General features: G+C 63.4%; 41 protein-coding genes. 28 read left to right on the top strand and 13 right to left on the bottom strand.

From position 1 onward, the window contains the following. Positions 1-256: 256 nt before the first annotated feature. From BMX57_RS19220 to BMX57_RS19210, 3 genes are all read right to left on the bottom strand, one after another. Positions 257-844: a recombinase family protein gene (locus tag BMX57_RS19220; RefSeq protein WP_092371252.1), complete on the bottom strand. Its 588-nt coding sequence runs from the start codon at positions 842-844 to the stop codon at positions 257-259. Positions 845-1,106: 262 nt separating this feature from the next. Next, positions 1,107-1,697, bottom strand: coding sequence for a hypothetical protein (locus tag BMX57_RS19215; RefSeq protein WP_092371250.1), 591 nt, complete (start codon positions 1,695-1,697; stop codon positions 1,107-1,109). Positions 1,698-1,868: 171 nt separating this feature from the next. Further along, positions 1,869-2,474: a hypothetical protein gene (locus tag BMX57_RS19210; RefSeq protein WP_092371248.1), complete on the bottom strand. Its 606-nt coding sequence runs from the start codon at positions 2,472-2,474 to the stop codon at positions 1,869-1,871. Positions 2,475-3,108: 634 nt separating this feature from the next. Here BMX57_RS19210 and BMX57_RS19205 point away from each other — a divergent pair. Continuing rightward, on the top strand, positions 3,109-4,008 hold the full coding sequence (locus BMX57_RS19205; RefSeq protein ID WP_092371245.1) for a glycosyltransferase: 900 nt from the start codon (positions 3,109-3,111) through the stop codon (positions 4,006-4,008). Here the strand turns inward: BMX57_RS19205 and BMX57_RS19200 are convergent. Continuing rightward, positions 3,985-5,355 (bottom strand): AAA family ATPase, encoded by a 1,371-nt coding sequence (locus BMX57_RS19200; RefSeq protein WP_092371242.1) that lies wholly within the window; start codon positions 5,353-5,355, stop codon positions 3,985-3,987. The genes BMX57_RS19205 and BMX57_RS19200 overlap by 24 nt on opposite strands. A gap of 388 nt (positions 5,356-5,743) precedes the next feature. Between BMX57_RS19200 and BMX57_RS19195 the strand changes: the two genes are divergently transcribed. Together BMX57_RS19195 and BMX57_RS19190 are read left to right on the top strand one after the other, a co-directional pair. After that, the gene (locus BMX57_RS19195; protein ID WP_092371239.1) at positions 5,744-6,742 is read left to right on the top strand and encodes a replication initiator protein A; all 999 of its coding nucleotides are present in this window, start codon (positions 5,744-5,746) and stop codon (positions 6,740-6,742) included. Between the two features lie 124 nt (positions 6,743-6,866). After that, positions 6,867-9,170 (top strand): peroxidase family protein, encoded by a 2,304-nt coding sequence (locus BMX57_RS19190; protein ID WP_092371236.1) that lies wholly within the window; start codon positions 6,867-6,869, stop codon positions 9,168-9,170. Between the two features lie 30 nt (positions 9,171-9,200). Here BMX57_RS19190 and BMX57_RS19185 read toward each other — a convergent pair whose 3' ends face one another. Both BMX57_RS19185 and BMX57_RS19180 read right to left on the bottom strand, forming a co-directional pair. Next, positions 9,201-10,469 (bottom strand): HlyD family type I secretion periplasmic adaptor subunit, encoded by a 1,269-nt coding sequence (locus tag BMX57_RS19185; RefSeq protein WP_229724296.1) that lies wholly within the window; start codon positions 10,467-10,469, stop codon positions 9,201-9,203. 41 nt (positions 10,470-10,510) lie between these two features. Continuing rightward, on the bottom strand, positions 10,511-12,250 hold the full coding sequence (locus BMX57_RS19180) for a type I secretion system permease/ATPase (RefSeq protein ID WP_092371230.1): 1,740 nt from the start codon (positions 12,248-12,250) through the stop codon (positions 10,511-10,513). 717 nt (positions 12,251-12,967) lie between these two features. On the opposite strand from BMX57_RS19180, the gene BMX57_RS19175 reads away from it, so the two are divergent. Beyond that, positions 12,968-15,256 (top strand): calcium-binding protein, encoded by a 2,289-nt coding sequence (locus BMX57_RS19175; RefSeq protein WP_143057960.1) that lies wholly within the window; start codon positions 12,968-12,970, stop codon positions 15,254-15,256. A gap of 159 nt (positions 15,257-15,415) precedes the next feature. On the opposite strand, the gene BMX57_RS19170 is transcribed toward BMX57_RS19175, so the two are convergent. Then, positions 15,416-16,447 (bottom strand): helix-turn-helix transcriptional regulator, encoded by a 1,032-nt coding sequence (locus tag BMX57_RS19170; protein WP_092371224.1) that lies wholly within the window; start codon positions 16,445-16,447, stop codon positions 15,416-15,418. Positions 16,448-16,897: 450 nt separating this feature from the next. On the opposite strand from BMX57_RS19170, the gene BMX57_RS19165 reads away from it, so the two are divergent. The 5 genes from BMX57_RS19165 (at position 16,898) to BMX57_RS19145 (ending at position 23,651) form a co-directional block, all read left to right on the top strand. Then, a complete protein-coding gene (locus BMX57_RS19165; RefSeq protein WP_143057959.1) occupies positions 16,898-19,093 on the top strand; it encodes a glycosyltransferase family 4 protein in 2,196 nt (731 codons plus the stop codon). Beyond that, the gene (locus BMX57_RS19160) at positions 19,086-19,805 is read left to right on the top strand and encodes a glycosyltransferase family 2 protein (protein WP_177175507.1); all 720 of its coding nucleotides are present in this window, start codon (positions 19,086-19,088) and stop codon (positions 19,803-19,805) included. The genes BMX57_RS19165 and BMX57_RS19160 overlap by 8 nt, the downstream gene beginning before the upstream one ends. Positions 19,806-19,813: 8 nt before the next feature. Then, entirely contained in the window at positions 19,814-21,268 is a 1,455-nt protein-coding gene (locus BMX57_RS19155) for a sulfotransferase (protein WP_092371215.1), read from the top strand. A 165-nt stretch (positions 21,269-21,433) separates the two neighbouring features. Next, the gene (locus tag BMX57_RS19150) at positions 21,434-22,318 is read left to right on the top strand and encodes a hypothetical protein (protein ID WP_177175505.1); all 885 of its coding nucleotides are present in this window, start codon (positions 21,434-21,436) and stop codon (positions 22,316-22,318) included. A 73-nt stretch (positions 22,319-22,391) separates the two neighbouring features. Continuing rightward, positions 22,392-23,651 carry a glycosyltransferase family 4 protein gene (locus tag BMX57_RS19145; protein ID WP_092371254.1) on the top strand — a complete coding sequence of 420 codons (1,260 nt, stop codon included), beginning with the start codon at positions 22,392-22,394 and terminating at the stop codon, positions 23,649-23,651. A gap of 100 nt (positions 23,652-23,751) precedes the next feature. Here BMX57_RS19145 and BMX57_RS19140 read toward each other — a convergent pair whose 3' ends face one another. Beyond that, a complete protein-coding gene (locus BMX57_RS19140; protein ID WP_092371211.1) occupies positions 23,752-24,879 on the bottom strand; it encodes a polysaccharide biosynthesis/export family protein in 1,128 nt (375 codons plus the stop codon). A 90-nt stretch (positions 24,880-24,969) separates the two neighbouring features. Here BMX57_RS19140 and BMX57_RS19135 point away from each other — a divergent pair, with 90 nt between their 5' ends. The 9 genes from BMX57_RS19135 (at position 24,970) to BMX57_RS19095 (ending at position 35,647) form a co-directional block, all read left to right on the top strand. After that, positions 24,970-25,809 carry an NAD-dependent epimerase/dehydratase family protein gene (locus BMX57_RS19135; RefSeq protein WP_092371209.1) on the top strand — a complete coding sequence of 280 codons (840 nt, stop codon included), beginning with the start codon at positions 24,970-24,972 and terminating at the stop codon, positions 25,807-25,809. Continuing rightward, positions 25,806-26,423 (top strand): sugar transferase, encoded by a 618-nt coding sequence (locus BMX57_RS19130; protein WP_092371207.1) that lies wholly within the window; start codon positions 25,806-25,808, stop codon positions 26,421-26,423. The genes BMX57_RS19135 and BMX57_RS19130 overlap by 4 nt, the downstream gene beginning before the upstream one ends. Before the next feature lie 146 nt (positions 26,424-26,569). After that, positions 26,570-27,463, top strand: coding sequence for a UTP--glucose-1-phosphate uridylyltransferase GalU (gene galU / locus BMX57_RS19125; protein WP_092371205.1), 894 nt, complete (start codon positions 26,570-26,572; stop codon positions 27,461-27,463). Positions 27,464-27,655: 192 nt separating this feature from the next. Continuing rightward, on the top strand, positions 27,656-29,530 hold the full coding sequence (locus BMX57_RS19120; RefSeq protein WP_092371203.1) for a polysaccharide biosynthesis protein: 1,875 nt from the start codon (positions 27,656-27,658) through the stop codon (positions 29,528-29,530). A 155-nt stretch (positions 29,531-29,685) separates the two neighbouring features. Continuing rightward, complete coding sequence (locus BMX57_RS19115; protein WP_229724294.1) at positions 29,686-31,785, top strand: YjbH domain-containing protein; 2,100 nt, start codon at positions 29,686-29,688, stop codon at positions 31,783-31,785. Continuing rightward, complete coding sequence (locus tag BMX57_RS19110; RefSeq protein WP_092371198.1) at positions 31,782-32,450, top strand: YjbF family lipoprotein; 669 nt, start codon at positions 31,782-31,784, stop codon at positions 32,448-32,450. The genes BMX57_RS19115 and BMX57_RS19110 overlap by 4 nt, the downstream gene beginning before the upstream one ends. Positions 32,451-32,568: 118 nt before the next feature. Continuing rightward, a complete protein-coding gene (locus BMX57_RS19105; protein WP_092371195.1) occupies positions 32,569-32,787 on the top strand; it encodes a hypothetical protein in 219 nt (72 codons plus the stop codon). 185 nt (positions 32,788-32,972) lie between these two features. Further along, positions 32,973-34,148 (top strand): nucleotide sugar dehydrogenase, encoded by a 1,176-nt coding sequence (locus tag BMX57_RS19100; protein ID WP_092371192.1) that lies wholly within the window; start codon positions 32,973-32,975, stop codon positions 34,146-34,148. Positions 34,149-34,441: 293 nt separating this feature from the next. After that, entirely contained in the window at positions 34,442-35,647 is a 1,206-nt protein-coding gene (locus BMX57_RS19095) for a hypothetical protein (protein WP_092371189.1), read from the top strand. A 9-nt stretch (positions 35,648-35,656) separates the two neighbouring features. On the opposite strand, the gene BMX57_RS19090 is transcribed toward BMX57_RS19095, so the two are convergent. The 3 genes from BMX57_RS19090 to BMX57_RS19080 form a co-directional block, all read right to left on the bottom strand. Further along, positions 35,657-36,676 carry a sulfotransferase family protein gene (locus BMX57_RS19090; RefSeq protein WP_092371186.1) on the bottom strand — a complete coding sequence of 340 codons (1,020 nt, stop codon included), beginning with the start codon at positions 36,674-36,676 and terminating at the stop codon, positions 35,657-35,659. 84 nt (positions 36,677-36,760) lie between these two features. Further along, on the bottom strand, positions 36,761-37,696 hold the full coding sequence (locus BMX57_RS19085) for a ParB N-terminal domain-containing protein (RefSeq protein ID WP_177175504.1): 936 nt from the start codon (positions 37,694-37,696) through the stop codon (positions 36,761-36,763). Positions 37,697-37,698: 2 nt separating this feature from the next. Next, complete coding sequence (locus BMX57_RS19080; protein WP_177175503.1) at positions 37,699-39,141, bottom strand: AAA family ATPase; 1,443 nt, start codon at positions 39,139-39,141, stop codon at positions 37,699-37,701. A gap of 169 nt (positions 39,142-39,310) precedes the next feature. Between BMX57_RS19080 and BMX57_RS19075 the strand changes: the two genes are divergently transcribed. The 7 genes from BMX57_RS19075 to BMX57_RS19045 all read left to right on the top strand — a co-directional run bounded on the left by BMX57_RS19075 (position 39,311) and on the right by BMX57_RS19045 (position 47,070). Then, a complete protein-coding gene (locus tag BMX57_RS19075; protein ID WP_177175502.1) occupies positions 39,311-40,378 on the top strand; it encodes a DUF2793 domain-containing protein in 1,068 nt (355 codons plus the stop codon). 95 nt (positions 40,379-40,473) lie between these two features. Continuing rightward, complete coding sequence (rfbC, locus tag BMX57_RS19070; protein ID WP_092371174.1) at positions 40,474-41,034, top strand: dTDP-4-dehydrorhamnose 3,5-epimerase; 561 nt, start codon at positions 40,474-40,476, stop codon at positions 41,032-41,034. Then, positions 41,031-41,534 carry a serine O-acetyltransferase gene (locus tag BMX57_RS19065; RefSeq protein ID WP_092371171.1) on the top strand — a complete coding sequence of 168 codons (504 nt, stop codon included), beginning with the start codon at positions 41,031-41,033 and terminating at the stop codon, positions 41,532-41,534. Before rfbC ends, BMX57_RS19065 begins: the two co-directional genes overlap by 4 nt. Further along, the gene (gene rfbB, locus BMX57_RS19060) at positions 41,531-42,571 is read left to right on the top strand and encodes a dTDP-glucose 4,6-dehydratase (RefSeq protein WP_092371169.1); all 1,041 of its coding nucleotides are present in this window, start codon (positions 41,531-41,533) and stop codon (positions 42,569-42,571) included. The genes BMX57_RS19065 and rfbB overlap by 4 nt, the downstream gene beginning before the upstream one ends. A gap of 76 nt (positions 42,572-42,647) precedes the next feature. Next, positions 42,648-43,499, top strand: coding sequence for a dTDP-4-dehydrorhamnose reductase (rfbD, locus tag BMX57_RS19055; RefSeq protein ID WP_092371167.1), 852 nt, complete (start codon positions 42,648-42,650; stop codon positions 43,497-43,499). Next, positions 43,496-44,380: a glucose-1-phosphate thymidylyltransferase RfbA gene (gene rfbA, locus BMX57_RS19050; RefSeq protein ID WP_092371164.1), complete on the top strand. Its 885-nt coding sequence runs from the start codon at positions 43,496-43,498 to the stop codon at positions 44,378-44,380. Before rfbD ends, rfbA begins: the two co-directional genes overlap by 4 nt. Next, entirely contained in the window at positions 44,377-47,070 is a 2,694-nt protein-coding gene (locus tag BMX57_RS19045; RefSeq protein WP_092371161.1) for a glycosyltransferase, read from the top strand. The genes rfbA and BMX57_RS19045 overlap by 4 nt, the downstream gene beginning before the upstream one ends. Here BMX57_RS19045 and BMX57_RS19040 read toward each other — a convergent pair. After that, positions 46,978-47,802 carry an ABC transporter permease gene (locus BMX57_RS19040; protein WP_092371158.1) on the bottom strand — a complete coding sequence of 275 codons (825 nt, stop codon included), beginning with the start codon at positions 47,800-47,802 and terminating at the stop codon, positions 46,978-46,980. The two genes, BMX57_RS19045 and BMX57_RS19040, sit on opposite strands and share 93 nt — an antisense overlap. Positions 47,803-48,126: 324 nt before the next feature. On the opposite strand from BMX57_RS19040, the gene BMX57_RS19035 reads away from it, so the two are divergent. The 3 genes from BMX57_RS19035 (at position 48,127) to BMX57_RS20515 (ending at position 50,850) form a co-directional block, all read left to right on the top strand. Continuing rightward, the gene (locus BMX57_RS19035) at positions 48,127-49,161 is read left to right on the top strand and encodes a KpsE/RkpR family capsule polysaccharide export protein (RefSeq protein WP_177175501.1); all 1,035 of its coding nucleotides are present in this window, start codon (positions 48,127-48,129) and stop codon (positions 49,159-49,161) included. Between the two features lie 7 nt (positions 49,162-49,168). Then, on the top strand, positions 49,169-49,825 hold the full coding sequence (locus tag BMX57_RS19030) for an ABC transporter ATP-binding protein (RefSeq protein ID WP_092371155.1): 657 nt from the start codon (positions 49,169-49,171) through the stop codon (positions 49,823-49,825). A gap of 80 nt (positions 49,826-49,905) precedes the next feature. Beyond that, a complete protein-coding gene (locus BMX57_RS20515; protein ID WP_143057957.1) occupies positions 49,906-50,850 on the top strand; it encodes a hypothetical protein in 945 nt (314 codons plus the stop codon). Between the two features lie 8 nt (positions 50,851-50,858). Here BMX57_RS20515 and BMX57_RS20760 read toward each other — a convergent pair whose 3' ends face one another. Next, positions 50,859-51,002 carry a hypothetical protein gene (locus tag BMX57_RS20760; protein ID WP_177175500.1) on the bottom strand — a complete coding sequence of 48 codons (144 nt, stop codon included), beginning with the start codon at positions 51,000-51,002 and terminating at the stop codon, positions 50,859-50,861. Between the last annotated feature and the right edge of the window lie 129 nt (positions 51,003-51,131).

The raw sequence follows: 51,131 nt of genomic DNA, 5'->3' as shown, positions 1-51,131 counted from the left end.
CGTCCATTTTGCCGTCCAGTCCTCTGCCTAATCTCGACAGCAGGACTCGCACAGACAGCCTCAGAGCGGCAGGAGGGGATCGGCGAGGCGCTTACCACCGAACAAACCACGGCCCTACAATAAAACCATGCTGTCCATCAGCGCCGCCGGATCTTGCAGACCAGTTGGTTCGAGCAGGTTGTCGCGGCTGAAATTCAGAAGCATGTCCACCGCATCGGACACAGGGGTCTGATGCGGGAGAGGGCAGAATGCTACGCTAAGGGATGATTTTAGCGCCTTTGCGGTGCAAGGTTCTGTAGATAGTTGGTCTCGAAACCGCGAACAACTCTGCTAGATCGCTGATGGAATAGTCACCGGTGGCATGCATGCGCGCGAGCTCTTTCTGTTGTTTTTCCGAGAGCTTTGGCTGTTTTCCACGGAGTTTTCCTTTTGCCCGTGCGATAGCCATGCCTTCTTTCGTCCGCAACCGGATAAGATCGGCCTCAAACTCGGCGAAGGTCGCCAAGATGTTGAAGAACATTTTGCCCATCGGATCGGAAGGATCGTAGACCGACGTACCCAGGGCGAGCTTGACGCCTTTTTTCTCTAGCTGATCCGCGATAGCGCGCGCATCGGGGACGGACCTTGCAAGACGATCCAGCTTTGGCACGACCAGGACATCTCCTTCGCGCACGGCAGCAAGTGCCTGGTCTAGACCGGGGCGGGCGCGGTTAGTGCCCGTCAGCCCGTGGTCAGTATAGATGAGGTCCTCCGATACCCCCAATGCGCATAGGGCCCGCCTCTGTGCGGTCAGGTCCTGTTTGTCGGTCGAACAGCGGGCATAGCCAATCTTCGTCACAGTCATGGCTTGATTGTACGATTAGGGGGTGGCATATGCGAATCTAATCGTACCACCTATACGAGATGTGTTGAGGTGCGGTTTCTCTGACCCTGCCAACGGTTGCAAAACATGTCCGGTGAGCGATCCTCTTTCGGACATTCGTTTCCCTGGTTTTGGGAGGAGTCACATGCCCCGCCGGAAAATGCTCACTGACTGCCAGCAGTGAGAACGACGGTGAGAAAATCGACCTCGGTAGCGGCGGGATGACACAGCTGCGGACGACGATTTAAAAATCATCAATGATTCCGACCAGGGCGCGATATGAGAGGGTGCCGTGTTTCCGGCAGAGCCGCTCATAGGTGCGCCAGTGCATTCCTTTGGGCTTGCCCCAGTCGCTGCCTTCCAGGATGCCACCAGGCCAGCCCATCTTGTCGCGGATGCGATCTGCCCGCCGTACAGCTCGATCCCCCGGCATTTCACGCTGAGAGGGATAGGCCAGCCGGTAACAATGGCGGCAGGCGAAGATTGCCCCGCCGTAGAGGATGGCGACCCGGCGACCGCACCCACGGGCAGGGCAGAGGAACCAATGCCGCTCACCGCCCATGTGGCAGGGCGTGGTGTCTAGATAGACGGGATAACGTTCGGGCTTCCATTCCCTGCCTCGATCCCGGTGGCGATAGTCCAAGATCACACGCCCCGGCTCTGACTGGATGTTGATCGAGCCTATCGCCTCGCCGCCTCGCGACCAAGTAATGCGGCGGCTGACCCCCGATTCCAGAAGGCCCTCGCGTTTCAGCCAGCGAATATCAATTGAGCGGTAGTTGTCTGTCGTGTCTGCCCCTAACTGCCAGCGCTGCCCGCTACCAATGCCACCCATGCCCCACCTCAGTTTTTGCCGAAATCATTTGGAAATTTGCCCAGCATCGGTTCGCTCAAAAGTGCTTCGGAAAACGTTCTGTGAAGGACACGCCCGCAGCTGTACTGAGAGGGTCGCTGAGCGCCGCGAGGCGATTTTGAGCCTCGGGTGCGGATTTTCTTGGAAAGGGTCTCACAGCGTTTCCGGGTGACGCATCCACCCGTATTTGGCCTCTCTGGCCTCTAGCATGGACCAGGCGCGATCCTGGGCGGATTTTCCAATGGCTTGTGAGATGCCGAATGCCTTACCCTTAATTTCTGGCACAGCCGGGTGCTTGGCGGGCTGAGCCGCGATGTATTCTGCCCATTCAAGAGCGCTTTGTTTGTCGTCTTTGCGGTTGTTCATGTTGATCTGCCACCCGCCACATACCGAACGGGCGACAATATCCGCTGCGTAGGGCTTCAACACAAATTCTGACGAGCTGCCGCTTATACGTTCGATCACAGCGACGAGCTTGCTGAGCTTGTACGAAGGCCAGAACATTGACAGGTGCACATGCGATCCCATGTCCGCGCCTACGTCCCGACCCCAAAGAGCGGCAAAAGGCAAATCCTCAGACCGACAGAGCCGGGACAGCTCGTCGCGGGTATAGTTTTCGCGCGCCCACTCACTACGACCAAGGCAATGGCCCTCGTTATGTTCGCCTGCCGCTTGCAGAGCCGTCCAAGTGATTGTGAGGCCGATGTTCAGGGGCCAATCCAATGTGTAGGAGAATGCCACCGCTTCACGAAACCGCATGAACCTTTCCCTCGCTTTGCGCCTTTCATAACGTGATGGACGAGGTCCTTTCAGACCTACTACTACTATAGGACAGGACCGTGCCGCTGGCCTCAACACCCTTTGAACAAAAGGGCTTTCTGCAATCTCGGTGGAATATCTCGTCGCCAGATCAAACACGGGTATTTTTCTCAGGAATTAGATAGCTAGAGGTTCCGGGCCTTCGCTGGCCTTGCGGGTCGCGCTGGCTGAAGCTCTGGTTTCATTCTCAGCAAGCCATTCCTCGACAGCTTCCCGGCGTATGCGTTGGATATCCTCAACAGTCACAACTGCCGGTGTCATGCGGTGCCGTTTCATCTTGTGCCAGTCTGATCGGCTAATACCGACCGTTTGACAGAGGTCAGCGATGGTGAGCAGGTTAGAGATGTCCATATCCTGTTGCTCCCGTGTAGGTGAATACGAAATATTGTAGCCTCTTGGCCTTTCTGTCTCAAGAAACAAAGAGCAAACACGTGAGCTTGTATGTGTTGACGCAAATCCGCGATTACGTGGCCTGTTTGATATTGCCGGCCGGGCAAGCTTGTTTCATTAAGAGCGCGGCGGATGGAGATAAGGTGGCCGTGTGGCGCGAAACGCATCCCATATCAGGATTCTCATGGGCACGCGTAACGGCGCGGATTTCTTGGCCGCGCAGCTGGACTCGTTTCTCGAACAGGATCATGGTGACTGGTCTCTCTGGGTCAGCGACGACGGTTCGGACGACGACACCTGCGGTATTCTGGAACGGTTCGCCATGGATCACCCCGACCGCGAGGTTCGTATCCTGCGGGGGCCGGGGCAGGGGCCGGCGCAGAACTACCTGTCTTTGCTGTGCCATCCGGATCTACCGGACGATCACGTGGCCCTGGCAGACCAAGATGACATCTGGCTGCCAGGCAAGCTGAGCCGCGCGCTGGTGGTGATGGCCGGGGTCCGGCCGGACGCCCCGGCGCTCTATGCCGCGCAAAGCGTGATCGCCGACATGCAGCTGCGACCGCGCAGGATCACGTCAGATCCACCGCGCCCACCGGAGTTGCGCAACGCTCTGGTGCAGAATCTGTTTGCCGGGCACAGCACCGTGCTCAACCCGGCGGCGCTGCGCCTGGTACGACAGGCGGGACAGGCCAGCGGCATTCCCTATCATGACTGGTGGCTTTACCTGTTGCTCAGCGCATCCGGAGCACATTGCCTGCTGGACCAGGAACCGGTGGTAATCTGGCGCCAGCATGCGGCCAACACGATCGGGGCCGCCGGAAGTCTGGGCGGCCTGCGCCGCCGGATCCATGTGATGTGGTCGGGGCAATATCGAGACTGGATAGACCGGCAGCTCGCCCACCTTGGTGCCCAGGAAACGCTGCTGACCGGAGAGGCACGGCAGATACTTGATGGCTATGCCCGGGCCAACCGTCGAGCCGGACCGTTGCGCGCGCTGGGATATGCCCGTCTCGGGTTGCGTCGGCAGACCCTGGCAGGCACCGCCCTGTTCTACGCTTTAGCCATCATGGGGCGCGCCTGACATGGTATCAGGCTCTACCGTTTCTGCGCGCTGCCAGCTGTCCACCATCAGCCGCTTGAAAGCGGCATAGATGGCGTCCACGCCCTCGCGTGCGGCTGCATAGGTTTCACGGTTGGTCTCACGGTAATCGGTATCGTAGATCGCGCGTGTCTGTGTCACAAACGGGCTGTCCGGCAGCCGGTCGGACCAGAGCAGCGATCCCAAAGCGGCCTGTGCCGCTTCAGCAGCGGTGCTTTCGCGGGCCGGGTCGTGACGAGTCAGAACCGCGCGCACGGCCTCCCAGGAAAACCGCGCGGGATCACCACCGATGGCCCGGGCCGCCAGCGCCTCGTCCTCCTCGACTGTCCCGAAGGCGGATCCGAGCATGGTCATGAACCGACCGGTTTCGGCCAGATCCTGGGGCCGGGCACGCAGAGGCACCAGCAGCGCTTGGGCTGCCGCCATTCCGGCCATGGAAAGATGGCCCAACGCCGGCGGTGTATCGAATAGGATCAGGTCGTAGCGGTCCGAGAGAGAATCCTGGGTCAAGGCCGAGGCAAGCGAGGTCCAGAACTTCCAGGTCCGGGCTTGCAGGCGCCACCCCGCAATCCGCAGGTCGGCCGCCGACAGGTCGGGGCCGGCAGCGATCACGTCCACACCGGGCCAACGGGTCGGCTGGGCCAGATCCGAAGGGCGCAGCCCGAGCGCGCGCTCTAGCCCAGCCTCGATCGGAACCGGGGTCTCGCCGCGTTCCAGCCGGAGGCGGTTGAGCATCTGCAGGTGTTCGACATAGTGGCGCCCCACCAGCGGCAGAACCGTCTGCCACTCCTCTCCCGTCTCGGCCCCCATCAGCCGGGTCAGCCCCCCCCGGGCATCAAGATCAATTGCCAGGACCCGGTAGCCGTCCTGTGCCGCCGCCATGGCAAGATGCGCACATGTGGTGGTCTTGCCGCTTTCCGCGGTGCTGTTGGCAAGCACCGCGCTGCATGGCGGCAGTCCGGGAGGACGGTAGGGCAGGTATGCCCGTGCCTTTGTGCCGGTGCTGGCGAAGAACGCTTTCAGTTGTCGGACCTCTTGGAGGGAGAACCATTTCGAACCCGCTTCACCGCGACTCTTTCCCTGTGGCAAGTCGGGGTTCTGGCGCAGGACCCGGCGGAGGTGAACGGGGTCCACTGGGATCAGATAGCGGGTGATTTCCCAGGTTGAAAACAGGCGGCTCCCGTTCACTTGCGTGCGGTTTGTCTGGAGCGGCATGGCGATGGCTTCGCAGGCGGCACCGAAATCCGCAATGGTACGCAGGTCTACCGACTCGGATTGCACCGGGTGATGGGAAGCCGGATGAACCGCGAGATATGCAGGGCGCTTCATAGGATGGCCACTTTCTATGTATCGATATTTTCGTATTGTATCTAATATATAGATACTTGCTACCTTTATAGGTATTTACCCATGATTTCCTCGTTTTCTCAAGCGCTTATGTTCCATGCAGCCATGTTTGGACAAGTGCGTGTCAAAATATGGCGCAGTTAGGAATCTGTTATTTATATGTTACGGGGAACCGTGCTTCCTGAATATTCCAGTAAAAACAAGTACCTGCTTTATCCTTGGCAGGGTATTCCGACTCCGGAACCACGTTTGCGCGACTCTGGTGCCACGTTTGTCCGACTCCAATCCCCCGAAGCCGCTTCTGGACCCCGGGCAGGGGGGGCTCTAGTCTGGCGTCAATAAAACCACGAAACGGAAACGAGCAGTTTTCATGGGTGACGCCCTTTTGCCGGATCGGCATCCGACCGCGGATTTCTTCGTCTGCGACATCCTTGATGCCTGGCCCAAGGATGACCTGGCCTCGATGGAGCACCCGCTGTTCTCCCTCTCGACCCGGCCTGACCGCTCGGTGCTGAGCTATGTCCACAACGGAGCGGAGATCCAGGTCGTCCCTTCGGTCAAGGGCCGGGCGACGATGCATGACAAGGACATACTGATCTACTGCATCAGTCAGATCGTGGCGGCGATGAACGCAGGCCGGGCGGTGGCGCGCACACTTCAGCTGACCGCGCATGATCTTTTGGTGGCCACCAACCGCGAGACCAGCGGTGACGCCTATCGCCGGTTGCGCGAGGCCTTCGAACGTCTGGCGGGGACCCGCATCACCACCAACATCATCACCGGTGACACCGAGACCACCACCGGGTTCGGGCTCATCGAATCCTGGGAGATCGTGCGCAGGACGCGCGGCGGCCGCATGGTCAGCGTCAGTGTCACCCTGTCGGACTGGATCTGGCGAGCGGTACTGTCGAAATCGGTGCTTACACTCAGCCGCGACTATTTCCGCCTGCGCAAGCCGCTGGAACGGCGCATCTACGAGCTGGCTCGAAAGCACTGTGGGCGCCAGCCGGAATGGTGCATCTCGGTGGCGGTTCTGGCCAAGAAATCCGGATCGACCAGCCCGCGCAGGGTATTCCGGGCGATGCTGCGCGAAATGATCGCCCGCGATCATTTGCCGGGATATCACCTCGAGGAACTGCCCGGAGATCTCTTGAGGGTCACCCCGAGACGGACGGTGATCGAAGCGCCGGATGCGCCGGTGCTGTCGGCGGACGCGCTCGAACAGGGTCGCACACTGATGCCGGGGGCGGACATCTATGCGCTCGAAGCCGAGTGGCGCGCCTGGTGGGCGGCGACCGGAAGGACGCGCCTGCGCAGTCCGGACAGGGCATTCCTGGGATGGCTGGACAAGCGCCGCAACGTGCTGTGAACAGGCATCGGATCGGCGCGGTTTCCATTCGCGGAACGAACTGTTTCCGTTGGGGGCTTAACGAATCTCACGGTTTCGTGACACACTGACTCCAGCTGCTATATTTTTATTCGGATTTTTTGTTATGCCCGTGTTGTCCAGTTCGGACCCGCTATTGCGTTTGACAGCGCCGAATTTCGGCGATGGCGTGGGAAGCTTCGCCTCGGGTGCTGACCCGGTGGAGATTGCCCGAACCCTCTTCGACCAGGATGGCGAGATGCCCAGTTCGGCAGGTCTGTCGGCGCTTATGGTGTTCTGGGGCCAGTTCCTCGATCACGATCTCAGCCTGACCCGCGATGCCTCGGGCGAGTTGGTCGCGGTGCCGGGTCTGATGGGGCCGTTCCAGAGATCGGTTCATGACGGCGGCACCGGACCGGGCGACCCGCGCCATCCGCTGAACGAGATTACGCCGGCGCTGGATGCCAGCATGGTCTATGGCTCGACGACCGAGCGCACCGAGTTGCTGCGCAGCGGTGAGGGCGGGCGCCTGCGCAGCTTCGAAACGCCGGAGACCGGCGGCGCGTTGCTGCCGATCGCCGCGGACAATGACGAAATGGCCGGCGCTACCGATCCGCTATTCCTGGCCGGCGATATTCGAGCCAACGAGAATGTCGGCCTGACCGCGCTACAGACGCTTCTGATGCGCGAACACAACCGCTGGGCCGACCGGCTGGCTGTCGAGAACCCGGGCTGGAACGACGACCAGTTGTTCGACACCGCCCGTGCCATCGTCGAGGCCGAGATCCAGACCATCACCTATCGCGACTGGCTGCCGGCGCTTCTGGCCGGCAACGAGGGGTTGGCGCCGGTGGCGGCGGTGCTGGGCCCGTCCGCGGGATACGATCCCGGCGTGGACGGGCAGGTCTCGGTGGAATTCTCGACCGCGGCGTTCCGGGTCGGGCATACGATGGTTTCGAGCGCGATGCCGATGATGGGCGAATCCGGCGCTGGGGACCCGGCCGGGCCGCTGATGATCCAGGATGCCTTTTTCAACAGCAGCTGGCTGCGCGACGGGTATCTGGACGACATCCTGCGCGGCCAGGCCGGCAGCGCGGCACAGGAGATTGACGGCAAGGTCATCGACGATCTGAACTTCTTCCTGACCCTGGGCGACGGTGTCAGTGGTTTCAGCCTGGCAGCGCTGAACATACTGCGTGGACGGGACCACGGGCTACAGAGCTATGTCGACACCCGCGCCGCGCTGCTGGGGGATCTCGATCCGGCGGCGCTGGCGGCGGACGATTTCGCCGCGATCTCGTCAGATCCGGAGGTGCAGGCCGATCTGGCCGAAGTCTATGACAGCGTGCATCAGGTCGATCTGTGGGTTGGCGGGTTGGTCGAGGACCGTGTCGGGGACGCCCCGCTGGGTCCGCTCTTCGCCTGGATCGTCGCCGACCAGTTCCTGCGCACCCGGGCCGCCGACGAAGGGTTCGGTGATCTGCCCGACATGCTGGACCCGGCGCTGGCCGCCGAGGTCTCGGGAACCGGGCTGCGCGACATCATCCTGCGCAACACCGAGGTCGAACATCTGCAGGCAGACCCGTTCCACTGGGCCGCGCGCCGCATGGGCGACGAGGGCTCCGACGATATCTGGGGAAGCGCGGCTTCCGATCTGATGATGGGCATGGACGGGCAGGATAAGCTCGTTGGCTTGAACGGGCGGGACGCGCTGTTTGGCGGTGCGGGGAACGACCTTCTGAAGGGTGGCATGGCGGCCGACGAGCTTCTCGGTGGGACTGGTGACGACGTTCTGCTGGGCTGGAGGGGAAATGACGTTCTCGCGGGTGAGGCGGGAAATGACAGCCTGCGGGGCAGCTTCGGTTCGGATCGGCTGGATGGTGGGTCGGGCGATGATCTGCTCCTCGGCGGGGACGGCTTCGATCAGCTCGACGGCGGCACAGGGAGTGATACGCTGGAAGGTGGTCTCGGCAACGATCTGCTCCTCGGTGGGGCCGATGGCGATACGCTCCGGGGCGGTCGTGGAGCTGACACGCTCGAGGGCGGCGTCGGCGACGACTGGTTGTTCGGGGCCTATGGGCCGGATCTTCTGAGCGGCGGCCCGGGCAACGACACGCTCGAAGGCGGAATGGGGCGCGACACGCTTGAAGGCGGCGCTGGCGACGATCTGCTCGATGGCGGTCTCGGTCCGGATGTCTTCCGTTTCGACGACGGTTTCGGACAGGACCGGATAATGAATTTTTCAACGTCACTGGCAGACGAGTGGATCGACTTGTCTGGGGTCGGCGCGATCACGAACTATGACGACCTGGTAGCCGATCACATGACACAGCGCGGATCGGGTGCCGTGATTTTCGACGGGCTGGGCAATGAACTGGTGCTGACCGGGATCGCCTTGAGCGACCTGGCTGCGGACGATTTTCTCTTCTGAGCGGCGCGGGGTGCTCTCCCCGCGCGTGCTTCAACTCTCGCGGAACGCCTTCCTGAAGTAATTTGCCAGCGGCCGGGTTAGATAGGCCACCGGCGACCGCTCGTCTGTGCGGATGAACGAATCCACCGGCATGCCGGGCACCAGAACCAGTTCGTCGGGCAGCTTGGAAAGCTCGTCTTCGGAGAGTTGTACCTCGACTTTGTAGTAGGCGGCGCCGTTTCGCTCATTGACGAAGGCGTCCGCCGAGACCTTGGTGACGATTCCGTCGAGTTCCGGCGTGGTACGGCGATCGAAAGCACCGAAGGTCACCACGACCTCCTGGCCCTGCCGGACCTGGTCGACATGGATCGTGTCGACTTGGGCTTCAATCACAAGAGGCCGGTCCTGAGGCACCAGGAACAGCACCGGTTCGGCGGCCTGGATCACGGAGCGGCGCCCGCCGACCTTCATGTCGTAGACGATCCCCGCGATCGGGGCGCGGATATCCAGTCGGCTCAACTGTTCACGCAGGGATCGACGCCGCTCGGTCAGTTCAATCAGGTTATACTCCAGATCGCGCAGGCGGGTGATCGCCGCCTCGCGGCGCTGCGTCCGGAGCTTCAGTTCTTCGATCTCAAGCTCGGCAATCCGTTCCAGCGCCTCGGCCCGCCCTGCCTGCAACTCTCCCAGCCGACCGGCCAGCCGCGCATCCTCGCGCCGCAGGCCAAGCACGCGCGACGCTTGGGCCAGCCCCTTGTCCAGAAGGGATTGCTGGCCAACCAGTTCCTCGCTGATAAGGCTCTTCTGTTCGTCCAGCGCGGCCCGCTGGGCATCGATGCCCTCGACCTGGTTGTTTAGCTGGACACGCCGGTTACGCAGCTGCTCCACCTCCTTGGCGATGGATTCGTTTCGCGCCTCGAAGAGCCGTGCCTGACCCTCTATGAGATCGGCGACATTCGGCTGCGTCTGCGCCGCCTCGAGCAGTTCGTCACCGAACGTGATTTCGGTGCTTTCGTCGCGTTCCGCCTCAAGGCGGCCGGCACGGGCCATCAGCTCGAAGAGTTGCCCTTCGATGATCGTCAGTTCCGAGCGCAACAGGTTGCCGTCGAGCTGCAGCAGAAGATCCCCTTCGGCGACCTTGGCTCCTTCTTCCACCAGGATCTCTTCGACCACGCCGCCGTCGGGGTGCTGGATCACCTGGCGGTTCTTGTCCACCACGATCCGGCCCGACGCCACCACCGCGCCCGAAATATTTGCCATCACCCCCCAGGCACCGAATCCACCCAGCAGCAGGATCAGGGCCAGAAGACCGATCAGCATCGGCCGTGATGCGGAAAAGGACTTGTTTGGATTTCTATCACTCATGTCACACCAACCGGTTTATTTGCGGCCTGCTGAATCTGCTGGTGGTTCTGGACCACCTTTGACAGGACCTGATCGCGCGGGCCCCAAGCCTTGCGCATGCCGTCCTCGAGCACCAGCAGAAGGTCGCATTCCATGATCGCGGCCGGCCTGTGAGCCATGATCAGCACCGAGCGCCCCTCTTCCTTCATTTGCCGGATTGCCTTGTTGAGCGCGGTCGAGCCTTCGTTGTCGAGATTCGAGTTCGGTTCGTCCAGAACCAGCAGCATCGGGTTACCATACATCGCCCGGGCGAGGCCGATCCGCTGCACCTGACCGCCAGAGAGCTGGCCCCCGGCCACGCTCACCGGCGTGTCGTAGCCATCCGGCAGGCGCAGGATCATCTCATGCGCCGCCGCCTTTTTTGCGGCTTCGACGACCTCGGCATCGTTCGGAGTCATGCTCAGGCGGGCGATGTTCTCGGCGATCGTGCCATCGAACAGCTGCACGCGTTGTGGCAGATATCCAATGTATTGCGCCAGAACCTCCGGCACGTATTGCTCCAGGGCGGCGCCGTCGAGGCGGATCTTGCCGCCGGCGGCGGGCCAGACCCCCGTCAGCGCCCGTGCCAGCGTGGATTTACCCGAGCCGCTGGGACCGATCACGCCCATCGCCTGGCCGGGCAGGAGCTCGAAATTGATCAGCCGCAGGGAGGCTTGTGCCGCGCCGGGCGGAACCACCGTCAGCTGCTGCACCTGCAGCCGCGCCTGCGGTCGCGGCAACTCAAGCCGTTGCGCCTCGGCCGGAACCAGCGACAGCAATTCAGCCAGGTTGTCCCAGCCCCGCTTGGCGCGCTGGATCAGCGTCCATTGTCCGATGACCTGGTCCACCGGGGCCAATGCGCGACCGAGCAGGATCGATCCGGCAATCATCGCGCCGGGGCTCAACTGCTCCTGCAGCACCAGATACGCCCCGAGCCCCAGCATGGCCGATTGCAGGAACAGGCGGAACGTCTTGGTTATCGACGAGAAGCTGCCGCCCATGTCGTTGGCGCGCAGGTTCTCTTCGAGCGCGCGCCTGCGAGCCAGGTGCCAGCGGTTGAAGGAATTCTCCTGCATCCCGAGGCTGCGGACCATCTCGGCTTCGGTGATGAGGTGTTCGGACATTCGTTCCGACTGGTAGCTGGCCGCGCCGGCCTTGATGACCGCGGACCGGGTCGTGACCTGGTTCAGCACCGTTATGATGATGAGCAGACCGCCGCCGCCCACCGCCAGCATTCCGAGCCAAGGATGGAAGATCGAGATACCCAGCAGGAAGATCGGGGTCCAGGGCAGGTCGAATATGGCGGCCAGAACCGGCGAGGAGAAGAATCGCTGGACCGCCTCGAGATCCTTGAGCTGGTTATCGGAGTCACGCAGCCCCCTGCCGCGCGCAGCCTTGCGCAGGATGGCATCGAAGACGCGGCGGTCCAGCCGGGCCTGGAACCGGGTTCCCATCCGGGCCAGGAGCCGGCCGCGCGACCAGTCCAGAACACCCATGATGAAGAACAAAAAAGCCATCAGCGCAAACAGCGCCACGAGAGTTTCCTCGGAGCGGCTGCCGAGCACCCGGTCATAGATCTGGAGCATGAATAGCGGGCCGGTCAGCATCAGCAGGTTCACGAAAACGCTGAACAATCCAGCCGCCCACAGCAGCCTGCGGCTTTCGCGGCGGATATCCCGCATTTCGTTCAATCCGTTGGAGCGGTCGATGCCGGCCATGTCCATCCTCCGTACCCCGGGACGAGCCGGAGCCTGTACTCAAATCATTTCAATATAGAATCGCTGGAACAGGCTAGCCGCTGCGTCTTGGCGCGTCATCCAGTTATCGGGCTGATCCTGGCAGGACGGCGGCCCCGCGCATCACCGCGGTGGCCAAGGATTCAAGCGCTTGCGGAAGACATGTGCCTCCCGGTTCGGCACAGGCCAGCGCACGCCTGCGCAGCAGACTGTTGCACCGGTGAGAATGACCGCTGTTCGGATTGGCGATTGTTTCCGTTTCGGCGTCTGCCTGACATGACGGGGAAAACCATTGTCAACGATTTGCCACGAGGGTGCGCTCCGGGCGGCCCCGGCGGATGAGATCACGTCGCCGGATCCGGAAGGCAAATGCCAAATTGTTGCCGCAATTGCGCCTGCATCCGGCCTTGTCGGCCGTGGAAAAGCCCCTGGACAGGCAAAGAACCGCCTTGGTCGACACAGAGGATAGGCCGGAACCCGCCCAGCATCGCCCCCGGTGCCGCGGCAGGTTGACCCCGGCGCCCGACATGCGGCCTCCATGTCGTCGCGGCCGCCTCAGCACCTGTGGCGTTGCCGCATCGGATACAATGTGTTTCCTCTTGGGGTTGGGCATTGTTTCGGTATTGCCCCCAAATGGGGGTAGATAGGACTCCCCCCACAATGGCTCATTGAGAGACGTCCGCAGCGGACTTCGTTCGCGTGGACGTTTACCTGTCTTTTTCGAAGGCAGGCTGTGTAACAGTCTCTTACGGGGGAAAAAAGATGCCTACATATTTTAATTTTGATGACATTTCAGGTCCTGGCAACGGCGTGGTAATTGGGACGGACAAGAGCGACAATATCGTTCTTGCCAATCATCCCGGCCGCACCCGTGCGCAAGGCCTGGCCGACAACGACTACATCGAAGGTACCGGCGACCGGAACGCGATCCTGGGCAACATGGGTTGCGACTTCCTGCGCGGTATGGGTGGCAACGACCTGATCAGTGGTGGCATGGATGAAGACGCCATCACCGGCGACGCAGGCCACGACATCCTGGAAGGCGATGCAGGCGACGACGTGATCGACGGCGGTTCGGGCAATGACCGGATCTACGGCGAAGGCGGCAACGATCTGGCCTTCGGCGGCACCGGCAACGACTTCATGCAGGGTGGCGTGGGCCATGACGCGCTGTTCGGCGGTGCTGACAACGACCAGATCGCTGGCGCAGCCGGCAACGACATCCTGGTCGGTCAGGGCGGCAAGGACACCATCTGGGCGGCTGGCGGCGACGACAGCGTGTCCGGCGGTTCGATGCGTGACGTGATCTACGGCGGTTGGGGCTACGACCAGCTGGCCGGCAACTCCGGTGACGACTACATCAACGGTGGCTGGAACGACGACTCCATCTGGGGTGGTTCGGGCAACGACCGTCTGGATGGCTACAACGGTGACGACTACATCGATGGCGGCACCGGCGACGACCACATCTGGGGTGGCCGCGGCGAGGACTATATCCTTGGCGGCACCGGCGGCGACAACATCCTCGGCGGCGCCGACGATGACAGCATCGACGGCGGGTCCGGCGATGACATCATCGAAGGCAATGACAACGAGGATTGCATCGACGGTGGCTCCGGCGACGACATCATCTGGGGTGACAACTCCGATGGCGATCCGGCCCAGGGTGCTGCAGCCGACCGCATCGACGGCGGCGTCGGCGACGACACCATCTTTGGTGGCGAGGATGACGACCACATCTACGGCAACGATGGCTGGGACGACATCCAGGGCAACACCGGCAATGACGTGATCGACGGCGGCAACGACGACGACCACATCGAAGGCAACGAAGGCAACGACCAGATCAATGGCGGCGACGGTAACGACAACATCTTTGGCGGTATCGGCGACGACGTGATCGTGGGCGGCAACGACGGCGACTTCGACGACGACGACATCATCCACGGTGGTGAAGGCAACGACAAGATCGACGGCAACGAGGAAGAGGACCTTCTCTTCGGCGACGCCGGCGATGACTTCATCAAGGGTGGTGCGGACAACGACGAGCTGCGTGGCGGCCAGGGCGACGACATCCTGTATGGCGGCGACGACGATGACGGTATCGCATCGTTCAACTTCGCTGCCGGCACCTTCACCCTGCACACCGGCGCCAGCACCGGCAACTTCCGCACCGGCGGTTTCCGCGACGGTCCGGACAACTTTGCCAACGTGCAGTTCAGTGGCCTGTGGGGTGACGACAAGGATCCCTTCGGCGATGGCGGCGACGACATGCTGGTCGGCGGCGAGGGCAACGACTACCTGAACGGCGAAAAAGGCAGCGACATGCTGTTTGCCGATCTTGGTAACGATGTCCTGGTCGGCGGCGGCGATGGCGACGACTTCGTCTTCGGCTTCTCGACCGTTAAGGGTCTCGCTGTCACTTCGCACAAGGTCTTTGACCAGAACATCATCGTCGACTTCGACGACGATCAGGAAGACCGTATCGTCTTCCACACCGACTTCGGTGACACCGATGCGGGCACCTATGGCTATCAGGGCCGCCTCGAGGCGAGCTATGACGGCTATGATGTGATCATCGAAGACACCATGGGTGCCGGTAAGGTCCGGATCGTCGACCTGGTCAACGAGCTTGACGGTCTGTTCGCCGCTGGCGAGCGTCCGCTGGGTTACGACGACAGCCCGGAAGCCCTGATGAACTTCCTGACCGATGTCGGCATCGACGGTGCGGGCAAGGGCGTTGTCTACTTCGAAGACAAGTTCGTCATGGACATGGATGTCGAAGTCGATGCGCCGGAAGTCGGTTGGGACCGCATCCACGTGGATGATCCCTGGGAGAAGGTGTATCTCGACGACAAGGAAATCGGCGACACCACGGTGAACATCACCGAGGAAGAGATGGCCTTCGAGTTCCTGGATCAGAGCGAGAACGCGAGCTACGGTCCGGGTTACATCCACGTCGATTTCCTCAACGAGACGATCACCTAATCGCTTCGGGGTTTCCCGGCCGGTTCCCGGTCGGGGCTCCGTCCCCCGGCACCGCCCCTGAAAAGGGGCGGTGTCTCACGTTTCGGGGACACCTTTCACGGCCCCGGCCGGCGGTGGCCGGTCTCGTCGGGGGTCAGGCAAGGCGGGATGGGTCCGCGATCAGTCCTGCTTCAGGGGTTCGGTCGCTCCGGCGGCCTTGACCGATGGCATCATCCGGTGACACAGCGTGACCAGTTCGCTTTGCCGGTGCATGCCGGTCTTGGCGAAGATGCGTTTGAGGTAGCTGCGCGCGGTCGAGATGGTCAGGTTGGCTTCAGCGGCGGCCTGGGCCAGCGATCTTCCGGCCAGAAGATGATGGGTCAGCCGGCGCTCCGCCAGTGTCAGCCCAAAGGTCTGCAACAGAAGGTCGCGCAGCGTACTGTCCTCCTGATCCTGGCCGAAGATGACCAGCGCCCGCGGCTGGGTGTCCTGGATTGGCAGGACGATGAGTGTGTCGGGGAGGTTTCCCTCTTGGCTTTCGAGTTGCAGGACCGAGGTTTTGCGCTGCGGGCCGGTCGCCGCCGCCAAGGCGGATTGCAACATATGCTGGTTACGCGGGTTCTCCGAGCTGAGCCGCCGGTTCTGGATTTCGATGTCCCGGCTTTTGGCCAGCCAGCCCTGCGTGCTGTCCTTGACGTAGTCGACCGCTCCCAGCGCGTCGACCACGATGAATCCGAATGAGAGGGAGCGCAGGATCGCGTCCGGCAGCAGCGGCGAACCGGTCTCGGAACCCAGGCTTGCCCAGTTGCTGAGTTGCTGGCTGGCATAGGTCAGCCCGATCCGGATCAGGTTCCGTCGCTCCTGCGTGTCGACCCTTTCGGTGCGGTTGTAGATCAGCGCGGTGAACGCGGCCAACTTGCCGTGGCGGTCGCCTATGCCGATCAGGTGTCGGGTCGATCTGAGCCAGATCAGCCGCGTGTCCAGGTTGCCGTCCTGGTCCGCATTTAGTGTGCCCAGGGCCGGATCGCTTCGCAGGAGCGATAGCTGCGAAGCCATCGCCTGCGAGACCGCCCGAATGGCGTCCGTTTCGCTCAGTTCCGGACCCGCCTCTCCGGTGCTGATGCACATGTTGGCAATACGCCGATCGGCCAAGCTGACAATTCCGATGGCAGCGAGATCCGCCCCCGAAGAGTGGGCGAGCAGTTTCGCCATTCTTTTTTGGCCTTCGACATAAGCAGACTTCGGATGGTGCGTTCCCATGAACCCACGCCCCCCCCCGGCAAACAGATTTGGCGCAATCGCAGTCTAAAAATTAAGAGAATGTTAACGCATTTATTCCGTCTCGAACAAGCACGGCGCGGGAGCGGCGGCGGTTATACTCCGCGAACTTGGAAACAGTAGCCGGGTTTGGCGGGGATTGTTCTCGTGCTGCACTCTTTTGGATGGTCGGTCCTGCCCCGGATTCCGGATTGCTTTGCAGGTTCACCAAATGGCTCGTCCAATTGCAATTCTGTGGCAATCTGTGCAACGAATCGCACCGTTGAGAGGGGTGACGATCGATGGGGGCAGGCCAATGAAACGGGGTGAAGCTATGACCAGGAAAAAGTCTACGCGGCTTGGAGCTGCCTTCGGCGATTCCGCGCGTGTACGGTGGTGAATGCCGTGAACGTCGTTGCATCCCAGTACGATTCACCGGATGACGCGACTTCGAACGTGATGTCGGACGCAGCGCTTCGCGCCGCGATGGCTGAGGCCTTTGATGCCGAATTCTACGGCGACCGCTACGCCGATGTAACCCGGGCCGGTGCCGACCCGCTGGAACACTACTTGGCCTATGGCTGGCAGGAGAACCGCAACCCCTTCCGCGAACTTGATGGAGCCTACTACCGCAAGAAATACCTTGGCGACGCGCCCCCGGACATGTCGCCCTTGGCTCATTATGTGCTCGAGGGGCGGGCGCTGGGGCTGCCGCTTAACCGCGAGGAGGAGTTGCGCCGGTTCGGTGATCGCGACTGGTCCGCGCTGGTTCTTCAGTTCCTGCAGGCCAGCGGGATGGACCTCGACCATGTGGACGGCAGCCTGTTTCACCGGTTCGTCCTGCCGCTCTTTTCAGCCGGTGCCTATCGCCAGCGCAAGGGTATCATCGCCACCCTTTCGGATAACCAGCTGCTAGCGCAATATCTGGCCTTCGATTTTCCCCAGGGTGCTCCCCCTGGCCCCCTTTTTGACTCCGAATGGTACAGTCTGCAGGCACAGAAGGCCGGATTGCCACCGATCGATGGGCGGCGCGGCCTTTTCTTGCATTGGCTGGAGCATGGTGTGGCATCTCGGATCGCACCCAACGCCCTGTTCGACGAGGCAACCTATCTGGCCCGCAACCCCGACGTCGCCGAGCAGTTCGAGGGCTGGGCCTTCGAGCATTTCCTGATCTGCGGATTGAGCGAAGAACGTCGCTTTTCACCGCTGGTCTATCTGGAACCGAACCGGACACGTGCCCTTTCCCCAGATGGCAAGAGCCTGAACGAGACCTTTCTGACCTGGGCTGCCGGCCGGCCGGCCGGCGCAGATGGTTTCGCCGGAATGGCGGCATTCCTCAAGTCCGACCGGATCACCGATATACTGCATAGGGCCACGATTCTGGAGCCGAAGATTGGTCGCAGTAGCGGCGGCAGGTTTCAGCTCCTGCCGCCGTGGCAGGACGCCGATTATGCCGATTTCCGGGCGATCCGCGACCTGATCCCATTGCGTCGGGCCAAGCGGATCATATTGATGCCCTTCTGCAAGATGGGCGGCGCCGATTTTTTGGCCGGGGTCCTTGCCGATGCGCTGCCGTCCCCGGACGAGACGTTGGTTCTGCGCACCGATCAATCCGACTGGGTGCGGCCCGACTGGTTTCCCCAGAAAGTGACCAGCATCGACTTGTCCGCGCATCTGAACCTGCTCAGACCGGATCGCCGCCGCCGCGTACTCTATGAACTGATCCGGGGGCTCGGCGCGCGGCATGTCTACAACGTAAACAGCCGGCTCGGTTTTGAGACTTTTGAAACCTATGGCGCTCGGCTGGCGCGCTTCACCCGGTTATACGCCTATTACTTCTGCTCGGACCAGACGCCGGATGGATGCGAAGTGGGCTACCCCGTCTCGTATTTCGCGACTGTGCTGCCGCATCTGCAGGCCGCACTTTTTGATAATGCCGCGCTGCCGGCCCGGCTGACCAACCGGTTCGCGCTGCCGGCGGGGCAGGTGAATAAACTGCAGGTTCTCTATTCGCCAGCACTCAACACACCGCCCGAAACACCACTGGTGCACCGACAGGTGGAAAGTAAATCCGGACGAGACCGACCGGTGCTGCTCTGGGCAGGACGGTTGGATCGGCAGAAGCGCTTCGACCTGGTGGTCGAAATCGCCCGGGCCATGCCCGATATAGAGATCCGCTGCTGGGGCAGGGCGGTGCTTGATGCGCCGATGGATGACTCGGTCGAATTGCCGGACAACCTGGTCCTGAATCCGGCGTTCGAGCGGTTCGATGAATTGCCGCTGCGCAACAGTGACGGCTGGCTCTACACGTCAGCATGGGATGGGCTGCCCAACGTGCTGATCGAGGCCGGAGCCAACGGGCTGCCGGTGGTGGCCAGTGCGGTGGACGGGATTCCCGAATTGCTGGATGAAGACACCGGCTGGCCGGTGACCGAAGTGGGCGACGTGCAGGCCTATGTGAACGCGATCCGCAACATGCTCGGGGATGATGCGGAACGTGTCGCCCGGGCCGAGCGCCTCTACCAACGCGTTGTCGAGCGTCATGCGGGAGAGCTCTACCGTGCGCGTCTGGCAGAGTTGGAGGAGGTCGAGAATGGCTGAGCACCTGGAATCCGGCGTCGACATCTCGGTGATCATCACCGGCCATCGCGAGAGGCTTCTGGCAGGTCCGACCGCGCGCAGTGCACGCGAAGCGGTAGCGCATGCCGAAGCTCGGGGACTGGCTTGCGAAATCGTTCTGGTTCTGGACCGCAGCGATGGGTTGACCCGCGAGGTCCTGACTGCCGGGATCGGAGAGGGCGTCCGGATCGTCGAATCTGACGAGGGCGATCCGGGACAGGCCCGCAATCATGGAGTCGCCGCGGCTAGGGGGCGCTGTGCGGCGTTTCTCGATGGCGACGATCTGTGGTCCTATAACTGGCTGACAGCCGCCTGGCAGATGGCACAGGACCGCCCCGACGCGATACTGCACTCGACCTGCAACATCGTTTTCGGAGACGAAGAGAACCTTTGGTGGCATGTCGATTCCGAGGGGCCTTTCTTCGATCCGGATTACCTGGATTGGGCCAACTACTGGGACGCAATGTCCTTTGCGCCCACCTCGCTCTACCGGCGCTTCCCTTTTCGCCGCAACGACCTGTCCTTGGGGTTCGGGCACGAGGATTGGCATTGGAACTGCCTGACCCATGCCGCCGGCGTGCCGCACAAGCCGGTCCCGGAAACCGTGCATTTCAAGCGGCGGCGGAAGGGTTCGCAAATGTCTGTGGTCAGCGATTCCGGTGCCGTGGTCTGGCCGTTGGAGCCGGAGACTTGACGGCGGTTATGCCCCGGAGACCTCAACCCGTCCATGTCTGCATCGGAGCGCCCCGGTCCGGAACGACCTGGTTGTATGAAAACCTGCGCCGGAGCGGCACGCTATTCCTGCCATGCGTCAAGGAGGTCCGGTATTGGTGGGGAAGCCGGTCGGACGCCGAAAGACACAAGGTTCTCGCCAACAGGCGCATATCCCACGAAGCCGATGCCGAACAGCTGGATTGGCTCGACAGGTGGGAGCAGACACAAAACGTGTCGGCTCCGGATTACCTGGATCTGATGGCTCGGCCGGACCGACCCTCGCTGGACATCAGTCCGATCTACAGCACTATGCCCAGTGAACGGATTACCGCGCTTCGGGACGCCCTGCCTGAAGCCTCCCGTGTCTTCGTCATGTTGCGCAACCCGTTCGAACGCAACAAGTCGGTGATCCGGCTGCACGGATACATGCGTGGCTGTTTTCGTGGACCGATGGCGGATGCGACACTGTTGCGATACCTGGAAAGCGGGTTCCAGAAACGGCACCGGGACTATGCAAGGACCGTCCGGCTCTGGCGTGCTGCTTTCGGGGATCGCTTCGGCATATTCTATCATGATGAACTGCAGGCCGACCCTGAAAGGTTCTTGCTGCAAGTTCAGCATTTCCTCGGGTGCCCCGCCGTCTGCAAGATCGACGCCGAAGTTGCGCGAACCGTCTACAACACGCAGCGCGAAGGTCGACCGCGTGCGGTTTCCGTTTTGACGCCGCGGCAAATCGAGTTGATTGCACGGCTGTCGCTGAATGATGCCAGGGCCTTTGCCGGGATCGATCCGGTGCGTGCCGCCATGTGGGAGGACCGGATCCTGCCCCTGTGCGGAGACAGTCTTGCGGTTCCTCCCATCCCGACCGATCCCGATCCCGTGGCTGAACTTCTGAGGCTGTCGGAAAGCCTGGGAGAGACATGCGACTTCGCCCTGTTCCAGCGGGACTCTGGGTACGAACCGGCCAGCCTGTTGCGCTGGTCGCAGACGCCGCTTGACGAGGTGATGGCCCTCCTCGACGCATCCGGCGCCGAACAAGTACCAAACCGGTTCCGGTTTCGCGCCGATCTTGCCGGCAAGAACGGCTTGGCGGGGCCGCAAACCCCGCTATCGGCGGAGGATGCCTTCGATTGGCTCAGAACCCGGTTTCGGTTTCAACTCAACAAGAAGCCGGGCCTATATGTCGTGACCACGAGGGGTCCGTTGACCGACACTCACCTGATGAGCCTGCGGGACAGGCTTTGGGCTTGGGATCGGCGGCACCGTCTGCTGCATGTCCACTCAGGGCCGGCGACGGATGTGCAGGCCGGAGCGGACGGGATATTCAGGGCGCAGGTTCCCCTGGTCGAGGCAGGATGCGCCCGGGCCGATTGGCAGAGACTGTTTAAAAACCTCGCGAAACGGACAGACATTCAAGCCATGACAAGGCGATTGTTCGGGTAACACCCGACCGCTTTTGCCAATGGAGCAGCCTTCGTGAAAGTCATTCTGCACATCGGGACCGAAAAGACCGGGACCACCTCGATACAGCGGACGCTGGCCGAAGACCGCGAGGCGCTGGCCGAGCGCGGCATTCTCTATCCCCGGCTCTTCGGATCGGAAAACCACATGGAAATCGCCGTGGCGGCGATGGACCTGTCCCGCAACGACGAGTTGAAGATGGTCGAGCTGGGCCGGCAGAATTGCGACCATCTCGAATACCGACGGCGCCTGCGAGACAAGCTGCGCAGCGAACGCGCCGAGGATTCATTCCACACGCTGGTCATCTCGAACGAGCATTGCCACAGTCGACTGCTGAGTGACGAGGCGCTGATACGGCTACGGGATCTCATTGCCGGAACCGGCCCGGTCGAACAATTCTCGGTCATTGTCTACTTGCGCAGGCAGGACCGGTTGGCGGTCAGCCTGGAATCGACGCGCGTGAGGCTCGGCGGTTTGGGACCGCTGTTTCCCGAAGGCGATAACGGCCGGATGCCGGATTACTTCTGTTTCGATCGCCTTCTGGACCGCTATGCCCGTGTATTCGGAGCTGAAAACCTGATCGTACGGCTTTACGAGCGTGACCGGCTCCACAAACGCAGCGTGGTGGCAGATTTCTATCGTGAGACCGGCCTTGGCGAACCCGCTGCCGAAGTCGGCGAGTTGAACACGTCTTTGCCGTTGGCGCAGTATTTGTTTCTGAAGCGGTTCAATCGGACCTTTCCGACGATTCGCGCCGGCAAGATCAATCCCGAGCGCGGTCCGATTCAGTGGGCAATTCGCGATGTTTGCCCCGGCCCGCCGTTCCGACCCGCCAGAGATGCGGCGCAGGCCTTCCATGCACGGTTTCTGGACAACAATGCCCATGTGCTGCGCACCTACCTGCCACGTTTGGATCGATCGACACTGTTCGACGAGTCCTTTGACGAATACCCCGAAACAGAAGAGGTGCAGGAGCTGACGCCGGAAGAGCTGTTCGATTTCATTGCCGCCATCTGGCGTCACAAAAGGTGAGGGGGTCGGAATGGAAACTTCTTCATTGCGGCTGCACGGTCATTAAACTGCTGCGGGAGGCATGCTCTGCATCATGAATTTTCTGTTTGTTCACCAGAACATGCCTGGTCAATATCGCGAAATCGTCCGCTGGCTGGTCAGCCAGGGAGGGCACCGGATCGTGTTCCTGACCCAGCGTGGGGATCTTGACATCGAAGGCGTGCTGCGGGTCACATATGCGTCTCACCACGAGCCCGGGAAAGACGCCTACGGGCTGTCTAGGGTCTGGGAAGAGGCGACGGGAGCCGGGTTCGGTGCTGCCCTGGCGGCACAAAAGCTCAAAATGGAAAAAGGGTTCACACCCGACATCATCATCGGCCACGTCGGATGGGGAGAGCTGACCTTTCTCAAGGACGTCTGGCCCGACGTGCCGGTGATTGGTTATTTCGAGTATTTCTACCGCACTGAGGGCGGCATCGTGGGATTCGACCCCGACGAGCCGGTCTCGGAGCATGTGGGCTTCACCACCCGCGCGCGCAACGTGGTGCCCTATGTCAATCTCGATGCGGTCGATCTGGGTCAATGCCCCACGCTGTGGCAGCGCGACCGCTTCCCGGAATTCTTTCACGACCGCATGTATGTCTGTCATGACGGGGTGCGTACCGACCAGTTGACACCGGACGCGAATGCCTCGGTCGGGTTGGGCCGGCTCGAGCGGCCGATTACGCGAAACGACGAGATCGTCACCTATCTGGCCCGCAATATGGAGCGGGTTCGCGGTTTCCAAGTCATGATGCGCGCGCTGCCCGGGATCCAGAGGGCCCGACCGAATGCGCGGGTGGTTCTGGTGGGAGGCAACGAGACATCCTATGGGCCGAACAGCGACACACCCGGCGGGCTGCGCGGCGAAATGGAGCGGGAACTGGGAGACCGCGTCGACTGGTCCCGGGTGCATTTCGTGGGGCGCGTACCGTATGACACGTTTCAGAAGCTCGTCCAGATCAGCCGCTGCCACATCTACCTGACCATGCCCTTCGTGCTCAGCTGGTCGCTGCTCGAGTCCATGGCGATGCAAGCCACGCTGGTGGCCTCGGACGTGGCGCCGGTGCGCGAGGCGATCACCCACGGGCAGACCGGGTTGCTGGTGGATTTCTTCGATCCCGACGCGCTGGCCGCCCAGGTGGTGGAGGTGCTGGCCAACCCGGCGGGCCATGCCCATCTGGGGCCGGCCGCGCGCGCCCATGTGATCGAGAAATACGATTTCCTCACTCGCTGCCTGCCCGAGCACATCCGCCAGATCAATGCCCTGGTGCCCGAGGACCGGCGGATCGCGGTGCCCGGCGCCCCGGAATGAGCGTCTCCGGCACACGCCATATGCGCTGACGCGCGGATGCGAGGCTCTGCCTCGCGTTCCGGGATATTTGCGGCAAGAGGAAGGGCCGGCCGCGCCGGGGTCAGTTGCCCAGGTTGGCGGTGGTGTTGAAGACGCCCACGAAGTTGCCGATGATGTTGGAGACGGTCAGCACGTCGTTGATCGGCGATTCCGTGGCGATCAGCAGGTCGTCGGGGTTGATCCGGAACCGGCGCGCCGAGAAGATCCCGTCGGCCGAGGCCAGGTCGACCGAGAACACCACCCGGCTCTGGCGCGGGCCGCGGGTGCCGGCGCTCAGCGCCGAGTCGGGGTATTCGCGCAGGATCAGCAGCCCCTTGGGATCGGCCTTGTTGTCCTGCAGCCCGCCCATGACCGAGATCGCGTCCATCGCCGACATCACGTCCTTGGTGAAGATGTGCAGATCCTCGCGCCCGGCGGCGCCGAAGCTGAGGAAATAGCGCTCGTCCTCTTCCACGAAGACCCGGTCGCCGCCGCGCAGGAGCGTGTCAAGCCGCGGCTCGTTCAGCAGCCGGTCCACCGAGGTGCCGTAGATCGCGCCGCCGCGCACCAGCCGGATCTGCGGGTTGTTGAGGCTGGAGCTGATGCCGCCACCGGCCGAAATGAGCCCCATCACCGTGTAGTTGCGGTCGGGCATCGGGTAGGTGCCGGGCTGCGCCACGCCGCTGACCAGGTCCACCGAGTTGTTGCGCCCCTCGATCATCGACAGCTGCAGCTGCGCCGAGGGCACGATCGCCTCGAGCGCCGATTGCAGCTCTTCCCGGGCCAGGTCGGGGGTCAGGCCGATGACGCTGATATTGCCCACATAGGGCATGAAGATGGTGCCGTTGGCGGCGACCACCACGTCCTGCAGCTGCACCTCCTTCTGGTCCAGCGAGGTCAGCAGCGAGTTTTCGCTGCTGTCCCAGATCCTGAGCGTCAGCCGGTCGCCGGGCTGGATGATCTGGGTCCGGGCGCCGGTGCTGGCGCCGATCCAGCGCAGCCGCTCCTGGGTGCCGGTGGCCGGCCACTGCGCCACCGTCGGCAGGAAGGCGCGGGTCACGGGGTAGAGCGCGAATCCCGCCTCGGGCGCGTCGGCCTCGGCCAGGATCTCTTCACTGACCGGGGCGCCGCCGGGCAGCCGGCCGCGCGCACAGGCTGCGGGCAGCAGCGCCAGGCTGGACGCCACGATGATATGGATCAGGATGCGCATACGGACTGCCCGGGCGGGGAAACGCCTTTGATTATCGTTGCGCGCAGGATACTGGCAATGAAAGCATGGTCAACACGGACTGAGGCTCAGATGCGGTTTCCCGGGATCCTGGTCATTGGCGCAACAGGCCGGATCGGAGATGTCCTGCGCCGGAGCTGGCCCGGCGGCGGGGTCCGCTGGCAGACCCGGCGGGCGGCGCCGGGCGACGGCTGGACGCGGGTGGATCCGCTGGCCGAACCGGCGGCGCTGGCGCGCGCCGCGCAGGGATGTTCGGTGATCCTGAACCTGGCCGGGCCGGCGCCCGGGCGCGGCGGCGACATGGCCGATCACGCGGCGCTGGCCGAGGCGGCGGTGCGGGCCGGGGCCGCTTCGGGGGCGCGGGTGCTGCTGGCCTCGTCGGCGGCGGTCTATGGCCGGGCCGCGGGAGAGCTGACCGAGGCGGCACCGCTGCACCCGGTCTCGGATTACGGCCGGGCCAAGGTGGAGATGGAGGCGCGCGCCGCGGCGCGCGCCGCCGAACTGGGCGTTGCGGTCACGGCGCTCAGGATCGGCAACGTGGCGGGGCTGGATGCCGCGCTGGGGGGCTGGCGGCCGGGCTGCGCGCTGGACCGCTTCGCCGATGGGGCCACCCCGGCGCGCAGCTATGTCGGGCCGGTGACGCTGGCGCGCCTCCTGGCTGCGCTCTGCGCCGCGCCCGACCTGCCCGCCGTGCTGAACGTCGCCGCCCCCGGCGCGGTCGAGATGGGCGCGCTGCTGGATGCCGCCGGACTGGCCTGGACCGCGCGCCCGGCCCCGGCCGGGGCGATCCCGCGGGTGCAGCTGTCGGTGGCGGCGCTGGCCCGCCTGTGCCCTCTGGAGCCCGTCGACCCGGCGGCGATGGTGGCCGAATGGCGCGGGTTAGAGCCGCATATGGGCGGGGTAGCGCGATGACCTGGCACAAGCGCCTCTTCGACCTGTTCTTTGCGTCGCTGCTGGTGGCGATCCTGGCGCCCGTCCTGCTGGTTCTGGTGCTGTGGCTGCTGTGGAAGGAAGGCCGGCCGGTCTTCTACGTGGCCGAGCGGATGAAGACCCCCGACCAGGGGTTCCGGCTGTGGAAACTCAGGACCATGCGCGGGGCCGAGAGCGATGCCGGGGTGTCGGGTGGCGACAAGGCGGCGCGGATCACGCCCACCGGCGCCTGGCTGCGGTCCAAACGGCTGGACGAGCTGCCGCAGCTGTGGAACATCCTGCGCGGCGACCTGAGCTTTGTCGGCCCGCGCCCGCCGCTGCGCCTCTATGTCGAGCGGTATCCCGCGCTCTATGCCGAGGTGCTGCGCGCGCGGCCCGGCGTCACCGGGCTGGCTTCGATCGTCTATCACCGCCACGAGGCGGCGCTGCTGGCGCGCTGCGCCACCCCCGAGGAGACCGACGCGGTCTATTCCCGCGTCTGCATTCCCGCCAAGGCCCGGCTCGACCTGATCTACCAGCGCCACCGGAACATGTGCTACGATTTCGCGCTGGTCTTCGAAACCATCGGCAACCTGTTCGTCAAGCGGCCGCGCTGACGGGGGCGCCGGGGGGAAAATCGCGACGATCCGCCCAGATCCGGGTTTACCCATTGCGCTCGGCGGGCAGAGCGGAAAGACTCGGGGGCACGCCGCGCGGCGGAGATGCGGTGGCGAAGGACAGTTGAGTTTTGATTGAGGTTTACATGCGCAGGAAAGTGACCAAGGCGATCTTCCCGGTGGCGGGGCTGGGCACCCGGTTCCTGCCGGCCACCAAGTCGGTACCCAAGGAGATCATGACCCTGGTCGACCGGCCGCTGGTGCAATACGCCATCGACGAGGCGCGCGCCGCCGGCATCAAGGAATTCATCTTCGTCACCTCGCGCGGCAAGTCCGCGCTGGAGGATTATTTCGACCACAACCCGATCCTCGAGCAGGAGCTCAAGAAGAAGGGCAAGGACGAAATGCTGGAGATGCTGAGAAACACCAACATGGAATCCGGCGCCATCGCCTATATCCGCCAGCACAAGGCGCTGGGGCTGGGTCACGCGGTCTGGTGCGCGCGCCGGCTGATCGCCAACGAGCCGTTTGCGGTGATGCTGCCCGATGACGTGATCGCCTCGGAGACCTCCTGCCTGCAGCAGATGGTCGAGGCCTATGAGGAGACCGGCGGCAACATGGTCGCCGCGATGGAGGTGCCGCCCGAGCAGACTGCCTCCTACGGGGTGCTGGACGTGTCCGGGGAACAGGGCGCGGTGGTGACGGCGCGCGGCATGGTCGAGAAGCCCGACCCGTCCGTGGCGCCGTCGAACCTGGCGGTGATCGGGCGCTACATCCTCGGCCCCTCGGTGCTGCGCAACCTCAACCGGATCAAGCAGGGCGCGGGCGGCGAGATCCAGCTCACCGACGCCATCGCGGCCGATATCGAACAGGGCGTGCCGGTGCATGGCTACCGCTTTCGCGGCCAGCGGTTCGACTGCGGCTCGAAATCGGGTTTCCTGCAGGCCACCGTCGCTTTCGGGCTGGCGCGCGAGGACCTGCGCGAGGATCTCGACCGCTACCTGCGAGAGTTGATGCAGCACCGCCAGGCGGCGGAATAGCGCCGACAGGTACGGGTTTCTTGCCGATCAGATTGCCGGAAGGTCTCAATCCCAAAATAAATTTTGAGTAATGAATTTCCCGGCATAGACTGGGTTGGGTTTTTTATCTGCCCGTCCCGAACGGGGGGTCGGGGCATCCGGACAATTGACCGGCACAGGGGGCGGCCTCTGCCCACAGGAGCGGCAAGTTATATGTTGAGTATTGTTAACGCGTTGAGTCGAAAGCAGAAAGTCAGGATTTTCCTGGGTATAGACCTGCTTCTTGTGCCGTTGGCACTGTTCTTCACTTTTTCGGTGCAATCCCTGCCGGACAGCGCACTCGGCACCTTGAGGGGCTATCTGCCGATTCTTCCCTATCTCATGCTCGCAGCGGGGCTCCTGTCGAAGAAGCTGGGGCTGCCACAGATCCAGCTCAAGGCCTATGAACAGAATGCCATCGGGCTGAGCGCACTTCTGGCGACGGTGCTGGCGCTGTTGTCAGCGCTGCTGGCGCGGGTAGCCGGGATCGACATGCCGCCCGGCACATATGTGATCTTCGGCATCAGCTATTTCATGTTCTCCGCGGCGAGCCGAATGGTTCTCTACCGGGTGGTGACCGAGCTCTACCGCCGCGCCCAGCCGCGCTGCAGGGTGCTGATCTATGGCGCGGGCACCACCGGCACCCAATTGGCGCAGGCGTTGCGGGCCCATGACAGCATCGACCCGGTCGCGTTCGTCGATGACAACCCTTCCCTTCAGGGTGTGCTGATGGCGGGTCTGCCGGTGTTTGCGCCAGCCCAGATCCCTGATCTGGTAGAGAACCGCGGCATCCACCGGGTGCTGCTGGCGATGCCATCGGAAAGCCGGCCACGCCAGGCCCAGGTCGCGCGCAAGCTGCAGAAGATGGGGCTCGAGGTGCAGGCGCTGCCCTCCTTCGCGCAGCTGATCGGGGAGGAACCGCTGGTCGAGAAGCTGACCCCGATCCCGCCGCAGAGCTTCCTGGGCCGCGACGCCTGCGACATGGAACTGGCCGAGGCCTGCGAAAGCTATGCCGGGCGTTCGGTGCTGGTGTCGGGGGCGGGCGGGTCGATCGGCGCCGAGCTGTGCCGTCAGCTGCTGGCCTGCCGGCCGGCGCGGCTGGTGCTCTACGAGCTTTCCGAACTGGCGCTCTACGCGGCCCACCAGGAGTTACAGCAGCTTTCCGAGGGGCTGCAGACCGAGATCGTGCCGGTGTTGGGGTCGGTCATCGATGCGCGCCAGGTGGCGCGGGTGCTGGAGGATCACGGCGTGCAGGTGCTGCTGCATGCCGCCGCCTACAAGCATGTGCCGCTGGTCGAGGCCAACCCGCTGGCGGGACTGGCCAACAACGTGCTGGGCACCCGCACGCTGGCGCGCGCCGCCGCCGAGGCCGGGGTGGAGCGGTTCATCCTGATCTCTTCGGACAAGGCGGTGCGCCCGACCAACGTGATGGGCGCCTCCAAGCGCCTGGCCGAACTGGTGGTGCACGACCTGGCCACCCGCAACGCGGGCACGGTGTTCACCATGGTGCGCTTCGGCAACGTGCTGGGCTCGTCGGGCTCGGTTGTGCCGCTGTTCCAGGACCAGGTGCGCCGCGGCGGGCCGGTCACGGTGACCGACCCGGAGGTGAAGCGCTATTTCATGACCCTGGGCGAGGCGGTGCAGCTGGTGCTCAAGGCCGGGGCCGAAGCGCGGGGCGGCGAGATCTTCGTGCTGGACATGGGCGCGCCGGTGCCGATCGTGCAGCTGGCCCGCCAGGTGATCGAGAGCGCCGGCTACAGCGTGCGCGACGCGAACAATCCCGACGGCGATATCGAGATCGACTTCATCGGCCTGCGCCCGGGCGAGAAGCTCGAGGAAGAGCTGAGCCTGACCGGCGACCTCACCACCACGCGGCACCGCAAGATCTTTTGCGCGCAGGAGGCACATCTGAGCGAGATCGAGGTGGCCGCGCTGCTGCGCGGCCTGCGCCATGCGCTGGCCGCCGGGGATGTCGACGCCGCCCGGGCGGAAATCGCGCATTGGGTCGAAGGATATGTTGCCGATGAGACGGCCCGGCGGCGGTCGTGATCCCGGCCGGTTGATCCAGCGGGATCCTTTGTGATCTAAATCTGGAAAACAGTGCGAGCAGGCAGAGGCAGCCCCACGTGCCATTCCCAGGACCGTCCCTTTCTGCCCCGGCCGCTGGTCTTGCCGGCCTGTTGGCGCTGGCCTCCGGCCCTGTCGTGGCACAGGACACCGCCGCGCCGTCCTTCGACCCGCCTGCGGCCGCCAGCCTGAATTTCTACGGCCTGCCGGGGCTGATGGACATGCCCTCGGCCGAGATGATGCCCGACGGGCAGTTCTCCATGGCGGCGGCGACGTTTGCGGGCCAGACCCGCTATACGCTGGCCTTCCAGGCGACGCCCTGGCTGATGGCCTCGTTCCGCTACGGCGCGATCCGCGACCTGAACCTGTTCGGTTTCGACACCTATTACGACCGCAATTTCGACGTTCGTTTCCGGCTGATGAAGGAACGCGGGGCGTGGCCGGAACTGACGCTCGGGCTGCAGGACCTAGCCGGGACGGGCATCTATTCCGGCGAGTATATCGTGGCCACCAAGCGGTTTCGGACCGCGCCGCTGGGCACCGCGCGCGGGGACGGGCAACTCAAGCTGACCGCCGGGCTGGGCTGGGGGCGGCTGGGCTCGAACGGGTCCATCGGCTCGACCGGCTCGCGGCCCGCCTTCAATACCGGCGACACCGGCGGCGAGCTTTCCTATGACCAGTGGTTCCGCGGACCGGTGGCGCCCTTTGCCGGGATCGAGTGGCAGGCCAATGACCGGCTCGGCTTCAAGCTGGAATATTCCTCGGACGCCTATGTGCTGGAGACCCGGGACAGTTCCGTCTTCGAGCGCAAATCCTCGGTCAATTTCGGGGTCGAGTACCAGGCCACGCCGCGCACCCGGCTGGGGGCCTATTACATGTACGGCTCCAGCTTCGGGCTGGGCGCGCAGATCCAGCTGAACCCTAAATACCCGGTGCGCCGGCTGGGCATTCCGGCGCCGCAGCCGGTGGCGGCACGCCCCGACCGGACCAGCCGGCCGCAGGCCTGGGACACCGGCTGGGCCGCTTCGGCCGAGGCCACGCCGCGGCTGCGCGACCAGCTCGAACCGGTGTTGCTGACCGAGGGGCTGGTGCTGGAGAGCCTGGCGGTCGAGGCCGACCGGGCCGAGCTGCGCTATCGGAACACGCGCTACCGCAACCCGGCGGTGGCGATGGGGCGGGCGGCACGGGCGCTGGCGCGGGTGATGCCGGCCTCGGTCGAGACCTTCCGGCTGGTGCCGGTTGCCAATGGCATGGGGCTGAGCGAGGTGACGCTGCGGCGCTCGGACCTGGAGGCGCTGGAATTCGATCCGCAGGCCACCGACGCGCTGCGGGCGGTCACCGGCATCGGCGAGGCCGCGCCGCGCATACCAGCGGGCGCGGCGACCGGGCGCGATCTCTACCCTGATTTCAGCTGGTCGGTGGCGCCCTATTTCTCGCCGGCTTATTTCGACCCGGATCAGCCCTTCCGCATCGATGTGGGCGCGGACCTGAACGCCAGCTACCGGCCGGCGCCGGGCTGGCTCTTTTCGGGCACCCTGCGCCAGCGCGTCGCGGGCAACGTCAAGGGCGGAAAGACCTCCGGCTCGGCGCTGCCGCCGGTGCGCACCGACCAGGTGCTGTTCGCGCAGGAGGACACCACGCTGAACAATCTCTACGCCGCCTATTACTGGCGCCCAGGCCGGGATCTCTATGCGCGCGTCACGGCGGGCTATTTCGAAAGCGCCTATGGCGGGCTGTCCTCGGAACTGCTGTGGAAGCCGGTGAGCAGCCGGTTGGCGCTGGGGCTCGAGGCGAATTACGCCCGCAAGCGTGACTATGACCAGCGGCTGGGGTTCCAGGATTACGGCATCGTCACCGGTCATGCCTCGGCCTATATGGACCTGGGCCGCGGCTTCCACGCCCAGGTCGATGCCGGGCGCTACCTAGCCGGCGACTGGGGCGCCACCTTCGGGCTGGACCGGGTGTTCGACAACGGCTGGTCGGTGGGCGGGTTCTTCACCCTCACCGATGTCTCGGCCGAGGAGTTCGGCGAAGGGTCCTTCGACAAGGGCATCCGCTTCTCGATCCCGCTGGAATGGTTCCTGGGCCAGCCCAGCCAGCGGTCGATCGGCACCACCATCCGGCCGATCCAGCGCGACGGCGGCGCGCGGGTCCATGTGCCGGGGCGGCTCTACGGCCAGGTGCGCGCGGCGCATGGCAAGGCGCTGGACGACGGCTGGCCGGGGGTCTGGGAATGAGCCGCCGGTTTCCTCCATGGGTCCTGATTCCGCTTCTCGTCCTGACCGGATGCGGCGGTGGCACGAATGAAGTGCCGCTCGAGGTGCAGCTCCTGCAGGCCGGACAGGCCAGCATTGCCGGACGCCGGGCACAGCGGCCGACGGTGCCGGATTTCACCCGCGCCCAGCTGGACAAGATCGAAGGCGCGCTGATGGAGGCCACGCTCGAACGCGAAAACCAGACCGGGCTGCTGTTCATCACTGCCGAACGGCCACAAGGGATCACCGTGTGGCGCAGTGGCGACGATGTCACCTTCGCCATGCGCAACGGTGTTCTGGTGGCCACGCGGGGGCTTGGCGGAGATGTCCTGTCAAGCTCGGTCCAGGTGTCGGGCCGGCAACCGGGGCCTTCGTCCGGGGGCGCGCATGTGCAGATGCTCCACAGCCTCGACAACCGGCAGGTTCAGCTGGCGCTGGCCTGCGACTTGGTGGATCTCGGACCCGAGACGATCGAGATCGTCGAACGGCGCCACGCGACCCGCCACCTGCAGCAGCGCTGTACCGGCGGGGGCGGCCAGGTGACCAACGACTATTGGGTCGATCGCGGGGCAGGGGTGATCTGGCAGTCGCGGCAATGGGCGGGACCCCATATCGGGTATCTGACGTTCCGCCAGTTGAAGCGATAGGCAAAAAGGCCGAGCCGGGAAAACAGGCCCCGATACCGGGGCCGGCGCACTGATCCGTTGAAAACACCCGGCCATTGGATTACCGTGATCGGGAGTTTGTTCCTGTGAGGTTAAGATTATGAGAAAGATTCTTGCAACTGCGGCCCTGTGCGCGTTTGCCGCGCCGGCCCTGGTCTCCGCCCAGACAGCCGAAGAAGTCGTGGCGGACACCGCTGTGAGCACCGAGGAAATCGCAATCGGCACCGTCGTTTTGCTCGGCGCAGCGGCCGCGGCAAGCGGCAGCGGCGGCGGTGACGGCTCGACCACCACCACGACCACCACGACTGGCGGCTCGTAAGCCACACCCGCAAGGTTTTCCCGGTCGGCCCCCGCGCAACCCCGCGCGGGGGCCGGTCCGTTTTGCGATCCGGTTTCCGCATCGACACGCATCCGCCCGAACCGGGCGCCCCGTCTTGTCGCCCCCCGGATTTCGTGCTTTGTGACCCCCGGGTACGGTGACCGGGGCATGCAGGGGGCGCGGCAATGGACAGGGCGAGAATCGCTGTTATCGGCATCGGCTATGTGGGCCTGTCCAACGCCGTCCTGCTGGCGCAGCGCCACGCGGTGGTCGCGGTGGACGTGGATCCCGGACGCGTCGCCCGCATCAACGCCCGGCAGAACCCGATCGTCGATCCCGACCTGTCGCTCTACCTTGCGGACCGGCCGCTCGACCTGACCGCCACCACCGGCCTGGGCGCGGCCTGCGAGAGCGCCGACTACATCATCGTCGCCACGCCCACCGATTACGATCCGCGGACCAACTTCTTCGACACCACCACCGTCGAGACGGTGGTGGCGCAGGTGGCGGCGCTGAACGAGCGCGCGACGATCGTGATCAAGTCCACCGTGCCGGTGGGGTTCACCGCCGCGCTGTCGGCGCGGCTGGGATGCGACCGGATCCTGTTCAGCCCCGAATTCCTGCGCGAGGGGCGGGCGCTTCACGACAACCTGCACCCCTCGCGCATCGTGGTGGGCGAACGTTCGGACCGGGCGCGCGTCTTTGCCGACCTGCTGCGCGGCTGCGCCCTGAACACGGATGTGCCGGTGCTGCTGACCGACCCGTCCGAGGCCGAGGCGATCAAGCTGTTTGCCAACACCTATCTCGCTATGCGGGTGGCCTATTTCAACGAACTCGACAGCTATGCGCTGGCGCATGGGCTGGAGACCCGCCAGATCATCGAGGGGGTGGGGCTGGATCCGCGCATCGGCGATCATTACAATAACCCGTCCTTCGGCTATGGCGGCTATTGCCTGCCCAAGGACAGCAAGCAGCTGCTGGCCAATTACAGCGAGGTGCCGCAGAACCTGATGCAGGCTGTGGTCGACGCCAACCGCACCCGCAAGGATTTCATCGCCGAACGGATCCTGGCGCTGAACCCGTCCTGCGTGGGGGTGCACCGGCTGGTGATGAAGGCGGGTTCGGACAATTTCCGGCAGAGCTCGGTCCAGGGCATTATGAAGCGGATCAAGGCCAAGGGGATCGAGGTGGTGGTCTACGAGCCGGTGCTCGAGGAGGACAGTTTCTTCGGCTCGCCGGTGCTGCGCGAGATCGACGCGTTCAAGGCCCGCGCCGACCTGATCATCGCCAACCGGCGGGTACCCGAACTGGCGGACGTGGCCGCCAAGGTGTTCACCCGGGATCTGTTCGGCGGAAACTGACGCCATTCACCAGGCCGCGCCATCTTGAGACAAGAGTGAAGTTTACATAACGCTTGTTATTGGTCTTCTTGCGGCACTTGGGGGGACGACACTCTAATCTGACTTCCGAAAAATTCTCTATCTTGCTGGAAGGCCAGCGAGCCGGATAGCGTTCGGAACAAGTTGACATAAATGAACTAATCCGGGCCAGACCTTATTATGACATCGCACCACAGAGCCAGTCGGCAAGATTGCCCCAGCCCCGTCCAGAACGTATCGACATCTGGTGATGTGCGGATTTGGAGTGAGCAACCATGAAATGCCTGTTGCATATCGGCACGGAAAAAACCGGCACGACGATGTTGCAGACATGGCTCTACCTGAATCGTGCCGCGCTTTCGGCTCAAGGCATCGCGCTCAGCGACGTCTTGGGTACACCTAGCAACCGAATGCTTTCGGCTTACTTTCATACGGAATCCGACGATTTCGACCGAAGCCACAACATCTCGACCCCGCAGCAAAAGGCACGTTTCTTTGACGGGTTCGAAGATCGTGTGAGGTCGGAAATCCAGGACGCGGCACGCACTCATCACACGATGGTCATCAGTTCGGAACACCTGCACAGCAGATTGCAAACCGTGGAGGAGATTGCGGCACTGGCCCGCTTTCTCACGGAGAGCTTTTCGTCTGTCCGGATCGTCTGCTATTTCCGGGAGCAATCAGAGGTTCGAAAGAGCCTGTATTCAACGGCCATACGCAGTGGATTTTTCGGAAAGATCGAGAAATTCCAGCGCGAGATCGATCCAGACATGCACTACTACAACTACGCGGTCATGTTCGGGAAATGGGCCGATGCATTTGGCAGCGAGAATCTCGAACCCGCCATCTACGACAGAAATGTCTTTGCCAGTGGAGACCTCAGGATCGATTTCCTGACCCGTGTTGATCAGGCCATCCGCATGGACGCACTTGACTACTCAGCCACCACGCCCAACGCGAAACTCAGTGCTCTGCAGGCGGAGCTCTGCAGGGCCGTCAACCATGTGTTTCCACGCTACAACCGCGACGGCAGCCTCAATGCCACTCGCCAAATTCTGCGCCGCAGGATTCTGAACTCCTCCGACTTGAACCTGGGAGCCATCGAGGACCCGGATCAGCTGCGGGTATACGATCTGTTCGATGCGTCTAACCGGGCCTTCTCCAGGCGATTTCTTGGCCACAACGAGAACCCGTTCGCTCGCCCGAAGGCCCCGGCCAACCCAGACTCTTACACCGTTCCTCTGAACAGGATCGAAGATATCCTCTTCTCCTGCGCGACCGCATTGGCGCGCCGTCACCCCGTAGAACCCGGGCTGTGCGATTCCGACGCCGACGTCCTGCGGGATGTGGCCTTGAAACACGAAACCGGCCAGGCCCCCACAAAGGACGAAGCGGTCGCATTGATGCGTCTGGCCCAGATCGCCCGCCCGACGGGGCCGCGGATTGGGCAGAAGCTGAGCGAGTGGCTGGGCGAGCCGTAATTCTTCCGATCAGGCGGACGCGGCACGGGAAATGCATCGAACCAGATCCCAAGCACCGCTGGCCGCCGCAATGCGGGCAGCGGTGCGTTTGAGAAAGTCGTAACCGGTCACGATCTCATTCAGATTGCCCCGGATGAGCATGACATCCCCCCGGCCTTGTCGGGCATCTGCCTCAATCCTGCTGTGCAGAAGCCAGTTCCGGGTGAACCGATCATCGGTGTCGCCTATATGGTCCGCCAGCCTGCTCAGTATCTCCTGCCTACCCCGCCCGTCCTCGGCATCACGCAGGGATCGCAACAAGTCGAGACCGTCATGCTGGCCTGCCTTGTGCATGCTACCGAAACCGGAGGTCGCCATGTCTTCCAGCGCCGAAGAATACCCGAACAGTTCGAAATCCCGTTCATAGAGTGCTCGGGCGCGAGACAAGGTGCCGCTGTCGGAAAGCAGCGCCCCCGCCTGCTTTCCCGCACCCGTAGCGTGAGGGGCCTGTCGTTTTGGAGGCTTCGACGTCATCCCAAAACACTCCGACAAAAGATATGGCAGATCCTGATCTATCGTCTCCAGACGACCCAGGAAATTGGGGCGAACAAACGGGTACATTATGTTGATATGCTGTGGGCGCCAATGCGGATCGAGAAACTCCGGTGGTTCCCCTGCGATTATCTCGACGAAAAGGTCGAAGGAAACGGTCTGGGGGTCATGGAGCCCATAACGCTCGGCGAAAGCACCCCAGACGGGGATGTCCTTGTTCCCGATTTTGTCTAGGAAAGCCGATGCCAGCCTGACATAGGGATTGCGGACAAAGGTCACGACAGTGGCGTCACGCAGCCATGACTGCTGCGCTATCTTGTTTGTGAATGGAGATGCCTTGAGGTCATGAACATTCGTGCGCGGAGGGTACGTGTCCGGTGCGATATGGCTCCACAAGTTGGCCTTGACGGTGGTGCACCCGGATTTGGGATTGTTGAGATAGACGACATTGGCCTTCCTGTTTGCCCGAATGCTCTGAATACGGATATGTGGAAGCATGACGCTCCTTTCCGGTGGACTGCCCGCCTGCGAATGATCTGCGGCTGCCACCCCGAATGACCGGAACGAAATCGTCCCCACAGGTCATCCCCGGGACAGAAGCCGCGCGATTTGCTCGGCCAATGTGTCCAGGTCCACCCCGGTTGCGCCATCCATCTTTACCTTGACCCGCAGACCGTCACTGGCAGTCCGCATTTCGACAGTCATCTTCTCACCGACGAAGCGGCCCCTGGCGGCCTCTGCCCTGCCCTGCCCCGCCGGTTTCGCCGGATTCGGGCCTTCGCCTCGCCGCAGGCGCGGGATGATGCCGCGATACTCGCGCTTGGGAGTGTTTGCCACATCCACCTGCGCCAGGATGTCGTCGCGGTACTTCACACAGGACAGACCCAGCGACACGTCGTTCTGGGACACCTCGAGCCGCGCGGCGATCTCGTCCTGCGACAGGTCCTTGAGGCTTTCGGCCAGAAGCCCGATCGACAGCAGTTCCTCGAAACCGGTCAGGTTCCTGCGCATGGTGTTCTCGTGGAATCGCTCCTCGAGATCGGCGAGCGCGGTCGCGCCCGCCTCGGTTGAGAGCACCGCGAGCACCCTGCGGCCCAACTGTCGGCAGACCTCGAGCCGGCGGCGGCCCGACTGCACCACGAAGACGGCATCAGTGTCCCGCGGAGATTGCGGATCGGGGCGCCAGTCCGGGTCGCGGGGTCGCACCCGGATCGGCTGGGTCTGGCCGCGGCGCTGGATGTTGCGCTTGAGGGCCTGGAACTCGGGGTCGGCCGCCCAGTCCCCGATCCTGTCGCTGCCGACCGCATCCTCAATCTGGCCGGGATCGAGTTCCAGCACCACGGTGCCATTCATCACGCCGGCCGCCAGCGAGCCATGCACGGCTTCGATGCGCTGCTGCAGCAGGTTCATGGCCGACCCGGCCCACATCCCCCCCATGCCGCCCCGGGCGGCGGCCTCGGGCGGCTCCGCATCACCGCCTTCGGGCGCTTGTGCGTTCAGTTTTCTCTTGCGGGCCATGATCAGCTCCATCGCTCGGTGATGAAAGTGGCGGCATAGTCGCGCGGCGGCAGATGCGGCAAGCTGCGCTGCACCAGAGCATCGTTCACCGCGTTGGCATTGGCCATGAAGGCCCGCGCCGAGGCGCGGCGGCCAGGCGGAGGCAGGTATTCGTAGATGCTCTTGTATTCCTCGGCCGCGTTGGCGATTGCATCCGATCGGCTGTACCAGACCTGCATCACCTCCCGCGGTGCCTTGCGATAAAGATCGAGAATCTGATCAGTGTCCTGGTTGTTCTGCTCTTGCACGATGGTTGGCAGCACCATGTGAGCTCCGGCGCCGACGGTGATGTCGGAATCGAAGCCCAGGATGAACTCCATGTATTCGCCGATATTGGTCACGTAGGTGGACAACGTGGCCAGGTCGAACCCCTTCATCGTCTGCGGTATCACCACCGAATCTGCCGCGATCAACCCATTGAGCTGCATCAGTGTCAAAGAAGGCTGCTGGTCGATCACGATCACATCCACCGTCTCCTCAAGGGCCCGCGCATAGGCAGCAAGGTCGAAGGCACCGTCCGGCCCGCGCAGCGCCGCGTGGGGAGTGCGCGGGCCAAATCCCGCATCCCACTGCGCAATGGCGTCCTTGAGGACCCGGTAAACCGGCACCGGCGCGTTGCGGGACAGGAAAAACAGGCTGATATCGCCGTTCTGTATGTTGCCGCCACCGGGGATCAGGCGGATACCGGGCCAGGGCGTGGGCTGCCAGACCGCGTCCAGCTCTGACGGTTCGCGCGAGATGAGCGCCCGGGCGCCGGGATCATCCACGCCCATGAACTCGGCCAGGGTGGGCGTCCCCGGGTCAAAGAGCGGCAAGCGTTCGTCCGCGAAATACAACGAGACCGTCGCCTGCGGGTCGGCGTCTATGACCCCGACCCGCAACCCGTAGAACAGGTTCAGGTATTGCGCAAAGTGCGCGGCAGCCAACGACTTGCCGGTGCCTCCCTTTTGCGCGCCGAACGTCACCACGATGGGCGGCTCGCCCGGACACCGCCAGTGCAAGCCGTGCGGAGATCCGGGCTGCGTTCCGGCAAGCGCACGGATCAGCATGACCTCGGACGGCGAAAAACTGCGATGACGGCCGACCCCCTGCCCTTCGGGAAACGCCGCATCGGTCTCGGCAAGATGCACCAGACCCGATCCGTCGGTGCCGAGGAACTCGGAAGTTTCTGCCATTGAATAGCGGCGCGCAACCCGGGTGCGCAGCGCCAGATCACGCTGAAGCTTGGTGTTCACCGCCCCCATCACATGCGACATATTGCGAATGAAATGCTGAAACTGCCCGTCTGCCATGCCCGATATATCCGTGGATATGAACGAGCCTTGGGGCTCGCTTTTCAGCAACCTGCGCAACCCGAGGAGATATGGCAAGCGGATTCCAGGCGTGGAAAGAGCCGCTGAGCCCAAGAAGCAGGCTCTGTAAAGACCATTATGGAGCCTGCGAATGCCTCATATCCGCGGATATGAGACATATCCGTTGCCTTGCCGGCCTGCGGGCGGACGCCAGGGTAACAGCCCGTTACCGCACTGCCTGTTAGGACTGCCCGGGACGACAACGTCAAATGGAGCCTTCACCGTGACCGGAACCTCACCGACCCTTGGGTTGCCCTACCTGCAACCCTCGCAAGCCCAGAAACACGTCACCCATAACGAGGCCCTGGCGCGGCTGGATGCCGTAACCCAACTCAGCATCGCTGCGCTCGGACCTTCGTCGCCACCCGCGTCACCAGCCGAGGGAGACCGGTTCATTGTCGGTCCGGGCGCCACCGGTGACTGGGCCGGGCGCGACCAGCAGATCGCCATCCATCGGGGCGGCGCTTGGTCCTTCACCCCGCCCCTGCCCGGCTGGGTCGCGCTCTTGAGAGACATCGGCACGCTGGTACGGTTCGACGGCAACGAATGGGTGCCCGTTCACGTCAACGACGCCGAAACCCTCGGGATCAATGCCCAGGCCGATACAGTCAACCGCCTGTCGGTTGCCGCGCCGGCCACCCTGCTGAACCATGATGGCGATGATCATCGACTCACCGTCAACAAGGCCGGCACCGGCGACACCGCAAGCCTTCTGTTCCAGTCTGGCTGGTCCGGACGAGCGGAAGTTGGGTTGGCCGGCGAGGATGCCTTTGCGATCAGGGTCAGTCCGGACGGTTCTACCTGGCAAACCGCGCTTCGCCTTGACCCGGATAGTGGTGCGGCTAGCGGAAGCGCCGTTCAGCAGGGTCCGGAAGACGCGTCGCCGGGAAGGCTGATGCTGGCCGAACATGGCGTTCTGCGCGCTCAGATCCTGGGACCGGTGGCCCAGATCGGCGGCCAGCCGGCCGGGGCGATCCTGGAACGGGGTCAGACCACGCAGGGTCACTTCGTCAAATGGGCGGACGGCACGATGATCTGTTCGCGGACGGTCACTGTCGATGTCGACAGCAGCGCACCTCAACTCTTCGACTACCCCGCACCAATGGCCACGCCGCTGGCCGTACATGCCGGCGGGATCGACCCGGCCCAGGCGAGCACGGCCGCACAGCGCCGGGCCCTGGGCACCCTGCCCGTCTGGGCAACAGCAACCGGCTGGCACATCCAGCTGGAAGCCCCGATCGCGGCGGAAACACTGGAAGTGGCACTGTTGGCATACGGGTTGTGGATTTGATCACCGCCCAGCGTTTTCCAAACCGCATGTCGTGACACTGTGGGAGTCGCCTGATAGAACCCGCCTGAATTCACATCGAGGCGGCTCATTGCGTCATGCAGGTTGAAGAAACAGCCCTGTCCGGGGTGCTGGTCCTGACCCCGAAACGGTTCGGCGATGCGCGCGGGTTCTTCAGCGAGAGCTGGAACCGGCGCACCCTGGCCGAACACGGGATCACGCTGGATTTCGTGCAGGACAACCATTCGCTCTCGGCCGCCGCCGGCACCATCCGCGGCCTGCATTTCCAGGCCCCGCCCCATGCCCAGGCCAAGCTGGTGCGCTGCGGGCGCGGGGCGCTCTATGACGTGGCGGTCGACATCCGCAAGGGCAGCCCGACCTACGGGCAGTGGGTGGGGCTGGAGCTGTCCTTCGAGAACGGCCGCCAGCTGCTGATCCCCGAGGGGTTCGCGCATGGCTTCGTCACCCGCCAGCCCGATACCGAGATCTGCTACAAATGCACCGACTACTACGCGCCCGACTGCGATGGCGCGCTGCGCTGGAACAGCTGCGGCATCGACTGGGGCCTGTCGGGTGATCCGGTGCTGAGCGACAAGGACGCCGCCGCGCCGCCGCTGGCGGCGTTCGACAGCCCCTTTGCCTGGGAGGGCGATGCGTGAGTCGCGACTGGTCCGAGCCGGACTGGAGCCGCGAGGCGCCGCGGGGGCTGTGGGATCCGTCACGGCGGCTGCTCGGCTGCATCCGCGCCCACCAGGCGGCGGAGCGGACCCCCCTGGGGGCACTGCGCCGGGTCCGGGCCAAGTGCGGGCACTGGCTGTGGTCCCTCGTCACCCAGGCCGAGATCGGTCTCGGGACACGGATCGGCGGTGGCCTGCTGCTGCCCCATCCCAACGGGATCGTCATCCACCCCGAGGCCGAGATCGGCCCCAACTGCCTGCTGTTCCAGCAGGTCACGCTGGGCACGCGCGCCGGCCGCGACGGCGCGCCGCGGCTGGGGACGCATGTGGATGTGGGCGCCGGCGCCCGTATCCTCGGACCTGTCGCGGTGGGCGATCACGCGGTGATCGGCGCCAACGCGGTGGTGCTGAGCGACGTCCCCGCAGGGGCCATGGCGGTCGGTGTGCCGGCCCGCGTCTTGCAAGGAAAGGACGGCAAGTGAAACTGATCGTCACCGGCGGCGCCGGGTTCATCGGATCGGCCGTGGTGCGCCAGGCGGTGCGCGACGGGCATGAGGTGGTCAATCTCGACGCGCTGACCTATGCGGCCTGCCTGGACAACGTGGCCAGCGTCAGCGATGCACCCAATTACGCCTTCATAGAGGCCGATATCCGCGACCGCGCCGCGATGGACCGTGTCCTGGCCGAGCATCGCCCCGACGCGGTGATGCACCTGGCCGCGGAATCCCACGTGGACCGCTCGATCGACGGGCCGGGCACCTTCATCGAGACCAACATTACCGGCACCTACACGCTCTTGGAAGCGGCGCGCGCCCATTGGGTGCAGGCCGGCCGGCCCGAGGGGTTCCGCTTTCACCACATCTCGACCGACGAGGTGTTCGGCTCCCTGGGCGAGACCGGCCAGTTCACCGAAACGACGCCCTATGACCCGCGCTCGCCCTATTCCGCATCCAAGGCCGCCAGCGACCACCTGGTGCGGGCCTGGCACGAGACCTATGGGCTGCCGGTGGTGCTGACCAACTGTTCCAACAATTACGGCCCCTACCACTTTCCCGAAAAGCTGATCCCCGTGGTGATCCTGAACGCGCTGGCGGGCAGGCCGATCCCGGTCTACGGGCAGGGCCTGAACGTGCGCGACTGGCTCTATGTCGAGGACCATGCCGATGCGCTGCTCACCGTGCTGGCGAAGGGCGCCGTGGGGCGGTCCTACAATATCGGCGGCGAGAACGAGGCCCGCAACATCGACATCGTGCGCATGATCTGCGCCATCCTCGACGAGAAGCGCCCCAAGGGGACGCCCTATGCCGAGCAGATCAGTTTCGTCACCGACCGCCCCGGCCACGACCTGCGCTATGCGATCGATCCCGCGCGCATCCGCACCGAGCTGGGCTGGCGGCCCTCGGTGACATTGCAGGAAGGCCTGGAGAAGACGGTACAGTGGTATCTCGACAACGAACCCTGGTGGCGGGCGCTGCAGGCGCGTGCCGGTGTCGGCGAGCGGCTGGGGGTCAAGGCATGACATTTCGATTTTTCACGGAAAACTCGCGCCTCCGGCGGGAGTATTTGCAAAAAGATGAAATTGGGGAGGCGCGCGCATGACGGTTCTTGTCTTCGGTCAAACCGGGCAGGTGGCGCGCGAGCTGGCCGCGCGGGGCGGGGTGAGATGCCTGGGGCGCGACGCCGCCGACCTGTCCGATCCGGGCGCCTGCGCCGCCGCGATCCGGGAGGCGGCCCCGCGCGCGGTGATCAATGCCGCCGCCTATACCGGTGTGGACAAGGCGGAGGAGGAGGAGGCGCTGGCCAATGTGGTCAATGGCGACGCGCCCGGCGCGATGGCGGCCGAATGCGCCGCCCTCGGCATTCCCCTCGTTCACATCTCGACCGATTACGTCTTCGACGGCAGCGGCGCAGCCCCGTGGCGGCCGGAGGATGCGACCGGGCCGCTGGGCGCCTATGGGCGCACCAAGCTGGCCGGCGAGCGGGCGGTGACCGGGGCAGGGGGGGGGCATGTGGTGCTGCGCACCTCCTGGGTGGTCTCGGCGCATGGGAGCAATTTCGTCAAGACGATGCTGCGGCTGGGCCGTGAGCGCGACGCGTTGCGCATCGTCGCCGACCAGGTGGGCGGGCCGACCCCGGCGCGCGCCATCGCCGCGGCCTGCCTGGAGATCGCGGGTCAGCTGGCCCGCGATCCCGGCAAGTCGGGGGTCCATCACTTCGCCGGCACCCCGGATGTGAGCTGGGCCGGTTTCGCGCGCGAGATCTTCGCAAAGGCCGGCATCGCCTGCGACGTGGCCGACATTCCCAGCGCGGACTATCCGACGCCGGCGCAACGGCCGCTCAATTCGCGGCTGGATTGCACCGGTTTAGAGACTGTTTTCGGCATCACGCGCCCCGACTGGAGGGCCGGGCTGCGCGACATTCTGAAAGATCTGGGAGAGATCGCATGACCGCACGCAAGGGGATCATCCTGGCCGGCGGGTCGGGGACACGGCTCTATCCCATCACCATGGGGGTCAGCAAACAGCTGCTGCCGATCTACGACAAGCCGATGGTCTATTATCCCCTCAGCGTGCTGATGCTGGCCGGCATCCGCGAGATCTGCATCATCACCACGCCGCAGGACCAGGAGCAGTTCCAGCGCGTGCTGGGCGATGGCAGCCAGTGGGGCATCACGCTCGACTACGTGATCCAGCCCAGCCCCGACGGGCTGGCGCAGGCCTTCATCCTGGCCGAGGGTTTCCTGGCCGGCGCGCCGAGCGCGCTGGTGTTGGGCGACAACATCTTTTTCGGACACGGGCTACCGAAACTGCTGGCGGCGGCGGATGCGCAGGCGGCCGGCGGCACCGTTTTCGGCTATCACGTGGCCGACCCCGAACGCTACGGCGTGGTGGATTTCGACGCCGGGGGTCGGGCCCGCCAGATCGTCGAGAAGCCCGACCGGCCGCTGTCGAACTATGCGGTGACCGGGCTCTATTTCCTCGACGGGACCGCGCCGGACCGGGCGCGGGCGGTCACCCCCTCGCCACGGGGCGAGCTGGAGATCACCGACCTGCTGCAGATGTATCTCGACGACGGTGCGCTGCGGGTCGAGACCATGGGCCGCGGCTATGCCTGGCTGGACACCGGCACCCATGCCTCGCTGCTGGACGCGGGCAATTTCGTGCGGACCCTGGAAACCCGCCAGGGCCAGCAAACCGGCTGCCCGGAAGAGATCGCCTTCGAGCAGGGCTGGATCGACGCGGATCAGGTGCGGACACGAGCAGAACTTTTCGCCAAAAATCAGTATGGGACTTATCTGGAAGGGTTGCTCGTAGACAGATCGGGATGACCTCGTTCAAATACACCAGGACGACCCACCCCGACATTCCGTTTTGGAAGGATCCGATGGTACGCATTATCAAGGCCCTGTTCCAGCGTTACGCAGAAACGCACCTGGAGGTGAATTGCGACGGGTTCGTTCTGCGCAATGAACTCGGCCAGCGGATCGGCCACCTGGACCGGTATGGTATTGCAAATGGCAGACTTTACGCGACCGGATGGACCAACGCGACCCAAGTGGCGCTGATCACCGAAGGCCAGAGATCGCAGGCGGCCCCAACTCTGAGCCGCAAGGACGTGGCAGCCATTCTGGAACCGGGTGCGACGGACATGGTTGGCTTCCATGTCGATCACCCGCTTGCGCAAGGCTGGATCATGTTCAGTGTCGAGCTTGGGGATCACCGCTATTTCAGCAGCCTACCTCCCGTACCGGACAGCCGGATCCGGGCTGCGAGACGCCGATTGATCCCCGGATTTCTGATCCGGCTGCTGCGCGCAAGTCCGGCGGCATTGCGCTGGAAGCTGCACGGCCGCCCTCAGGATCGGGCCGCCGTCAAGAGATTCCTGCACCTCGACGAAGATGCCGGGCGCAACATGGTTCCGGGTATCCCGCTTTTCCCAACCGAGGAAAACCCGCCCGTTCAGCCCGAGGGGTTGGAAGACGTCGAGATCACGATTGTCCTGCCGGTCTACAATGCATTCGATCTACTGCCCGAGGCCCTGGACCGGGTGGTCCGGCACACCGATCTGCCTTGGCACCTGGTCGTGGTCGAAGACTGCTCTACCGACGCAAATATCCGGCCCTGGCTGCGGACTTGGGCCGCCGAGCAGGGCAGTGTCCGCGTAACGCTCCTTGAAAACTCCGAAAACCGAGGGTTCATTCGCAGTGTAAACCGCGCATTTGCCGTCGCTCGCGACCGGAACAATCATGTGGTCCTGCTCAATTCCGATGCGTTCGTACCCGAGGGCTGGGCCTCGCGCCTGATCCGGCCCCTGTTGGCACATGACGCAGTGGCCAGCGTCACACCGATGTCAAACGATGCCGAAATTTTCACTATACCCGTGATCTGCCACCGCAACGACCTGACACCAGGTGAGGCGAACGTGATCGATAGGGTCGCGCGACAATTCCATCCCGATGCGGACATTGCCGAGGCACCCACCGGGGTTGGATTCTGCATGGCGATGAACATCCAGTATCTGGCCGACCTACCCGAGTTCGATACGAAATTCGGCCGCGGATACGGCGAAGAGGTCGACTGGTGCCAGCGCGCGCGCGCCATCGGCGGCCGACATCTGGGCTTACCGTCGCTCTTTGTCGAGCACCGCGGCGGCAGTTCTTTCGGCAGCGCCGAAAAACTCAAGCTTATCAGGCGCAACAGTGACACAATTTCGGAACGCTATCCCAATTATGACAGAGACGTTCAGGATTTTATCCGCGCTGACCTCCTTGCAGCCCCACGCGTTGCACTGGGGCTGGCGCTGGCGGCCGAACGCAGCGACCGGCCGATCCCAGTCTACCTCGCCCATTCTATGGGCGGCGGGGCAGAAAAATATCTGGAGCAACGTATCGCGCAGAATATCGAGGCCGTGGGCGCCGCGATGGTATTGCGGATCGGCGGAAGTTACCGTTGGCAGTTGGAATTACACGGTCATGACGGCATCAGCCGGACGGTCAGCGAGGATTTCGAAATGGTCCGGCAGATACTCGACATCCCCGAAGCGCTGGAGATCGTCTACTCCTGCGGCGTAGGTGACCGCAATCCGGTCGAAATCCCCGGCAATCTCATCGCTTTGAAACGGGGAAAGCAAGATCGGCTCGAAGTACTGTTTCACGACTTCTTCCCGATCAGCCCTTCGTTCAACCTACTGGGCCAAGACCGGCATTTCCGGGGCGTTCCGGACCGAACATCGACCGAAACCATTCATACCACGCGCCAACCAAACGGACGAAAAGTCTCCCTACGTCGCTGGCGTAAGGAATGGGGCGCACTCATGAAGGCAGCTGATCGCATCGTGACTTTCTCCGAGGACAGTCGAAGCCATGTCACGGTCGCCTATCCCGACCTGCCTATAGAAATCGATGTAATGCCCCACCAGCTTTCCTCTCTTCTTCCCAAAATCGAACATAAGTCGCCGCGCCCTCCCGTGATCGGGGTCCTCGGCGCCATCGGCTACGAAAAAGGAGCGGCCGTTCTGGCTCAACTCAGCTGTGAACTCGATCGATTAGGCTACAATCCACTTGTGGTAATCGGGGAAGTCGATCCTAGCTTTATTTTCTCGGCCACAGCTCGAATACATGGCAGGTATCGATTCGATGACCTACCGGATCTGATCCAACGCTACGAAATCACCCATTGGCTGATCCCTTCGATCTGTCCTGAAACCTTCTCGTTTGCCACACACGAAGTCCTGTCGACCGGACTGCCTGTCTATTGCTTCGACCTGGGGGCTCAGGCTGAAGCGGTCGGAACGGCCCGAAATGGTACGGTGATACCGCTTCCTGAGGACCGCGAAACCTTGCCGATATGCATTATCGAAGCGATTTTTGGCGACGACACCCCCAAGGAGTCACACCGGACCACAGGGTTGAATGACGGCGGCAGCTCAGAGGTTCAAAAGATCGCGCTGGTAGCGACCGAGAAAGACCAGTCCGACCGCCAGGAGCCCCAAACCCAGCCCGAAGACATAGACCGGTGAGACATAGACCGCGTCATAACTGGGGTAGAAGCCATGGCGCATCTGACCCACCACATGAATCAGAGGGTTGTACCACAGGATATCCCGGAAGGGCTGCGGAATGCTGTCAAAGATGAAGAAGATACCGCTGACCAGGAACAGCGGTCGAGTCGCAATACTCCAGATCCGCTGATAGACTGGAAACCGGGTGACCATGAAACAGTTGAACGTGCCGATGCCGAAGGACACCACGCCCAGCATGGCGAAGGCCAGTGCGATGGCCGGAAAATCCGGGACCGTGCGTCCACCCTGCACCACCCAGATCGCGGTGAACAGAATATAGGCCACCATCATCTGCGTCAGCCCGTTCAGGATGAACCGCGCCAGAAGCGCATCGGCGAAGGTGACGCTTGGATAGGCCAGCAGCGGCTTGGAAAAGGTGATCGAGGCAGCGGTCTTGGTGACCAGGTCGTGAAAGATCAGGAACGGAACCAGCCCGGTGGCGTAGAAGATCGGAAAGCTGACCCCGATCGGAGGGGATCGGAATCCGATCGAGAAGACAACGGTCAGAAAGGCGATCCCCGCTGCCGGCTCCAGCACCGCCCAGACATAGCCCCCCGGCGAACGGCCGTAACTGGTGGCCATCTCACGCAGCATAAGCGCCAGAATAGCCCGGACCGTGGCGAAACGCCGGCGGCCGGGCAGCGGTTGCAGTCGAGGGCGTGACGTCCCGGCCCGCTGCGGCAGATCCATCTCCTCTCTCCCCTTGCGCTCGGTTTTGCAAGGCGCGACTATGCAGCAGGATCGGGTCCATGACAAACCCTCGCGGCGGTGAAAAAAGTGAACGAACAGACAGCTGCACCAAAGAATTCTGGCCCGAAGACGCCCGCGGCGCCGGCCGAAGGCGGAGCACAGACCAATCCAAAGCCGGCATCCGCGCCAAAAGCGAAATCCCCGCCCCAACCACCTGCTGGCGCCAGTTTCCCTCCCGCGAGTCCTGGCCGGGTTCGACGTCGCCACTGGGGCGTACTCGCAAGCTTCGTACTTCTCGTTCTCGCGCCGGTACTGGTCTCGGCCGTGTATCTCTACACGCGCGCCACCGACCAATATGCCTCAACCGTGGCCTTTTCGGTGCGCAGCGAGGATGCGGGTACTGCAATCGAGATCTTCGGCGGCGTGACCAACCTGGGTGGATCGAACTCCAGCTCTTCGGACACGGACATTCTCTACGAATATATCCAGAGCCAGGAACTGGTGAGCGAGATCGACGCCCGGCTGGACCTGCGACGCATCTGGTCACGACCCGTGGACGACCCGGTTTTCGCCTTCCATGCCCCCGGCACGATCGAGGATCTGCTGGATCACTGGGGACGCATGGTACGGATCCACTACGATTCCGGGACCGGACTGATGGAGATCCGTGCCCTGGCCTTCAGCCCCGACGAGGCGACCGCCATCGCGCGGGCAATCTTCGACGAAAGCTCGAGGATGATCAACCAGCTCAGCGATATCGCCCGCGAGGATACCATCCGTTACGCCCGCGAAGAGCTGGAAACGGCGGTCGAACGGCTGCGCGCCGCCCGGCAGGAACTGACCCGGTTCCGCAATCGCAACCAGATCGTCGACCCAGCGGTCGATCTGCAAAGCCAGGCCGGGCTGCTGGGCTCGCTGCAGGAACAGCTGGCGACCACGCTGATCGACCTGGATCTGGTGCGCGAAACCGCCCGCGCAGGCGATCCGCGCATCGCCCAATACGAACGCCGCGTGGCCGTGATAGAGGAGCGGATCGCCGCCGAACGCCGCAAGATGGGCTTTGGCGAGGGAACCGACCGCGGCGAGGTCCTGGCCACGCTCGTGGGCGAGTTCGAGGGGCTGGTGGTGGATCGGGAATTCGCCGAACAAACCTATACCGCGGCCCTTGCTTCCTACGATTCGGCGCTGGCCGAGGCGCGGCGGCAAAGTCGATACCTGGCCGCCCATGTTCTGCCCACAACCGCGGAAAAATCGGAATATCCTCAGCGCGAATTGCTGCTGGGGCTTGTGGCGCTGTTTTTGTTTCTCGGCTGGTCGGTCCTGGTGCTGATCTATTACGCGATCCGCGACCGGCGCTGAGGGCGCGATGATCGAACTGCGCAATCTGACCAAGACCTTCTACCTGAATGGACGGGCCAAGACGGTGGCACGGGATGTCTGTGCCGTATTTCCCACCGGCCGCTCGGTCGCGCTTCTGGGGCGCAACGGGGCAGGCAAGTCGAGCCTGCTGAAGATGATTGCCGGCAGCCTGGACCCCAGTTCCGGCGAGATCCTGTCGACCGGCACGATCTCCTGGCCGGTGGGCTTTGCCGGATCCTTCCACCCAGACCTGACCGGCGCGCAGAACACGCGGTTCATCGCCCGGCTCTACGGGGTGGACACCGATGCGTTGTTGGAATTCGTCGAGCGATTTGCCGAACTGGGGGCGCATTTCCGCCTTCCGCTGCGCAGCTATTCCTCGGGCATGCGCTCGCGGCTGGCCTTCGGCGTGTCGGTCGGCATCCCCTTTGACACCTACCTGATCGACGAGGTCACATCGGTGGGCGACGCCGCCTTCCGACGACGCAGCACCGAGGTGCTGCACGAGAGGATGCGCACCGCCAGCGCGGTGGTGGTGTCGCACTCCATGCCCACGGTGCGCCAGCTCTGCGACATGGGTGCGGTGCTGGAGGACGGCGCCTTGACGATCTACGAGGATCTCGAAGAGGCCATCGCCCGGCATGAGCGGAACATGGCCGCCTAGGGTGAGACCGAAGCGACTAATCGCTTGGAGCCATCGCGCGAAGGGGCTATCAGCCGCAGTAATCATCAATGAGGTTTGACTTGCGCAAAGCGTTTGTTCACATCGGCATGCCTAAAACCGGCACGACGGCTATCCAGGAAGCTTTGTCTAAAGCACGTGAGCCGCTTCGTAGCGCTGGATTCCTGTATCCCGGCAATGATGTCGATCATGCGTTTCTGATATCCACCTATCACCCGGTGGGTGGAAGACATTTCTATTTCGCAAAACAGGGCATTTCACCCGAGGCTGCTAACAGATCCTTTGAAAAAAAGATCTCACGTCTGGCGCGCGAGGTTGGCGAAAGCGCTGGTGATGTTCTGCTCTCCACCGAATATCTCCACAATATGGGCGAGGCTAAACTGCGCGAGTTGCAAGCCAACCTGTCCAAACTGGAACTGGAGATGCATGTTGTCTGCTACGTTCGCCATCCGTATTCACAAGCCGCCAGCAGCATTCAGCAGAATATAAAGATGGGCCATGGGGTGCTGACGCAGCAACTGAACAACCCCAATTGGCACTCCATCATCGACACGCTGAACCCGGCTCTGAATGTTTTAGGCCGCGAGCGGGTCACTGTACTCTCGTTCGAAGACGCCAAGGACGTCGGAGCCGAACGCCACATCCTGCAGGCAATCGGTCATGGCTCATTGATGGAATTGGTTGATCGCGCCGAAACCAATGTCAGCCTTTCTGGAGCAGCGGTGGCACTGGCCGATGCACACAACAGGCTGCAAAGAATTGTCCCCGACTTCCCGTCAAGTAGAGGGTACTTGTTCAAGATAGGTGGCCCGCGTTTTAGCCTGCCGCCAAGAACGATAGAAAAGATGCGGGATCGGACTCAGCAGGAACTGGACTGGCTAGAAGAGCATTTTTCCTTGGCGTTGCCAGAGCCTGAAAGCCGCCCATTCCAAATTCAGCGTCTTTCCGAAGAAGCCGCTGAAGACATTGTGAAAATCATCATGCAGTCCAGTAGACGAAACCAATAGAAGCAACGTCACAACAGCACCAAGCTTTCCACCAGCATCGCCGGATCGTGCAAGCCACTGAGCTCCAGCAAGTTGCCGCCACCAAAATCCAGCAATGTTCGAGACGCCTCCATCCGTACCGGCTCCGCCCCAGAGAACGTCGTCTCCAACATTATCGAGCAGCGTATCGTGGCCGGCCGCACCGAACGTAAGCGCCTCGGCGATCCCCTACGCGGCGCGGCTTGACGCGGCCGCAAAGTTCCAGGGCATGAGATCGTCGATGCGGCTTCTGGGATGACCGT

This window comes from Cribrihabitans marinus (genome assembly GCF_900109035.1).
Lineage (GTDB): Bacteria > Pseudomonadota > Alphaproteobacteria > Rhodobacterales > Rhodobacteraceae > Cribrihabitans > Cribrihabitans marinus.
Note: the sequence above shows the minus strand (reverse complement) of the source record. Positions and strands in the feature narration are given on the sequence as shown.

Excerpts from the sequence above, each read along its gene's own strand:
- BMX57_RS19220 (WP_092371252.1), bottom strand. The coding sequence starts at position 844 with ATGACTGTGACGAAGATTGGCTATGCCCGCTGTTCGACCGACAAACAG.
- BMX57_RS19215 (WP_092371250.1), bottom strand. The coding sequence starts at position 1,697 with ATGGGTGGCATTGGTAGCGGGCAGCGCTGGCAGTTAGGGGCAGACACG.
- BMX57_RS19210 (WP_092371248.1), bottom strand. The coding sequence starts at position 2,474 with ATGCGGTTTCGTGAAGCGGTGGCATTCTCCTACACATTGGATTGGCCC.
- BMX57_RS19205 (WP_092371245.1), top strand. The coding sequence starts at position 3,109 with ATGGGCACGCGTAACGGCGCGGATTTCTTGGCCGCGCAGCTGGACTCG.
- BMX57_RS19200 (WP_092371242.1), bottom strand. The coding sequence starts at position 5,355 with ATGAAGCGCCCTGCATATCTCGCGGTTCATCCGGCTTCCCATCACCCG.
- BMX57_RS19195 (WP_092371239.1), top strand. The coding sequence starts at position 5,744 with ATGGGTGACGCCCTTTTGCCGGATCGGCATCCGACCGCGGATTTCTTC.
- BMX57_RS19190 (WP_092371236.1), top strand. The coding sequence starts at position 6,867 with ATGCCCGTGTTGTCCAGTTCGGACCCGCTATTGCGTTTGACAGCGCCG.
- BMX57_RS19185 (WP_229724296.1), bottom strand. The coding sequence starts at position 10,469 with ATGCTGATCGGTCTTCTGGCCCTGATCCTGCTGCTGGGTGGATTCGGT.
- BMX57_RS19180 (WP_092371230.1), bottom strand. The coding sequence starts at position 12,250 with ATGGCCGGCATCGACCGCTCCAACGGATTGAACGAAATGCGGGATATC.
- BMX57_RS19170 (WP_092371224.1), bottom strand. The coding sequence starts at position 16,447 with ATGGCGAAACTGCTCGCCCACTCTTCGGGGGCGGATCTCGCTGCCATC.
- BMX57_RS19160 (WP_177175507.1), top strand. The coding sequence starts at position 19,086 with ATGGCTGAGCACCTGGAATCCGGCGTCGACATCTCGGTGATCATCACC.
- BMX57_RS19155 (WP_092371215.1), top strand. The coding sequence starts at position 19,814 with ATGCCCCGGAGACCTCAACCCGTCCATGTCTGCATCGGAGCGCCCCGG.
- BMX57_RS19150 (WP_177175505.1), top strand. The coding sequence starts at position 21,434 with ATGGAAATCGCCGTGGCGGCGATGGACCTGTCCCGCAACGACGAGTTG.
- BMX57_RS19145 (WP_092371254.1), top strand. The coding sequence starts at position 22,392 with ATGAATTTTCTGTTTGTTCACCAGAACATGCCTGGTCAATATCGCGAA.
- BMX57_RS19140 (WP_092371211.1), bottom strand. The coding sequence starts at position 24,879 with ATGCGCATCCTGATCCATATCATCGTGGCGTCCAGCCTGGCGCTGCTG.
- BMX57_RS19135 (WP_092371209.1), top strand. The coding sequence starts at position 24,970 with ATGCGGTTTCCCGGGATCCTGGTCATTGGCGCAACAGGCCGGATCGGA.
- BMX57_RS19130 (WP_092371207.1), top strand. The coding sequence starts at position 25,806 with ATGACCTGGCACAAGCGCCTCTTCGACCTGTTCTTTGCGTCGCTGCTG.
- galU (WP_092371205.1), top strand. The coding sequence starts at position 26,570 with ATGCGCAGGAAAGTGACCAAGGCGATCTTCCCGGTGGCGGGGCTGGGC.
- BMX57_RS19120 (WP_092371203.1), top strand. The coding sequence starts at position 27,656 with ATGTTGAGTATTGTTAACGCGTTGAGTCGAAAGCAGAAAGTCAGGATT.
- BMX57_RS19110 (WP_092371198.1), top strand. The coding sequence starts at position 31,782 with ATGAGCCGCCGGTTTCCTCCATGGGTCCTGATTCCGCTTCTCGTCCTG.
- BMX57_RS19105 (WP_092371195.1), top strand. The coding sequence starts at position 32,569 with ATGAGAAAGATTCTTGCAACTGCGGCCCTGTGCGCGTTTGCCGCGCCG.
- BMX57_RS19100 (WP_092371192.1), top strand. The coding sequence starts at position 32,973 with ATGGACAGGGCGAGAATCGCTGTTATCGGCATCGGCTATGTGGGCCTG.
- BMX57_RS19095 (WP_092371189.1), top strand. The coding sequence starts at position 34,442 with ATGAAATGCCTGTTGCATATCGGCACGGAAAAAACCGGCACGACGATG.
- BMX57_RS19090 (WP_092371186.1), bottom strand. The coding sequence starts at position 36,676 with ATGCTTCCACATATCCGTATTCAGAGCATTCGGGCAAACAGGAAGGCC.
- BMX57_RS19085 (WP_177175504.1), bottom strand. The coding sequence starts at position 37,696 with ATGGCCCGCAAGAGAAAACTGAACGCACAAGCGCCCGAAGGCGGTGAT.
- rfbC (WP_092371174.1), top strand. The coding sequence starts at position 40,474 with ATGCAGGTTGAAGAAACAGCCCTGTCCGGGGTGCTGGTCCTGACCCCG.
- rfbD (WP_092371167.1), top strand. The coding sequence starts at position 42,648 with ATGACGGTTCTTGTCTTCGGTCAAACCGGGCAGGTGGCGCGCGAGCTG.
- rfbA (WP_092371164.1), top strand. The coding sequence starts at position 43,496 with ATGACCGCACGCAAGGGGATCATCCTGGCCGGCGGGTCGGGGACACGG.
- BMX57_RS19045 (WP_092371161.1), top strand. The coding sequence starts at position 44,377 with ATGACCTCGTTCAAATACACCAGGACGACCCACCCCGACATTCCGTTT.
- BMX57_RS19040 (WP_092371158.1), bottom strand. The coding sequence starts at position 47,802 with ATGGATCTGCCGCAGCGGGCCGGGACGTCACGCCCTCGACTGCAACCG.
- BMX57_RS19030 (WP_092371155.1), top strand. The coding sequence starts at position 49,169 with ATGATCGAACTGCGCAATCTGACCAAGACCTTCTACCTGAATGGACGG.
- BMX57_RS20760 (WP_177175500.1), bottom strand. The coding sequence starts at position 51,002 with ATGTTGGAGACGACGTTCTCTGGGGCGGAGCCGGTACGGATGGAGGCG.